Origin of the sequence: Glaciihabitans sp. dw_435, assembly GCF_018449675.1 — a bacterium.
Classification (GTDB): Bacteria; Actinomycetota; Actinomycetes; order Actinomycetales; family Microbacteriaceae; genus Glaciihabitans.
The window spans coordinates 1-53,887 of the sequence record NZ_JAAVUZ010000014.1; the positions used below are offsets into that span (position 1 = coordinate 1).

At 66.3% G+C, this 53,887-nt stretch carries 55 protein-coding genes; 8 read left to right on the plus strand and 47 right to left on the minus strand.

Going from position 1 to position 53,887, the window contains the following annotated elements; genetic code table 11:
- Positions 1–272 precede the first annotated feature (272 nt).
- From tyrS to infC, 18 genes are all read right to left on the minus strand, one after another.
- Positions 273–1,589, minus strand: a complete 1,317-nt coding sequence (tyrS, locus tag HB677_RS14860) for a tyrosine--tRNA ligase (protein ID WP_213816520.1) — start codon at positions 1,587–1,589, stop codon at positions 273–275.
- A 3-nt stretch (positions 1,590–1,592) separates the two neighbouring features.
- Positions 1,593–2,483, minus strand: coding sequence for a DUF817 domain-containing protein (locus tag HB677_RS14865; protein ID WP_213816521.1), 891 nt, complete (start codon positions 2,481–2,483; stop codon positions 1,593–1,595).
- A 2-nt stretch (positions 2,484–2,485) separates the two neighbouring features.
- Positions 2,486–3,076 (minus strand): DNA-3-methyladenine glycosylase, encoded by a 591-nt coding sequence (locus HB677_RS14870; protein ID WP_213816522.1) that lies wholly within the window; start codon positions 3,074–3,076, stop codon positions 2,486–2,488.
- 8 nt (positions 3,077–3,084) lie between these two features.
- On the minus strand, positions 3,085–3,225 hold the full coding sequence (locus tag HB677_RS14875) for a hypothetical protein (RefSeq protein WP_213816523.1): 141 nt from the start codon (positions 3,223–3,225) through the stop codon (positions 3,085–3,087).
- Positions 3,222–4,649: an argininosuccinate lyase gene (gene argH, locus HB677_RS14880; RefSeq protein WP_213816524.1), complete on the minus strand. Its 1,428-nt coding sequence runs from the start codon at positions 4,647–4,649 to the stop codon at positions 3,222–3,224. The genes HB677_RS14875 and argH overlap by 4 nt, the downstream gene beginning before the upstream one ends.
- Positions 4,650–4,655: 6 nt before the next feature.
- Entirely contained in the window at positions 4,656–5,855 is a 1,200-nt protein-coding gene (locus HB677_RS14885; protein WP_213816525.1) for an argininosuccinate synthase, read from the minus strand.
- Positions 5,856–7,091, minus strand: coding sequence for a heparan-alpha-glucosaminide N-acetyltransferase domain-containing protein (locus HB677_RS14890; protein WP_213816526.1), 1,236 nt, complete (start codon positions 7,089–7,091; stop codon positions 5,856–5,858).
- On the minus strand, positions 7,070–7,993 hold the full coding sequence (argF, locus tag HB677_RS14895) for an ornithine carbamoyltransferase (protein ID WP_213816527.1): 924 nt from the start codon (positions 7,991–7,993) through the stop codon (positions 7,070–7,072). The genes HB677_RS14890 and argF overlap by 22 nt, the downstream gene beginning before the upstream one ends.
- A complete protein-coding gene (locus tag HB677_RS14900) occupies positions 7,990–9,207 on the minus strand; it encodes an acetylornithine transaminase (RefSeq protein WP_213816528.1) in 1,218 nt (405 codons plus the stop codon). The genes argF and HB677_RS14900 overlap by 4 nt, the downstream gene beginning before the upstream one ends.
- Positions 9,204–10,124: an acetylglutamate kinase gene (gene argB / locus HB677_RS14905; protein WP_213816529.1), complete on the minus strand. Its 921-nt coding sequence runs from the start codon at positions 10,122–10,124 to the stop codon at positions 9,204–9,206. The genes HB677_RS14900 and argB overlap by 4 nt, the downstream gene beginning before the upstream one ends.
- Entirely contained in the window at positions 10,121–11,266 is a 1,146-nt protein-coding gene (argJ, locus tag HB677_RS14910) for a bifunctional glutamate N-acetyltransferase/amino-acid acetyltransferase ArgJ (RefSeq protein WP_213816530.1), read from the minus strand. The genes argB and argJ overlap by 4 nt, the downstream gene beginning before the upstream one ends.
- The gene (gene argC, locus HB677_RS14915; protein WP_213816531.1) at positions 11,263–12,309 is read right to left on the minus strand and encodes an N-acetyl-gamma-glutamyl-phosphate reductase; all 1,047 of its coding nucleotides are present in this window, start codon (positions 12,307–12,309) and stop codon (positions 11,263–11,265) included. Before argC ends, argJ begins: the two co-directional genes overlap by 4 nt.
- A 230-nt stretch (positions 12,310–12,539) precedes the next feature.
- On the minus strand, positions 12,540–15,047 hold the full coding sequence (gene pheT / locus HB677_RS14920) for a phenylalanine--tRNA ligase subunit beta (RefSeq protein WP_213816532.1): 2,508 nt from the start codon (positions 15,045–15,047) through the stop codon (positions 12,540–12,542).
- Complete coding sequence (gene pheS, locus HB677_RS14925) at positions 15,047–16,087, minus strand: phenylalanine--tRNA ligase subunit alpha (protein WP_213816533.1); 1,041 nt, start codon at positions 16,085–16,087, stop codon at positions 15,047–15,049. Before pheS ends, pheT begins: the two co-directional genes overlap by 1 nt.
- Positions 16,088–16,178: 91 nt before the next feature.
- Positions 16,179–16,979 carry an RNA methyltransferase gene (locus tag HB677_RS14930; RefSeq protein ID WP_213816534.1) on the minus strand — a complete coding sequence of 267 codons (801 nt, stop codon included), beginning with the start codon at positions 16,977–16,979 and terminating at the stop codon, positions 16,179–16,181.
- A gap of 78 nt (positions 16,980–17,057) precedes the next feature.
- Positions 17,058–17,444 (minus strand): 50S ribosomal protein L20, encoded by a 387-nt coding sequence (rplT, locus tag HB677_RS14935; RefSeq protein ID WP_213816535.1) that lies wholly within the window; start codon positions 17,442–17,444, stop codon positions 17,058–17,060.
- Between the two features lie 19 nt (positions 17,445–17,463).
- Positions 17,464–17,667 carry a 50S ribosomal protein L35 gene (rpmI, locus tag HB677_RS14940; RefSeq protein ID WP_213816536.1) on the minus strand — a complete coding sequence of 68 codons (204 nt, stop codon included), beginning with the start codon at positions 17,665–17,667 and terminating at the stop codon, positions 17,464–17,466.
- Positions 17,660–18,304 carry a translation initiation factor IF-3 gene (gene infC, locus HB677_RS14945; RefSeq protein ID WP_307852619.1) on the minus strand — a complete coding sequence of 215 codons (645 nt, stop codon included), beginning with the start codon at positions 18,302–18,304 and terminating at the stop codon, positions 17,660–17,662. Before infC ends, rpmI begins: the two co-directional genes overlap by 8 nt.
- 258 nt (positions 18,305–18,562) lie before the next feature.
- Between infC and HB677_RS14950 the strand changes: the two genes are divergently transcribed.
- The gene (locus tag HB677_RS14950) at positions 18,563–18,916 is read left to right on the plus strand and encodes a DUF1844 domain-containing protein (RefSeq protein WP_213816537.1); all 354 of its coding nucleotides are present in this window, start codon (positions 18,563–18,565) and stop codon (positions 18,914–18,916) included.
- Positions 18,917–18,930: 14 nt separating this feature from the next.
- Here the strand turns inward: HB677_RS14950 and HB677_RS14955 are convergent, their stop codons facing one another.
- The 7 genes from HB677_RS14955 to HB677_RS14985 all read right to left on the minus strand — a co-directional run bounded on the left by HB677_RS14955 (position 18,931) and on the right by HB677_RS14985 (position 24,337).
- Positions 18,931–19,911: a PHB depolymerase family esterase gene (locus HB677_RS14955; RefSeq protein WP_213816538.1), complete on the minus strand. Its 981-nt coding sequence runs from the start codon at positions 19,909–19,911 to the stop codon at positions 18,931–18,933.
- Positions 19,912–19,915: 4 nt separating this feature from the next.
- Positions 19,916–20,671 (minus strand): SseB family protein, encoded by a 756-nt coding sequence (locus HB677_RS14960; protein WP_213816539.1) that lies wholly within the window; start codon positions 20,669–20,671, stop codon positions 19,916–19,918.
- Complete coding sequence (gene priA, locus HB677_RS14965) at positions 20,671–21,420, minus strand: bifunctional 1-(5-phosphoribosyl)-5-((5-phosphoribosylamino)methylideneamino)imidazole-4-carboxamide isomerase/phosphoribosylanthranilate isomerase PriA (protein ID WP_213816540.1); 750 nt, start codon at positions 21,418–21,420, stop codon at positions 20,671–20,673. Before priA ends, HB677_RS14960 begins: the two co-directional genes overlap by 1 nt.
- A gap of 78 nt (positions 21,421–21,498) precedes the next feature.
- Positions 21,499–22,131, minus strand: a complete 633-nt coding sequence (gene hisH / locus HB677_RS14970) for an imidazole glycerol phosphate synthase subunit HisH (RefSeq protein WP_213816541.1) — start codon at positions 22,129–22,131, stop codon at positions 21,499–21,501.
- Positions 22,132–22,133: 2 nt separating this feature from the next.
- Complete coding sequence (hisB, locus tag HB677_RS14975) at positions 22,134–22,739, minus strand: imidazoleglycerol-phosphate dehydratase HisB (protein ID WP_213816542.1); 606 nt, start codon at positions 22,737–22,739, stop codon at positions 22,134–22,136.
- Positions 22,736–23,857, minus strand: coding sequence for a histidinol-phosphate transaminase (locus tag HB677_RS14980; protein ID WP_213816543.1), 1,122 nt, complete (start codon positions 23,855–23,857; stop codon positions 22,736–22,738). The genes hisB and HB677_RS14980 overlap by 4 nt, the downstream gene beginning before the upstream one ends.
- A gap of 81 nt (positions 23,858–23,938) precedes the next feature.
- On the minus strand, positions 23,939–24,337 hold the full coding sequence (locus HB677_RS14985) for a LysM peptidoglycan-binding domain-containing protein (protein ID WP_255546651.1): 399 nt from the start codon (positions 24,335–24,337) through the stop codon (positions 23,939–23,941).
- A 231-nt stretch (positions 24,338–24,568) separates the two neighbouring features.
- On the opposite strand from HB677_RS14985, the gene lexA reads away from it, so the two are divergent.
- Positions 24,569–25,249, plus strand: a complete 681-nt coding sequence (gene lexA, locus HB677_RS14990; RefSeq protein ID WP_213816544.1) for a transcriptional repressor LexA — start codon at positions 24,569–24,571, stop codon at positions 25,247–25,249.
- 13 nt (positions 25,250–25,262) lie between these two features.
- Here lexA and HB677_RS14995 read toward each other — a convergent pair whose 3' ends face one another.
- Positions 25,263–26,075, minus strand: a complete 813-nt coding sequence (locus tag HB677_RS14995; RefSeq protein ID WP_213816545.1) for a DUF4184 family protein — start codon at positions 26,073–26,075, stop codon at positions 25,263–25,265.
- A 91-nt stretch (positions 26,076–26,166) separates the two neighbouring features.
- On the opposite strand from HB677_RS14995, the gene HB677_RS15000 reads away from it, so the two are divergent.
- Positions 26,167–26,961 (plus strand): siderophore-interacting protein, encoded by a 795-nt coding sequence (locus HB677_RS15000; RefSeq protein ID WP_213816546.1) that lies wholly within the window; start codon positions 26,167–26,169, stop codon positions 26,959–26,961.
- 66 nt (positions 26,962–27,027) lie between these two features.
- Here the strand turns inward: HB677_RS15000 and metE are convergent, their stop codons facing one another.
- From metE to hflX, 3 genes are all read right to left on the minus strand, one after another.
- The gene (metE, locus tag HB677_RS15005; RefSeq protein WP_213816547.1) at positions 27,028–29,349 is read right to left on the minus strand and encodes a 5-methyltetrahydropteroyltriglutamate--homocysteine S-methyltransferase; all 2,322 of its coding nucleotides are present in this window, start codon (positions 29,347–29,349) and stop codon (positions 27,028–27,030) included.
- Positions 29,346–30,269: a methylenetetrahydrofolate reductase gene (locus HB677_RS15010; protein WP_307852616.1), complete on the minus strand. Its 924-nt coding sequence runs from the start codon at positions 30,267–30,269 to the stop codon at positions 29,346–29,348. The genes metE and HB677_RS15010 overlap by 4 nt, the downstream gene beginning before the upstream one ends.
- A gap of 148 nt (positions 30,270–30,417) precedes the next feature.
- Positions 30,418–31,959, minus strand: a complete 1,542-nt coding sequence (gene hflX, locus HB677_RS15015; protein WP_213816548.1) for a GTPase HflX — start codon at positions 31,957–31,959, stop codon at positions 30,418–30,420.
- A 42-nt stretch (positions 31,960–32,001) separates the two neighbouring features.
- Between hflX and HB677_RS15020 the strand changes: the two genes are divergently transcribed.
- Positions 32,002–32,610: a class I SAM-dependent methyltransferase gene (locus HB677_RS15020; protein WP_213816549.1), complete on the plus strand. Its 609-nt coding sequence runs from the start codon at positions 32,002–32,004 to the stop codon at positions 32,608–32,610.
- A gap of 23 nt (positions 32,611–32,633) precedes the next feature.
- On the opposite strand, the gene dapF is transcribed toward HB677_RS15020, so the two are convergent.
- From dapF to thyX, 14 genes are all read right to left on the minus strand, one after another.
- Positions 32,634–33,512: a diaminopimelate epimerase gene (dapF, locus tag HB677_RS15025; RefSeq protein ID WP_213816550.1), complete on the minus strand. Its 879-nt coding sequence runs from the start codon at positions 33,510–33,512 to the stop codon at positions 32,634–32,636.
- Complete coding sequence (gene miaA, locus HB677_RS15030) at positions 33,509–34,429, minus strand: tRNA (adenosine(37)-N6)-dimethylallyltransferase MiaA (RefSeq protein ID WP_213816551.1); 921 nt, start codon at positions 34,427–34,429, stop codon at positions 33,509–33,511. Before miaA ends, dapF begins: the two co-directional genes overlap by 4 nt.
- A gap of 30 nt (positions 34,430–34,459) precedes the next feature.
- On the minus strand, positions 34,460–36,004 hold the full coding sequence (gene miaB / locus HB677_RS15035; RefSeq protein ID WP_213816552.1) for a tRNA (N6-isopentenyl adenosine(37)-C2)-methylthiotransferase MiaB: 1,545 nt from the start codon (positions 36,002–36,004) through the stop codon (positions 34,460–34,462).
- Between the two features lie 82 nt (positions 36,005–36,086).
- Positions 36,087–37,010, minus strand: coding sequence for a regulatory protein RecX (locus tag HB677_RS15040; protein ID WP_213816553.1), 924 nt, complete (start codon positions 37,008–37,010; stop codon positions 36,087–36,089).
- An 8-nt stretch (positions 37,011–37,018) separates the two neighbouring features.
- A complete protein-coding gene (recA, locus tag HB677_RS15045; protein ID WP_213816554.1) occupies positions 37,019–38,149 on the minus strand; it encodes a recombinase RecA in 1,131 nt (376 codons plus the stop codon).
- A 250-nt stretch (positions 38,150–38,399) separates the two neighbouring features.
- Entirely contained in the window at positions 38,400–38,624 is a 225-nt protein-coding gene (locus HB677_RS15050; RefSeq protein WP_213816555.1) for a DUF3046 domain-containing protein, read from the minus strand.
- 156 nt (positions 38,625–38,780) lie between these two features.
- Positions 38,781–39,089, minus strand: a complete 309-nt coding sequence (locus HB677_RS15055) for a helix-turn-helix domain-containing protein (protein WP_213816556.1) — start codon at positions 39,087–39,089, stop codon at positions 38,781–38,783.
- A gap of 180 nt (positions 39,090–39,269) precedes the next feature.
- A complete protein-coding gene (locus HB677_RS15060) occupies positions 39,270–39,797 on the minus strand; it encodes a CinA family protein (RefSeq protein ID WP_213816557.1) in 528 nt (175 codons plus the stop codon).
- Positions 39,794–40,387 carry a CDP-diacylglycerol--glycerol-3-phosphate 3-phosphatidyltransferase gene (gene pgsA, locus HB677_RS15065; protein WP_213816572.1) on the minus strand — a complete coding sequence of 198 codons (594 nt, stop codon included), beginning with the start codon at positions 40,385–40,387 and terminating at the stop codon, positions 39,794–39,796. Before pgsA ends, HB677_RS15060 begins: the two co-directional genes overlap by 4 nt.
- A gap of 55 nt (positions 40,388–40,442) precedes the next feature.
- Entirely contained in the window at positions 40,443–43,292 is a 2,850-nt protein-coding gene (locus tag HB677_RS15070; RefSeq protein ID WP_213816558.1) for a DNA translocase FtsK, read from the minus strand.
- A 52-nt stretch (positions 43,293–43,344) separates the two neighbouring features.
- On the minus strand, positions 43,345–44,091 hold the full coding sequence (locus HB677_RS15075) for a hypothetical protein (RefSeq protein ID WP_213816559.1): 747 nt from the start codon (positions 44,089–44,091) through the stop codon (positions 43,345–43,347).
- 72 nt (positions 44,092–44,163) lie between these two features.
- Positions 44,164–45,840, minus strand: a complete 1,677-nt coding sequence (locus tag HB677_RS15080) for a ribonuclease J (protein WP_213816560.1) — start codon at positions 45,838–45,840, stop codon at positions 44,164–44,166.
- Positions 45,841–45,896: 56 nt separating this feature from the next.
- Complete coding sequence (dapA, locus tag HB677_RS15085; RefSeq protein ID WP_213816561.1) at positions 45,897–46,874, minus strand: 4-hydroxy-tetrahydrodipicolinate synthase; 978 nt, start codon at positions 46,872–46,874, stop codon at positions 45,897–45,899.
- Between the two features lie 134 nt (positions 46,875–47,008).
- Positions 47,009–47,701: an FAD-dependent thymidylate synthase gene (gene thyX, locus HB677_RS15090; RefSeq protein ID WP_307852617.1), complete on the minus strand. Its 693-nt coding sequence runs from the start codon at positions 47,699–47,701 to the stop codon at positions 47,009–47,011.
- Between the two features lie 155 nt (positions 47,702–47,856).
- Here thyX and HB677_RS15095 point away from each other — a divergent pair, with 155 nt between their 5' ends.
- Both HB677_RS15095 and HB677_RS15100 read left to right on the plus strand, forming a co-directional pair.
- Positions 47,857–48,282 carry an OsmC family peroxiredoxin gene (locus HB677_RS15095; protein WP_213816563.1) on the plus strand — a complete coding sequence of 142 codons (426 nt, stop codon included), beginning with the start codon at positions 47,857–47,859 and terminating at the stop codon, positions 48,280–48,282.
- Positions 48,282–49,226, plus strand: coding sequence for a TIGR01777 family oxidoreductase (locus tag HB677_RS15100; protein ID WP_213816564.1), 945 nt, complete (start codon positions 48,282–48,284; stop codon positions 49,224–49,226). The genes HB677_RS15095 and HB677_RS15100 overlap by 1 nt, the downstream gene beginning before the upstream one ends.
- A 24-nt stretch (positions 49,227–49,250) precedes the next feature.
- On the opposite strand, the gene HB677_RS15105 is transcribed toward HB677_RS15100, so the two are convergent.
- Together HB677_RS15105 and dapB are read right to left on the minus strand one after the other, a co-directional pair.
- The gene (locus HB677_RS15105) at positions 49,251–49,712 is read right to left on the minus strand and encodes a hypothetical protein (protein ID WP_213816565.1); all 462 of its coding nucleotides are present in this window, start codon (positions 49,710–49,712) and stop codon (positions 49,251–49,253) included.
- Positions 49,709–50,455, minus strand: coding sequence for a 4-hydroxy-tetrahydrodipicolinate reductase (gene dapB, locus HB677_RS15110; RefSeq protein ID WP_213816566.1), 747 nt, complete (start codon positions 50,453–50,455; stop codon positions 49,709–49,711). Before dapB ends, HB677_RS15105 begins: the two co-directional genes overlap by 4 nt.
- Before the next feature lie 74 nt (positions 50,456–50,529).
- Here dapB and HB677_RS15115 point away from each other — a divergent pair, with 74 nt between their 5' ends.
- Complete coding sequence (locus HB677_RS15115; RefSeq protein WP_213816567.1) at positions 50,530–51,027, plus strand: GNAT family N-acetyltransferase; 498 nt, start codon at positions 50,530–50,532, stop codon at positions 51,025–51,027.
- Positions 51,028–51,051: 24 nt separating this feature from the next.
- Here the strand turns inward: HB677_RS15115 and HB677_RS15120 are convergent, their stop codons facing one another.
- Positions 51,052–51,654 carry a histidine phosphatase family protein gene (locus tag HB677_RS15120; protein WP_213816568.1) on the minus strand — a complete coding sequence of 201 codons (603 nt, stop codon included), beginning with the start codon at positions 51,652–51,654 and terminating at the stop codon, positions 51,052–51,054.
- Between the two features lie 21 nt (positions 51,655–51,675).
- A complete protein-coding gene (locus HB677_RS15125; protein WP_213816569.1) occupies positions 51,676–53,037 on the minus strand; it encodes a pitrilysin family protein in 1,362 nt (453 codons plus the stop codon).
- A gap of 224 nt (positions 53,038–53,261) precedes the next feature.
- On the opposite strand from HB677_RS15125, the gene HB677_RS15130 reads away from it, so the two are divergent.
- On the plus strand, positions 53,262–53,858 hold the full coding sequence (locus HB677_RS15130; protein WP_307852618.1) for a TetR/AcrR family transcriptional regulator: 597 nt from the start codon (positions 53,262–53,264) through the stop codon (positions 53,856–53,858).
- Positions 53,859–53,887: the final 29 nt, after the last annotated feature.

A 53,887-nucleotide genomic window follows, 5' to 3' on the forward strand; every position in this document is an offset into this window, starting at 1 on the left:
CTCTTACCTGTCGACACCAACCCGGCCCACCCGAAAGTGTTCCGAACCGACTCGCCAGCTTTCGGGAGTGGATTTCATCACGAACCAAAGACAAGAACCGTTACGAGAACGTCTTGAGTTTGATTGGACTTAGTCCCGCTTGAGGCCGGAAAGCTCTTCGGCTTTTCCGCACCTGTGGGGTGACAAGAGATGATATTACGCGGCTTCTGAACAACGCGCAAATATCGTGCAACCCGGGCGCGTCGCGCCGGAGTTTCGCGAAATACTGCGCTTTAATCCCGGGCCGCGACGGTGATGCCGGCGAGCGTCTTCTTGCCACGGCGCAGAACGGCGAAGCGGTCGTGCAGCAGGCTCGCGCCCAGCTCGTCGGAGTCATCCGTCACTTTGACGTTGTTGAGGTAGACGCCGCCCTGGGCGATGGCGCGACGGCCCTCCCCCAGGCTGGCGACGAGTCCACTGTCCACGAGCAGTTGGACCACCGACGTGGTGGCGGATGCTTCGGCCTGGGGTAGCGCCGCAATCGCACTCGCGAGGGTCGTGGCATCCAGTGCCGCAAGATCACCCTGACCAAACAGCGCGGCAGCCGCTGCGATCGCCGCGAGCGTTGCCTGCTCTCCGTGGATGAGGGTCGTCACCTCGTAGGCAAGGGTGCGCTGCGCCTCCCGCTTGAAGGGTTCGGTCTCCACTGCCTGCGCGAGAGCATCGATCTGCGCGCGGGTCAGGAAGGTGAACACCTTGAGGCGGTCGATGACGTCCGCATCGTCGGTGTTGAGCCAGAACTGGTAGATCGCGTACGGACTGGTGAGGTTCTCATCCAGCCAGATGGCATTGCCCTCGCTCTTACCGAACTTGCGCCCGTCGGAGTTGGTGATCAGCGGGGTGCCGATGGCGTGCGCCGACTCCCCCAGCGAACGCTTGATCAGGTCGACGCCGCTGGTGAGGTTGCCCCACTGGTCGGATCCGCCGGTCTGCAACACGCACCCGTACTCCATGTAGAGCTGACGGAAGTCGAGGCCCTGCAAAATCTGGTAACTGAATTCGGTGTAGCTGATGCCCTCGTCCGAGTTCAGCCGGGTACTCACGGCATCCTTCTTGAGCATCGTCCCGACCCGGAAGTACTTACCGATGTCGCGCAGGAAGTCGATGGCCGACATCGGGGCCGTCCAGTCGAGGTTGTTCACCAGCCGCGCGGCATTCTCGCCCTCGAAACTGAGGAACTTCGAGACCTGCCCCTGCAGGTAGCCCACCCACTCGGCGACGACCTCGGGGGTGTTGAGCGTGCGCTCGGCGGTGGGACGCGGGTCGCCAATCAGCCCGGTGGACCCGCCGACAAGACCGAGCGGCTTGTGCCCGGCGAGCTGGAGCCTGCGCATGAGCAGCAGCTGCACGAAGTTGCCGAGGTGCAGGCTGGGCGCCGTCGGATCGAATCCGCAGTAGTACGTGATGGGAGGACCGGCGAGCAGTGCGCGCAGTTCGTCCTCGTTCGTCGACACGTGGATGAGGCCTCGCCACACGAGCTCGTCCCACAGATCGGGGAATGACGAGTCGTTACTCTGGCGGGCAAAGATTTCGGATGCGGGTGCAGACACGCTTTACAGGCTATCGGCAATCTTCTTCTGCCCGGCGATGGCCGCGACGCCGGGTGGGCGCGGCGGATACACCCACGCCACCAGCACAACCGAAATGATCATGAGCAGGAACCACGAGACCAGTTTGGTGAGGGGAACGAGTTCCCACCCGTCCTGCTGGTTGGGGTAGACCCAGGCGTTTGACCAGGTGGCGAGGTTTTCGGCGAGCCAGATGAACACCGCCACCAGCAGGAAACCCAGGAGCAGAGGCATCCGCAGCGTCCGCCGGAAAACACGGAAGTGCATCACGCTGCGCCCAAACACCACCACGACGACCGCCAGCAGCACCCAGCGGGAGTCCCAGATGAAGTGATGCGAGAAAAAGTTGAGGTAGATGACGGATGCCACGACCGCCGTGATCCAGCGGCGCGGGTAACGATCGAACCGCAGGTCGAAGAGTCTGTACACCCGCACCATGTACGAACCGACGGCGGCGTACATGAATCCGCTGAACAGGGGCACGGCGCCGACGCGCAGGATGCCGTCCGCGGCATACGACCAGGAGCCCACATCGGTTTTGAACAGTTCCATTCCCGTGCCCACGAGGTGGAAGAGAACGATGACCCGCAGTTCCCGCAGCGTCTCGAGCCGGGTCGCGACCATCACGATCTGAATGATGACCGCGGCAAGGGTGAGGGCATCATTGCGGGCCAGCGCCGCGGAGTCCGGATACCAGAGCCTCGCGGCAATGAGTACCGCGAGAAGGACAGCACCGAAGATGCACGCCCACGCCTGTTTGGCCCCGAAGACGAGGAACTCGTCGACCGCGGCGCGCACCCCGCGCGCGGGCGACCGCAGCAGCAGCCGGTTCGCCCAGGCGTCGATCGACTGTTCGACGGGGGTGAAGCGCGCCACCGTCAGGACCGTTTCTTGGGGACGTGCGCCTTGTACGGCAATACCGTCGGGTCTCCCGGTATCCAGAACCGCCAGGGGAACGCGGCGGTTCCCCCGGCGCCGGAGACTCCGGTGCGCGGACCCTGCTCGAACGGGGACGGCGTCGCCGGAAACTCGAGCGCGAAGTCGGGACCGGCAAGATCGGCGCCGTTCATCGCGAGCGTGAGGTCCATGGCGACGGCGAGCCGGGCGGGGCCGCGGGCAAGATCCGTATCAACCTTCGATGACGTTCGCCGCAGGCGCGCGAGTTCGATTCCATCGACGATTTCGCCGGCGCGCAGCAGGACGGCGGATGATTCGCCGTCGGGTGAGCACACGATGTTGGCGCACACGTGCATCCCATAGGTGAAGTAGGTGTAGAGGTGTCCCGGTTCACCCCACATCACGGAGTTGCGCGGGGTCTTGCCCCGGAAGGAGTGCGATCCGGGATCCACGTCGCTGAGGTATGCCTCGACTTCGGTGATGCGCAGCGTGACGTCCCGGTGCGTGAACAGGGCGCCGAGCAGCAGCGGGGCGACCTCCACCGACGGGCGGCGAAGCAGCTCGCGATCCATCGGGCGCCCTAGAAGAGGGAGATCCCGTTCGCCGCGATGTCGATCAGCACAAAGATGAGCGCGGCGGCGGCCACTCCGATCCAGATCCACATCGTGCGCGTCTTCATCGGCGGGCGCGTGTTCTTGGGGTTGTCGCGGTGCAGGGTCACAGTGCTCTCCGGGGATCGAGTTCGCGCACGCGGGCGGTGAGCGCGGCGAGCTGTTCGACCACGCGTTCGGGCGCGGTTCCTCCCACGCCGTTGCGACTAGCCAGCGATGCTTCCACCGTGAGGGCCTCGCGCACCTCGCCGGTCAGATGTGCGGACACCGAGGCGTACTGCTCGTCGGTCGGTTCGTGCAGCTCGAGCCCGTTGATCTCGCAGAATCGCACGAGCGATCCGCTGATCTCGTGGGCCTCGCGGAACGGCACGTGACGCCGCACGAGCCAGTCGGCCACGTCGGTCGCGAGCGAGAATCCCTGGGGTGCCAGTTCCGCCATACGGTCGGTGTTGAAACGCAGGGTGGCGACCATGCCGGTGAAGGCCGGAAGCAACACCTCGAGAGTCTCGACGGAGTCGAACACCGGCTCCTTGTCTTCCTGCAGGTCACGGTTGTAGGCCAGCGGCAGCCCCTTGAGCGTGGTCAACAGCCCGGTGAGGTTACCGACCAAACGCCCGGCCTTGCCGCGCGCGAGTTCCGCGATGTCCGGATTCTTCTTCTGCGGCATGATCGACGACCCGGTCGAGTAGCCATCATGCAGCTTGGCGAAATCGACCTCGCGGGTGACCCAGAGAATGATGTCCTCGGCGAACCGGGAGACATCGATACCGATCTGCGCGGTGATGTAGGCGAACTCCGCCACGACATCGCGGCTCGCCGTCGCGTCGATCGAGTTGGGCATCGGAGCCCCGAGCCCCAGCTCCGTCGCGATGAACACGGGGTCGAGTCCGAGTGCGCCTCCGGCAAGAGCGCCAGCGCCGTAGGGGGAAGCGGATGCCCGCGCCCGCCAGTCACGGAGGCGTTCAAGGTCGCGCACCAGCGGCCACGCGTGCGCCAGCAGGTGATGCGCGAGCAGCACCGGCTGGGCGTGCTGCAGGTGCGTTCGGCCCGGCATGGGAGCACCCTCGTGCGCCTCGGCCTGGGCGGCGATCGCGTCAATCAGTTGCAGGAGAAGATGACCAATGGATGCCCCGTGGTCGATCAGATACATCCGCACGAGTGTCGCGATCTGATCGTTGCGACTGCGGCCGGCGCGCAGACGCCCGCCGAGCTCGGCACCGGCCAGCTCGATGAGCCCGCGCTCCAGGGCGCCGTGCACATCCTCGTCGGTGTCCTGCGGGGCAAACGTGCCATCCCGCCAGTCCGACAGCAGCTGCTCGAGCGCCGCGAGCATGCGGGTCAGTTCGTCGTCGCTGAGGTATCCCGCGACGGCGAGTGCCTTGGCATGCGCCATCGAACCCGCGACGTCGTAGGAGCCCAGCTGCCAGTCGAAGTGCGTCGACTTGCTCAGGCGAGCGAGCTCGGGCGATGGACCGTCAGCAAATCTGGCTCCCCACAGGGAACCCTCCGCGGTTGTCCCGCCCTGCTCGCTCACCGTGAGTTACTTGCCGTTCAGGTCGCGACGGGCAGAGATCTTGCTCGGAAGCGACCAGATCTCGATGAAGCCCTTCGACAGCGACTGGTCGAACGTGTCGCCGGTGTCGTAGGTCGCGAGGCTGAAGTCGTACAGGCTCTGCTCGCTCTTCTGTCCGGTGACGACCGCGCGGCCGCCCTGGAGCTTGAGGCGGATGTCGCCGCTCACGTACTTCTGCGTGTCGTCGATGAAGACATCGAGGCTGCGCTTGAGACCCGAGAACCACAGACCGTCGTAGACGAGGTTGGCCCACTCGGACTCGACGCCACGCTTGTAGCGACCGAGGTCGCGCTCGAGCGTCAGTGACTCGAGGGCTTCGTGCGCGGCGATGAGTGCCATCGCGGCGGGAGCCTCGTAGACCTCACGGCTCTTGATGCCCACGAGGCGGTCCTCGACGACGTCGATGCGACCTACGCCGTGCTTTCCGGCGAGGATGTTGAGCTGCTCCACGGCCTGCAGCGGCGTGACGGCGACGCCGTCGATCGCCGTGGGAATGCCCTCGGTGAAGGTGATGACGACCTCGTCGGCCGCCTTCGCGACGGCGGGGTCCATCGTGTACTCGTAGAGATCCTCGATGGGAGCGTTCCACGGGTCCTCAAGGAAGCCGGTCTCGACGGCGCGACCCCAGACGTTCTTGTCGATGGAGTACGGGCTCGCGGCACTCTGGCGAATGGGCAGGTTGTGCTCGTTCGCGTAGATGATCGCCTTGTCGCGGGTCAGAGCGAGGTCACGCACGGGCGCGATGCTCGTGAGGTCAGGAGCGAGGGCGGCGACGGCGGCCTCGAAGCGCACCTGGTCGTTGCCCTTGCCGGTGCAGCCGTGGGCCACGGAGTCGGCGCCGAGTTCCTTGGCGACGCGCGCCAGGTGACGGGCGATCAACGGGCGGCTGAGTGCGGACACCAGCGGGTAGGTCTTCTGGTACAGCGCGTTGGCCTTCAGCGCCGGCATGAGGTAGTCGGCGGCGAATTCGTCCTTCGCGTCGACGACGACGGCGTCAACCGCGCCGCAGTCGAGGGCGCGCTGACGGATGTCCTCCATGTCCTCGCCGCCCTGGCCGACGTCAACGGCGAGTGCCACGACCTCTTTGCCCGTGGCGTCTTTCAGCCAACCAATACCAACCGAGGTGTCCAGTCCGCCCGAATAAGCGAGGACTACGCGTTCCGACATTTACGTGTTTCTCCAACCAGAATGAGTGACCCCAATACTACCGGCGCGGTCGGAGCGCTCTGGCTCATCTCCGATCGACGCCGTGGGCTGTGCGAACCCGGACGGACGCGCGACGATTGCCGCTGCCCGTCTCGAGACAGATGTGAGGACTCTCTCCAGTGGTCCCCTGCCGAGCAGGAGGGTCCACACGGAACAGAAGACCAGGGTGCCGACCGTGAGCCACCAGAAAATGGCGGCGTTATTGCTCCCCTGCGTCCAGTAGTCGCGGCCCAGCAGCGACAGGGCGACCAACTGACCGGAGTAGGCGGTGAGCGCCATTGCGCCGGTCGCCGCGACGGGAAAGAGGATGTACCGCAGCGGGCGGGCGATCAGCAGGCACAGGCCGATTACGGCCATCGCGAATCCAGCCGCACCGACAACCTCGAACGGGCTGCCGCTGTGCGGGGCGATCGTCGCAAACGACCGGAGGTCGAGAAGACCGGCCCAGTCCTCGGCGTAGGCGCCGCCCTGTGGCACGTCGAACCGACCGACGGCCGTGACAAGGAGTGCTCCGGCGCCGTATCCGAGCACGGAAATTCCGGTGCCGACCACCAGGAGGCGCAGCTGGGTGAGTCGGGACGCGAGGTCCAACCGGCCGATCGCGAGCCCCGCCACGACAAAGGCGATCCACACCAGTGCCGGATAAATGCCCGTGAGCGTCAGATCGCCGATCTCCGAGGGCTGCCCGCCGCTCAGCGACAGGGCGCTCGCTCCCATGTAGCGCACCACCGGCATCACCACGGCGAGCACCCCGGCGAGAACGAACAGACGGCGCGGACGCACGCGCACGAGAGGCAGGGCGAGGACGAACATCACGGCGTAGTACTCGAGGATCACGTAGACATTGGTGCCGAGCGCGGTAAGCACTCCGCCCAGCACGAACAGCAGGGCCGCGCGCACGAGGATGCGCACCCTCGCCTGCACGAGGGGCACGCCATCGACGGGCGTGCGGCCCCCGGTGATGATGGCAATGGAGATGCCCGCCAGTGTGGCGAAGAGCACGGCGGACCGTCCGTTAACGAGATCGACCCAGGTCGAGGCATCCACCCAGTCGAATTCGTCGGTGAGCAGCGTGTGCGCGGCGAACATGCCGATGATCGCCAGTCCCCGGGCAAGATCGAGCCCGGCGATGCGGTCGCTGCCGAACAGCGACCGCGTGCGCCGGGGAGTGGCCGCTACTGCTGGGAGAGCAGCCACACCATCAGCGCCTTCTGCGCGTGCAGACGGTTCTCGGCCTCATCCCAGATGACGCTCTGCGGGCCGTCAATGACGTCGGCCGTGACCTCGTAGCCGCGGTCGGCGGGGAGGCAGTGCATGAACAGGGCGTCGGGCTTTGCCTGCGCCATGAGCGCGGAGTCAACGCGGTAGTCGCCAAAGGTGGCGATGCGTTCGGCCTTCTCGGCCTCCTTGCCCATGGAGACCCAGGTGTCCGTGACGACAACGTCGGCCCCGGCGACGGCGGCTGCCGCGTCGGTGAACAGCTCGACGGAGCCTCCGGACGCGGTGGCCCGGGCTTCGGCATCGGCGACGACCGAGGCATCCGGTGCATAGCTCGCCGGGGAAGCGACACGCACGTGGATGCCGGCGACAGCGCAGGCCAGGAGGTAGGACTGCGCCATGTTGCTTGCACCGTCGCCGAGGAAGGTGACGGTGAGGCCCTGCAGCTCGCCGCGGTGCTCCCGGATGGTGAGCAAATCGGCCAGCAGCTGACAGGGGTGAAACTCGTCGCTCAGCGCGTTGACGACGGGAACGGTGGTTCCGGCCGCCATCTCGACGAGTCCCGACTGGGCGTAGGTGCGCCAGACGATGGCGGCGACCTGGCGCTCAAGAACGCGCGCGGTGTCTCCCGCTGTTTCCTTGCCCCCGAGCTGGCTGTTGGCGGTGGAGATGATGAGGGGGATGCCTCCGAGGTCCGCGATTCCGACGGCGAAGCTCACCCGGGTGCGGGTGGACGACTTGTCGAAGATCACGGCGACGGTCTGCGGACCGGCGAGCGGACGCGTGCCAAAGCGGTCTTTCTTCAGCTCGACCGCGAGGTCGAGGATGGTGTTCTGCTCGGCCTGGGTCAGGTCGTCGTCGCGAAGAAAGTGCCGGGTCATGATGTTGCCTCCAGGGCCTGGGTGAAGATGGCGATGAATTCCGCTACCTCGGCGTCGCCGATGATGAGCGGGGGTGCGATGCGGATGCTGGTGTCGTTCGCGGCGTTGATGATGAGGCCGAGCTCGAGGGCCTTCGTCGAGATGCGGTGCGCGACGGGTTCGGTGAGGCCGATGCCGAGCAGCAGCCCGGCACCGCGGACCTCGGCGACGAGGGGCGAGTTGAGCGCCTCGATACCGGCACGGATCTCGGCGCCGCGCTGCACGGCGTTCTCGATGAGTCCGGCGCTTTCGATCTCGCCGAGCACCGCGTTGGCGGCGGCGGTGGCGAGCGGGTTACCACCGAAGGTGCTGCCGTGCTGGCCGGTCGCGAAGAGGTCGGATGCCTCGCCGAACGTGATGAGGGCGCCGATGGGTACCCCTCCCGCGATTCCCTTGGCAACCGCGATCGCATCAGGAACGATGCCCGCACGCTGGAACGAGAACCAGGCGCCGGTTCTGCCGACCCCCGTCTGGATTTCGTCGAGGATGAGGAGAGCTCCGTGCTTCGTTGTCAGTTCGCGCGCACGTTTCAGGTACCCCTCGGGCAGCTCGATGACGCCGGCCTCCCCCTTGATGGGTTCGACCACCAGGGCGGCAACGGTATCGTCTATCGCCGCTTCGAGCGCCGCGATCGTCGAATCGATGTGCACGATGCCCGGGATGAGCGGCTCGAACGCGTCCCGCAGTGCGGGCTTGCCCGTCAGGGACAGCGATCCCATCGTGCGTCCGTGGAACGAGTTGTTGAGCGCGAGCACGCGCTTGCGACCCTTGTTGAGGCGCGACAGCTTGAGCGCCGCCTCGATCGCTTCCGCCCCGGAGTTGCCGAAGTACACCCGGCCGCGATCGCCCGCACCCGTGATGCGGCGCAGGCGCTCGGCCAGCTCGATCTGGGGAGGCGTGGCGAAGTAGTTGGAGACGTGCGCGATGGCGGAGATCTGTGTGGTCACGGCCTCGACGAGCACCGGGTGCGCGTGACCGAGCGCGTTGACCGCGATGCCCGCGAGGAAGTCGAGGTACCTGACGCCCTCGGAATCCCAGACATAGGCACCCTCCCCGCGCACCAGCAGGCGCAGCGGGGCGGGAGCCGAGCCCATCATGGCCGTGCGGTAGCGCTGCGGCCAGGGGGTGTCGGTTGCACCGTCGATATCGGTGGAGATGAATTCGTCGTTTGTCATGCGGAGACTACCTCGGTTCCAATTCCCTGCTGCGTAAATACTTCGAGCAGGATCGAGTGCGGAATGCGCCCGTCGATGATGGCGGCTTTCGCCACGCCTCCGTCGACGGCCTCTAGGCACGCTGTCATTTTGGGGATCATGCCGGACTCCAGTGACGGCAACAACTGCGTCAGTTCGTCGGCATGAATAACCGAGACGAGGGAGTCGCGATTGGGCCAGTCGCTGTAGAGACCGGCGACGTCCGTGAGAATCACGAGCTTCGCGGCTCCGAGGGCGACGGCCAGTGCTGACGCGGCCGAATCGGCGTTGATGTTGAGCGATTGGCCGGGCACGTCGATGTCCGGAGCGATCGAGGAGACCACCGGGATGAATCCGGCGTCGAGCTGGGCGAGCACGATGGACGGGTCAACCTCCACCACATCACCGACGAGGCCGAGGTCGACGAGTTCTCCGTCGACCATGGCACCGCGACGACGGCCGCCAAACAGGTTCGCGGTCTCTCCCGACAGTCCCACAGCGAGCGGTCCCCCGTCGGCGGTGGTCGCGTGCGCGTTCAGCATGTCGACGAGACCCGCGTTCACCTCACCCACGAGCACGTCGCGCACCACGTCGATGGCGTCGACCGTCGTGACGCGATACCCGCCCTGGAATTGACTCGGGATGCCCCGGCGGGCGAGTTCCGCGGAAATCTGCGGGCCACCCCCGTGCACGATCACCGGGCGGATGCCCACGTAGTGCAGGTACGCCATGTCCTCGGCAAATGACTCCTTCAGCGAGTCATCCACCATCGCATTTCCACCGAACTTGATGACGATGGTCTGCCCGGCGAAGCGCTTGAGCCAGGGAAGCGACTCGATGAGCACCGAGGCTTTGGCCGACGCGTCCAGCGCCGAACCGGAATCGTCTGCCTCACTCATGAGCTGTACGCGCTGTTCTCGTGCACGTAATCGTGGGTGAGGTCGTTCGTCCAGATCGTCGCCTCGCGCGTGCCGGCCTTGAGGTCGATGAGCACGTGCACCGCCCGCGGGGTCAGGTCGACGAGGTCGCGGGACTGGCCGGGCTCCCCCGATACGCAGACCGCGATGCCGTTGATCGACACGTCGATGACGTAGGGGTCGAAGGTTGCCTGCGTGGTCCCGACGGCGGCGAGCACGCGGCCCCAGTTGGGGTCGTTGCCGAAGACCGCGGCCTTGAAGAGGTTGTTGCGGGCGACGGCACGACCGACCTCGACGGCGTCCTCTTCGGACTCGGCGTTGATGGTCTCGATCGCGATGTCGTGGCTGGAGCCCTCCGCGTCTGCCTGCAGCTGCAGGGCGAGGTCGCGGCAGATCGCGGTGACGGCGCCGGTGAACTCGATGACGGACGGGGTCACTCCCGACGCGCCGCTGGCCATGAGCGTGACCTGGTCGTTGGTCGACATACAGCCGTCGGAGTCGAGGCGGTCGAAGGTGATGCGGGTGGCGGCGCGCAGTGCGGTGTCGAGCACGTCCGCGGGCAGGTCGGCGTCGGTGGTGATGACCACGAGCATGGTGGCGAGCCCGGGAGCGAGCATTCCGGCGCCCTTGGCCATGCCACCGATGGTCCAGCCGTTGCCTTCGACGATGGAACGCTTGGGCTTGCTGTCGGTGGTCATGATGGCGAGGGATGCGTCGATGCCGCCGTCATCCGTCAGCGTGCTTGCCTCTACCCCTGCGAGGATCTTGTCCAGCGGGAGCTGTTCGCCGATCAGTCCCGTGGAGCAGACGAGCACGTCACCGGCGGAGACGCCCAGCTTTGTGGCGACTGCCTCGGCCGTCGCGTGGGTGGTCTGGAATCCCTGGGTGCCCGTGTAGCAGTTGGCTCCCCCGGAGTTGAGAACGACGGCGGAGACCACACCGTCGGCGATGACCTGTTGCGACCACAGGATCGGGTTCGCCTTGGCCCGGTTGCTCGTGAAGACGACGGCCGCTGCCTGGCTCGGCCCCTGGTTTGAGACGATGGCGATGTCCTTGCCGCCGCTGTGCTTGAGACCTGCCTCGACGCCTGAAGCGACAAAGCCCTTCGCGTGTGTGACGCTCACGGGGCGACTCCATTCGTTGTCAGTCCGGCCTGTTCCGGAAGGCCGAGGGCGATGTTGGCGCTCTGAATCGCGGCGCCCGCCGTTCCCTTGACCAGGTTGTCGATCGCGGTGATGGTGGTGACGCGGCGGCTGACCTCGTCGACCGCGAGGCCGATGAGCGCCGTGTTGGCGCCCACGGTGTCGGCGGTGCGGGGGTACTCGCCCGCGGGAAGAAGGTGCACAAACGGTTCATCCGCGTAGGCAATCTCGAACGCCGACCGCACGTCGGCGGCGCTCACGCCGGGCGCGAGCCGGGCGGTTGACGTGGCGAGGATGCCCCGCGACATCGGCACGAGCATGGGGGTAAAGGAGACGGTGACCCCCACGCCTCCCGCGGCGGTGAGGTTCTGGCGGATTTCGGGGGTGTGACGGTGGGTTCCCCCGACGCCGTAGGCGTAGGAGGAGCCGAGAATCTCGCTCGCGAGCAGGTTGACCTTCAGCGTCTTGCCCGCGCCGGACGGTCCAACGGCGAGCACGGCGACGATGTCCTCGGGCTCGAGCACCCCGGCGCGAATACCGGGGGCGAGGCCGAGGGAAATCGCGGTGACGTTGCAGCCGGGGACGGCGATGCGGGTTGCACCGACGATGGACTCACGCTGGCGCGAGCCATCCGCCAGCACCAATTCCGGCATGCCGTATGTCCACGCGCCGAAATACTCGCCGCCGTAGAACGCGGCCCAGTCGGACTCGCTCGTCAGACGGTGGTCGGCTCCGCAGTCGATGACGAGCGTGTCGTCGGCAAGCTGCGCGGTGATCTCGCCCGACTTTCCGTGGGGAAGGGCGAGGAAAACTACGTCGTGACCGGCAAGATTCGCGGCGGTGGTCTCGACGAGGGTCAGATGCGCGAGGGAGCGCAGGTGGGGTTGCAGCGCGATGAGCGGCTGTCCCGCATTGGAGAACGCCGTCACGGTTGTGACGGTGAATTCGGGGTGGTCGGCGAGGATACGCAGAAGCTCACCACCGGCGTAGCCGCTAGCACCAGCGACGGCAACGGAAAGAGACATGGCTCTACCTTAGGGTTCGATCGGACGGGGATTCTAAGGCTGCGGCGGCGCTACGCACGATGCTGAGAGTTCAGCACGCTGGAAACCAGCGGCGGGGCGTCGCCTAGAGTCGGCGCGCGCGGATGGTGCGGCGGTGAAGCTCGCCCGATCGCACTACGCGGATGTCCATCGCTCGACCTTACCGCCCGGGTGCTCGGTTTTCCCAATCGAACAAACCCGGGCGGTATCGGCTACTCGCGCAGGGTCGCTCCGAAGCGCCCGGCGGCGAGGGCGAGCCCTGCCAGTTTGGCCGCCGTTGCTTCGTCGGCCGTCAGCGTGCGGTCGGGTGCGCGGAAGCGCAGGGCGAAGGTCAGCGACTTCGCGTCATCCGCCACTCCCTGTCCCCGGTAGTCATCGACGAGGACGATGTGCTCGAGCAGGTCGCCGGCACCCTCGCGCACGGCGGCGAGGACGTCACCGGCGGCAACGCCGACACCAACGACGAGGGACAGGTCCTGGGTTGCCGCGGGCATGCTCACGATGGGGGTCGGGGTGACCTCCGGGGTGGCGAGTTCGATGAGCGCGTCGAGGTCGAGCTCGACGACACCGACGACGCGGGGAAGGTCGAGCTCGTCGGCAAGCGCCGGCAGCAACTCGCCGGCGAAACCGACGGAGCGGTCCCCGACCCAGATCTCTGCGGTGCGCCCCGGGTGCATCGCCTGGTGGGAGCCCGTCGCCACGCGCACCGGTACCGCGAGCACGAACGCGACCTCGGACACCACGGCGAGGGCATCGGCGATGCCGCTGGCCACGGCGAGTTGTCCCGGCTGCTTGGTGATCGTGTCGCCGATGAACACGGCGGCGATGTGACGCGGCTGCGGCGGGATGCCCGCGTTCAGCTGCGCGAGCACCTCGTCGGACGGGCGCGCGGCACCGAACGGAAGCGGCCCGCTGCCGTAGGTCTCGCCGGCAACGGGAAGGAACACGGCGCCGATTTCGTAGACAGCGAGGTCGGTGAGGCCGCGCGAGAGGTTCCGGCGGGAAATGTCGAGCAGCCCGGGCAGCAGCGACGTTCGCATGACGGCGGCCTCGGAATCCAGCGGGTTCGCGAGCCTGATCGCCGGCACTCCCCCTGCTACGGGCGAACCGAAGCGATCGGACGCCTTCGTCGACAGGAACGGGTAGGCAAGCACCTCGGTGAGGCCCGACGCGGCGAGGGCGGATGCCACGGAGCGGCGCAGCAGTTGCGAGCGGGTCAGCCCACGCCCGGGAGGAGCGACGGGCAACACGGACGGAATGCGGTCGTACCCGATGATGCGGGCGACTTCCTCGGCGAGAGTCGCCTTGTCGGTGAGGTCGGGGCGCCAGGTCGGCGGGGTCACCACGTGGCCGCCGTCGGCAGCGTCGACGGTGGTGCCGATCTCGGCGAGGGAGGAGACAACCTCGTCGGTGGTGTAACCGACACCGATCAGCGCGGCGACGTATCCGTCGGGCAGGAAGATCGGGCGTGGCGCGACGGAGTTGTCGAGGGATGACCCGAGCTCATCGAGCTCGCCCCCGGCGAGTTCCAGCAGCAGCTGCACGACGCGAGCCGCGGCGGCGGGCGCCACCTTGGGATCGACACCACGCTCGAACCGCTTGGATGCCTCGCTCGGCAGCTTGTGACGGCGCGCGGAGCGGGCGATGGTCGTCGGGTCGAAGCCGGCGGCCTCGATGAGCACGTTGGTGGTGGTGTCGCCGATTTCGGTGGCGGCACCGCCCATGACACCGGCGAGGCCGATGGCGCCGGAGTCGTCCGCGATGAGCAGGTCCTCCGGGTGCAGCTTTCGCGTCTGGTCGTCGAGGGTCACGAGGGTCTCGCCCGGGAGGGCACGGCGAACCGTGATCCCGCCGGTGAGCTTGTCCAGGTCGTAGCCGTGGATCGGCTGCCCCAGTTCCCACATCACGTAGTTCGTGATGTCGACAATGAGGGAGATGGAACGGATGCCCGCGAGTCCGAGACGCGAGATCATCCAGGGAGGGGTCGGCCGCGAGGCATCCACTCCCCGCACGACACGGGTGACGAAGACACTCGCGCCAACGCGGTCGCGCACGGGCGCCGTGTCGTCGATGGTCACGGCGAACCCGGTGGCCGGCGCAGCAAGGATCGGCTCGAGCTCGGGTGAGAGTGCGGGGTCGTGGAACGTGGCCCCCGTCGAGTGCGAGTACTCACGGGCGACGCCGCGCATGGAGAAGGCGTAGCCGCGGTCGGGCGTCACGTTGATCTCGACCGCGAAGTCGTCGAGGCCGAGCAGGGCGATGGCGTCCTCGCCGGGAGCGGGGTCGAGACCGAGGGAGGCGAGACGGAGGATTCCGTCGTGCTCCTCCCCCATGCCGAGCTCACGCGCGGACGCGATCATGCCGTCGGAGACGTGGCCGTAGGTCTTGCGCGCGGCGATGGGGAACGGGCCGGGCAACATGGCGCCGGGAAGGGACACCACGACCTTGTCGCCGACGACGAAGTTGTGCGCTCCGCAGACGATTCCGCGGGGCTCTGCTTCGCCGACGTCGACCTGGCACCAGTTGATGGTCTTGCCGTTGCTCTGCGGCTCGGGAACGAACTCGAGTACCTGGCCGACAACGACCGGTCCGGTCACGCCGAACGTGTGAATGTCTTCCTCTTCGAAGCCGACCTTCACGAGGTCCGCGAGAATTTCCTCTGCCGTGGCATCCGGGGCCACTGCGACATAGTCGCGAAGCCACTTGACGGGGACGCGCATCAGACCACCATTCCAAACTGCTGGCTGAAGCGAATATCGCCCTCGACCATATCTCTCATGTCGTTCATGTCATTGCGGAACTGTAGGGTGCGTTCGATGCCAACACCGAAGGCGAAGCCCTGGTAGACGTCGGGGTCGATGCCCGCGGCGCGCAGCACATTGGCGTTGACCATGCCGCATCCGCCCCACTCGACCCAACGTGCGCCACCCTTGGCGTTCGGCTGCCAGACGTCCATCTCGGCGCTGGGCTCCGTGAACGGGAAGAAGTTCGGGCGCAGGCGAATCTGCGCTCCCTCGCCGAACAGCGAACGTGCGAGGTGCTCGAGCGTGCCACGCAGGTGCGCCATGGTGAGGCCCTTGTCGATGGCGATGGCCTCGAGCTGGCTGAAGACGGGGGTGTGCGTCGCGTCCAGTTCGTCGGTGCGGAACACGCGTCCGGGCGCGACGACGTACACGGGCAGCTCGCGTCCGAGCAGCGAGCGAATCTGCACGGGAGACGTGTGCGTGCGCAGCACGAGGTGCGAGTCGACAGGCTCCACAAAGAAGGTGTCCTGCATGGCGCGTGCGGGGTGATCCTCGTCGAAGTTCATTGCGTCGAAGTTGAACCACTCGTTCTCGAGTTCCGGTCCCTCGGCGACCTCCCACCCCATTCCGATGAAGATGTCGCTCATCTTGTCCATGAGCAGGGAGATCGGATGGCGCGCACCGCCACGCCAGCGCGTGGGAACGGCCGTGACGTCAATGGACTCCGCGGCAAGACGCGCGGTCTCCTCGGCGATGAGCACTTCTCCCTCGCGGGCGGCGAGTGCCTGGGTGACACGTCCGCGGGCCTGGCCGACCAGCTTGCCGAGCGCGGCCTTCTGGTCGTTGGGCACCGAGCGCAGGGCGCCGTTCAGCCGGGCGAGCGGCGACGCCTCACCGGTGTGCGCGGTGCGGGCGGCGCGGAGCTCGGCCGAATCGTTCGCGGCGCCGATCGCGGCGAGGGCGGCATCCACCGCCTGGGCTACGTTTTCGTCTGTGATGACCTGAGGTTCTGACACAAGCGTCAAGTTTAGGGCGCAACGGGATGCCCCGCCCGCCGGTCAGTGCGCGGTGCGTGATCCTTGGCACCCCACCCCGGCGGGCTGGTGATCAGTCGCGCTGGGCGAATGCGCTTTCGTACAGGCAGACGGACGCGGCCGTTGCCAGGTTCATCGATTCTGCGTGACCGTAGATGGGCACCGCGATCGCCCGGTCGGCCAGGGCGAGGTATTCGTCGCTCAGCCCGCGGGCCTCGTTGCCGAACAGCCACGCGGTTGGGGCAGCCAGCACGCCTTCACGACGTGCCGTCAGCAGGTCGGAACCCTTGATGTCTGCGGCGACGACCTGCATGCCCGCGGACTTGATGCGCTCGAGGGCGACCTCGAGGTCCGCGGCGATTGCCACGGGAAGGTGGAAGAGGGAACCGGTGGTGGCGCGCACAACCTTGGGGTTGTAGAGATCCACGCTGCGACCGGTCAGGATGACGCCGTCCGCTCCGGCCGCGTCGGCGGCACGGATAATCGTGCCCGCGTTGCCGGGATCGCGTACTTCTTCGAGGATGGCGATCAGCTTCGGGCCATCCGACAAAATGTCCTTGATGGACGTCGGGAACTGGTGCACCACCGCGACGATTCCCTGCGGGGTGACCGTGTCGGCCATGCTCTCGAGCACGGCTTCGGTGACGAACTCCACATCAACACCCGCATCAATGGCGACCTGCGCGATGTCGGTATAGCGGTCGAGGGCGGTGGGAGTCGCGTACAACTCCACCATCAGTTCTGGGCGGAAGGTCAGGGCCTCAGCAACGGCCTGGGGTCCCTCGAGGAGGAAGAGGCCGGTCTGTGCTCGGGCATCACGCTTAGCTAGCTTCGCGACGCCACGAACACGCGGCGAACGCGGGTTGTCAATCATGGGCACAGCTTATTGCCGGGAAACAACGAACGCCCCACCACCACGCGGGTGTTGGGGCGTTCGATGAGGAAAAAATGCTTACGCAACAACCTTGGGGGCTGAGGTGTCTGCCGGCAGTGCTGCCTTGGCCGTCGCGACGATGGCCGCGAAGGTTGCGGGCTCGGTGATCGCGAGGTCAGCCAGGATGCGACGGTCGACCTCGATGCCAGCCAGGTTCAAGCCCTGGATGAAACGGTTGTAGGTCAGGCCGTTTGCACGGGACGCAGCGTTGATGCGCTGGATCCACAGGCGACGGAAGTCACCCTTGCGGGCGCGACGGTCACGGTATGCGTAAACGAGGGAGTGGGTGACCTGCTCCTTGGCCTTACGGTACAGACGCGAACGCTGGCCGCGGTAACCCGAGGCGCGTTCGAGGATTACGCGACGCTTCTTGTGAGCGTTTACCGCTCTTTTTACTCTTGCCATGATCTAAGTCCTGAGTCCCTTACTTGCCGTACTTGCCGAGAAGCTTCTTGATGGTCTTGGCATCGGCGGGAGCCAGTACCTGTTCCGCGTTGAGGCGGCGGGTGAGCTCGGAGGACTTCTTCTCCAAGTTGTGTCGCATTCCCGCGCCCTGCTTCATGATCTTGCCCGAGCCGGTCACCTTGAATCGCTTCTTGGCGCCCGAGTGGGTCTTCTGCTTAGGCATCTGTTTCCTCTTTCGTTGGTTCGGGATCGGCCGGTGTCTCGGTCGATGAATCCTGGGGGGCAGCAGCCTCGGTCTTCGCCGGCTTGCTAGCTACGCGACGGGCTTCGGCCTCGGCCTTCGCCTCCGCCTTGTTCTTGAGCGGGCCGATGACCATGACCATGTTGCGACCGTCGATGGTCGGGTTGGACTCGACCGTGCCGAACTCCGCTACGTCTTCTGCAAAACGCTGCAGGAGACGAACGCCCTGGTCGGGGCGGGACTGCTCGCGACCGCGGAACAAGATCATTGCCTTGACCTTGTCGCCAGCCTGCAAGAAGCCCTCGGCGCGCTTGCGCTTGGTCTCGTAGTCGTGCACATCAATCTTCAGACGGAAACGAACCTCCTTGAGGATCGTGTTCGCCTGGTTGCGTCGGGCTTCTTTCGCCTTCTGCGCCGTTTCGTACTTGAACTTGCCGAAGTCCATGATCTTCGCGACGGGCGGCTTGGAGTTGGGAGCAACCTCAACCAAATCCAGGTCGGCCTCTTGAGCCAAGCGAAGAGCGTCTTCAATGCGGACTACGCCGACCTGTTCGCCATTGGGGCCAACAAGACGGACCTCCGGAACGCGGATTCGGTCGTTGGTACGGGGATCGCTGATGCGTTTCTCCTCTAATTCTTCGTGAGAGCCACGTCCGCCCTGCGGATGCAGTGCGGCGACGAATGAGGAAATTCAGAACCCCGTTGGGGAACCACACCCTTGTCTCTACCCTCGAGATCCAGCCGTGACTGGACCGCGTTGGCGGGGTGTAACAACCCGGTAACCTTGAGATGCGGTGAACGGGTGGGAGAATCTCCACTTTCGTACCAGGGGACACAGTCCTCTGGAGCCGGGTCAACACTAGCAGAGGAAACACGTATGAGCGAGTCCGGGTCCATTTCTGATTTCGACGAGGCCCGTGACATCGCCGAGGTGCCCGCCATCGAGCTGATCAACACGGTGTCCGTGCACCTCATGAGCGCCGCGGCCGTCAAGCTGGGACTGGGAGACGGGGCGGATGCATCGGACGAGATCGATCTGGACGAAGCCCGCAAGCTCATCACCGCCCTCGCCGGGCTGGTCACGGCGGCGGCGCCCGAGATCGGCGACCACCACGCCCGCCCGCTCCGGGATGGGCTGCGGTCGCTGCAGCTCGCTTTCCGGGAAATTTCCACCTTCCCGGATGCTCCCGGCAAGGGTCCCGGCGAGAAGCTCACCGGTCCCGTCAACTAGCGACTGGGAGGGCGTCAGCCCGCCGTCGGCTCCGTCGCTGTGAGAAACGCCCGCTCGATGAGGTCGGCGGCGTCGAGCACGGCGGGATCGGCCGGCCACGTGTGGCCGCCTCCGGTGATGCTGAAGACGTCGATATAACTCCCCTTCGCACACCCGCCGTACAACTCCTCGACGACGGTGCCGTTCATCGACTTGATTGGATCGGCCGTGCACCCGTCGCGGTCGGTCCAGGCCGTTACCGCCTGCGCGACCGATTCGTTGGTCCACGGTTTCAGCCCGTAGCTCAGCGCCGGGATCGGATTGCCGCCGTTGTAGGGCACGACCTCATCGGCCGTGCCGTGAATGATCAGAACGGGCATGGTGGAGCCCGACTGGCACGACGTCACGTTCAGCGCTCCGGAGACGACGGCAATGCCGGCCACCGAACTTCCCAGGTCACACGCCGCCCGGTAGGCCATCATCCCGCCGTTGGAGAACCCCGCGAAGTAGATACGGTCTTTGTTCACGTCGTGTTTGGCGGTGAGCTGGGCCATCACCGTCTTCAGGAAACCGATGTCGTCCACATCGTTCTCGACGGCTTTTCCGCAGCACGAGCCGGCGTTCCAGACGTATGTGTCGGAGGTCTGCGGAGATCCGTCGGGGAACACCGCGATGAACGCCCCGCCCGTCGCGTCGGCGGCGAAACTCGTGGAATCGGCGAACATCTGCGCACTGCCACCGGCTCCGTGGAGGGCGATGACCGCGGGGAGCGTTTCCCCCTCCGCGTGCTTGGGGGCGACGACGAGGAACCTGCGCTTCGCGCCGTCAACCGTCACGGTGAACCAGGAATGGACCGCCGCGACCGTGGCCACGCCCGTCGGTGATGCGCCGGCGCCGGACGTTGGCGTGCACCCCGTCAGGGCGAGGACAACGCTCGTTACCAACACGGCAACAACGGTGCCGAGACGGACCCGGAGTGGTGGGGTGCGCGGGTTCCGTCGGGCCGTGTGCGTCATCGTTCTAGTGTGCGGCAGCCAATTGCACGCGGAGGGAGTCCACGCGGTTAGCAATCAAATCGTCATCAGACCAGCGCTGCTGCAGTCGCGACAGCATCGCGGTGAGGTGCTCCTGGTCGAGACCGTCGGCGAGGGTCAGGTGCACGAGGAGCTCGGATCCGGACAGGCGCGCGTCCGGGTCATCCGGTGCCAACTGCACAGCCAGCACCGCCGTCTCGGGGCGAGCCGACGCGAGGAACGCGGCAAGAACGTCCTCGTCCAGGTAGCTCGGCTTCCACGGGGCACCCTGGGCAATGGCCCACAGGGCCGGACGGCGCAGCACGAACTCGGTCGACGAGGTGGGGTCGAGCACCACGAGTTCTGTCTGCTCGCTCGCGGCGGCGAGGGCGACCCGCACGGCATCGGCAGGAACCGGTCGGGCCTTAGGATTCCAGGCCGACATTGCCGTCACGGACGTGAAGACCGGGAGCACGTTGCGACCGTCGGGGCCGGCAACTGTGACGATGGACAGCTCCTGGGACTTATCGATCAGCACGCCGTCTTCGTTACGTCCGGCCTCACCGAGCACGGCGACCAGCGGAATGAGCAACCGGGACTCACGGAGGGCGGCGACCACTTCGGCTTCGCCGAGCTCGCGGGAGCGGAAACGACGAAGGGCTTCGATCAACCGTTCGGGAGCAGAGCCGTCGTCATCGGAGCTCTGGTTGTGGTCGAACGAGCGCCCCTCCCACGGAACGCCTGCGGAGTCGGTGCCGGCCATCAGTCGCTGGCGACGTCCAGCGCCTGCGCCAGGGTGAAGGCCTTGGCGTACAGGGCCTTCCCGACGATGGCGCCCTCGAGGCCGAGCGGAACGAGCGCGCGGAGTTCGGCGATGTCGTCCAGGCTGGAGATTCCTCCGGACGCGATCACGGGTCGCTCGGTGCGCTCCATCACCTGGCGGAGCAGGTCGAGGTTCGGTCCCTTGAGGGTGCCGTCCTTCGTGACATCCGTCACCACGTACCGGCAGCAGCCGGCGGCTTCGAGACGGTCCATGACCGCCCAGAGGTCACCGCCGTCCTTTGTCCAGCCGCGGGCGGCAAGCGTCGTGCCACGAACGTCGAGTCCGACCGCGATGGCGTCGCCGTACTCGGAGATGACGTGGGCCGCCCATTCGGGGTTTTCGAGAGCTGCGGTTCCGAGGTTGATGCGCTTGGCGCCGGTCGCCAGTGCCGCCTCGAGGGATGCGTCGTCCCGGATGCCACCGGACAACTCGATGCTGACAGTGCGCGGCGTATTGCGGATGACCTTCTTGATGACCGCGTGGTTGTTACCGCGACCGAAGGCGGCGTCGAGGTCGACGAGGTGGATCCACTCCGCGCCATCCGCAATCCACTCCGCGGCTGCATCGACGGGGTCACCGTAGTTGGTCTCGCTGCCGGCCTCGCCCTGGGTGAGACGCACGGCTTTGCCGTCCGCCACATCGACGGCGGGAAGAAGGGTAAGACCGGGGGTCTTATTGAACTCGCTCATGAACGTTCTCTCTTGGGCCCGATGGGCCTCACACGGTGGTACAAAATGTGCCGGGCTTCCTTGCTCCGGCGGCGGTGCCTACAGGGTGGACAGCCAGTTACGGAGCAGTTGGATGCCGGGCTCGCCCGACTTCTCGGGGTGGAACTGCGTGGCCGACAGCGGTCCGTTTTCGACGGCGGCAAGGAACGGCGAACCGTGCGTTGCCCAGGTGAGTCGCGGTTCCGGGAAGGGCGGCGTCACCTCAAGTGTCCATTCCTGGGACGCGTACGAGTGCACAAAGTAGAAACGCTCGTCGCGGATGCCCGCAAACAGACGGGAGTCTTCGGGGGCTTCAACGGTGTTCCAGCCCATGTGGGGCAGCACCGGCGCCTCCAGCTCGCGCACCACGCCGGGCCATTCGCCGAGGCCGGGCGTGCTGTTACCGCGTTCGACACCGTTATCGAACAGCACCTGCATGCCGACGCAGACTCCCAGTACGGGGCGCCCGCCGGCGAGGCGGCGATCGATCAGCTCCGCACCACGCACGGAATTGAGGGCCTCCATCACCGCGGAGAACGCTCCAACACCGGGCACGAACAGTCCGTCGGCGCTGGCCACCCGCTGGCGGTCGCGGGTGAGCTCGACCTTCGCCCCCGCCAGCTCCAGGGCCTTTGCCGCGGAGTGGACGTTGCCGGAACCGTAGTCGAGAACAACAACGGAGGGGGATGTCACGGTCACAGTGCACCCTTGGTGGAAGGGACCCCGCTGACGCGTTCGTCGCGGGCAACTGCCTGGCGGAGGGCACGGGCAAACGCCTTGAACTCCGCCTCGGCGATGTGGTGCGGGTCGCGGCCGGCGAGCACGGTGATGTGTACCGTCAGTCCGGCGTGGAACGTGATCGCTTCGAAGACGTGACGGACCATTGATCCCGTGAAGTGGCCACCGATGAGGTGGAATTCGAAGCCGGCCGGTTCGCCGGAGTGCACGAGGTACGGCCGGCCGGAAATATCGACGACGGCCTGCGCGAGGGCGTCATCCAGCGGAACGAGGGCATCACCGAACCGGGATATCCCAACCTTGTCCCCCAGCGCCTGGGCGATGGCTTTGCCGAGCACGATTCCCGTGTCCTCGACCGTGTGGTGCACGTCGATCTCGGTGTCGCCGGTGGAGCGGATGTCGAGATCGATCAGCGAATGCTTGGACAGGGCCGTCAGCATGTGGTCGAAGAACGGCACGGAGGTGCTGATGTTCGATGTGCCGGTGCCATCGAGGTTCACCCGAAGGTCGATGCTCGATTCGCTGGTCTCACGCTGCAGGTGCGCTGTGCGCTCGCTCGTCATGAGTCGATTCTACCGAGCGGCCCGAAGGACCCAATGTCACCGAGCGCCGTGATCTCTCCCAGCGCCTGAAGGAAGGCGGACGTTTCGGCTTCGGTACCGGCAGTCACGCGCAGGTGGTTCGGGATCGCCAGGTCGCGCACGATGATGTCATGCTCGAGCAGGGCCTCGAAGACGGCGTTCGGGTCTGCGACCCCACCGAAGAGCACGAAGTTGGCCCAGCTCTCGTGGACGATGTAGCCAAGCTTCGGCAACTCGACCAGAAGGCGGTCGCGCTGAGCCTTGATGTCATCGACCATCGCGAGCATCTCGCGCGTGTGGGCGAGGGCAGCGATCGCCGCCGCCTGCGTCAGGGTAGAGAGGTGATACGGCAGACGAACCAACCGCATGGCGTCCGCGACGGCCGGGTCGGAGGCCATGTATCCGACGCGCGCGCCGGCGAACGCGAACGCCTTACTCATCGTCCGCGACACGATGAGTCGCGGACGTCCGTCCAACAGGGTCAGTGCGGTGGGCTCGCCGTCGGGAGCGAACTCGGCGTAGGCCTCATCGACTACGACGACGCCGTCGGTCGCGTCGTAGGCGGCGCGGATGGTCTCCAGCGAGAGGGGAGTTCCGGTGGGATTGTTGGGAGAGCAGAAGAAGACGATGTCGGGCGCCGTGTCGGTGATCCACCGCACCGCAGTCTCCGGGGAGATTCCGAATTCCTCGTCGCGCTCCCCCGCGATCCAGCGCGTACCGGTGGAGGCGGCAAGGATGGAGTGCATGGAATAGGTGGGCGGGAAGGCGAGAACGCTGCGACCCGGTCCCCCGAAGGCCTGCAGGATCTGCTGCAGCACCTCGTTCGATCCGTTGGCCGCCCACACGTTGTCGCGGGTGAGGCCGTGACCCAGGTACCGGGCGAGGCTGTCGCGCAGCTCGGTGAATTCCCGGTCGGGGTACCGGTTAACGGTGAGAATGCTCGCCGCCAGTGCCTCCACGATGCTGCGCGCCACGGCCTCAGGAATGGGATGCGTGTTCTCATTCACGTTCAGCGCGATTTTCACGTGCTTCTGAGGAGCACCGTACGGGCTGAGCCCGCGCAAATCGTCACGGATGGGAAGGTCGTCAATGGAAGTCACCCAACGATCTTAAGGGTGATTCCCGCCGTCCACCGGCGGTGCCCACGCGGCAGCCAGGGCACGGAACCCGCGAGAGGGAACCTAGTTGCTGTACTTGGCCGGCACGTCGAGCTGCTGCCCGGGGTGAACCGACGAGGAGTCCAGCTGGTTCAGCGACACAATGTCGGCGATGACGTCACGCGGGTCACTGTTCGGTGCGATGTCTTCGGCGAGCTGCCACAGCGATTCGCCCGCGAAGACGGTGACGGTCTCGAGGGGCGTGGCCGAACCGGAGTCGGTTGCAATGGCGCCGCCGCTGTTGATGGCCAGGAGGAGCGCGCCAACAACCAACGGTGTCGTCACGAGCGTCAGGAGGACGGCACGGCCGCGCGCGGTGATGCGCAGGTGCGACTTCGGCGCCTGCGTGCGCTCGGCATCGGCGGATGAATTGTGCGCTACGAAACTGCGCTGAACGGGGTGACCCATCACTGCACTGCTCATGACATCTCCTTGGAGGGTATTCGTATCCGGCACTCGGCCGGGAGTACCGGATACGAAGCTTTGTACCGAACATATATTCGATTGGTCGAATTATCAAGAGAGAATTCGAATATTGCAACGAATCTTAAGCCGACACACTCGAACGGGTGTTTGTATTTCGCCCGAATGTGGATACAGTTTCGATTGTCTGGAGCTAACGCAACCAGAGGCCACCGACATTCCTGGAGAAACATGGACGAGAACTCCCCCGCCCCGGCCGAACGACCCGGCACACGCCGTCGTACGAGCCTCAGCGAAAAGCAGCTCGCCATCCTCGATGCCATCCAGCGGTCGGTGAACAGCCGCGGCTATCCGCCGAGCATGCGAGAGATCGGGGACGCCGTCGGGCTGTCATCCCTGTCGAGCGTGACCCACCAGCTCAACCAGCTGGAGCTGAGTGGCTACCTGCGTCGCGACCCCAACCGCCCCCGGGCCATCGAGATCCTCATCGACCTCCAGCAGACGGACGACAGCGCGGAATCCTCGGTTCCCTTCGGCGATGCCGTCATGGTGCCGCTCGTCGGCCGCATCGCCGCCGGTATTCCGATCACCGCCGAGCAGCAGGTCGAAGAGGTGTTCCCCCTTCCCCGCACTCTCGTCGGCAAGGGCGAACTGTTCATGCTGAAGGTCGTGGGCGAATCCATGATCGACGCGGCCATCTGCGACGGCGACTGGGTGGTTGTCCGCCAGCAGAAGACTGCAGAGAACGGCGATATCGTCGCGGCGATGCTCGATGACGAGGCGACCGTCAAGGTCTTCCGCCAGCGCGACGGCCACACGTGGCTGCTGCCGCGAAACTCGAACTTCGAGCCCATCCTCGGCGACTACGCGGTTGTCCTCGGCAAGGTCGTCGCGGTTCTCCGCTCCGTCTAGCTGACACTCGCGCTCAGCGCGCGATCTCCGACGCCACGCGGCGGGGCTCCGGCACGACCGGCGACACCCGCGTGGGCAGTACCCACCAGATGAGGGCGATCAGGACGGCGGCAAGACACGCCGCCGCGACACCTGCCCTGGCGGTGATGAATACCAGCGCGGGATCCAGCGCCGGTCGACCGGTCAGCATTCCATGGATCCACACGGTCAGTCCGCCGGTGAGGCCCGCGGCGACCGTGATGATCCACGCGAGCGCGCGGGACCACACGGCCAGGCGAGTCGGGGCGGGTGCCGACGGGGCCGTCGCACGGACCCACCGCACCGCCCACACCACGAGGATGACGATTCCCGCGACGGAGCTCGCGTGCTGAATCCACTTGTGCACAAGCAACGGCCCCGCCTGGGCACGCAGCCACGGCACCGCGTCGACGGGCCAGCCAGGGTGCGTGAAGGTATCCCAGAGCAGGTGCGTGAGGGTGCCGACGATGATGGATGCAACGAGCAACACCGCCGTCATCACCCACGTCTCCCGCGGAGCGCGCAGTCCCGTCCACGGAAGGCTCGCCAGCCGGGCACGTGCCCACAGCGGGAGAAAATCCACCACCGGGCGGCGGAAGATGACCTGCCACAGCACGACAGCCACCACGCCGAATGCGAGGTCGACGGTGACGACTCCCAGCAGCGAGTGGGACAGGTCGCGAGGCATCCGCACCGGTATGTAATAAAACAGGTCGGGTGCCACACTGCCGGCCACCAGCCCGGCAGGCACCAGCCGGGTTCGGGCGAACGGCAGGATCGCGGCAATGTGGCTCGGCGTGAAGGGCATTTTCCCATTGTGCCGAGGTGTGCTCAGTATGCGCATCCATCGAGCGAGGTATGCCACCGGCGTCCAAGGCTCGGTTGTTAGGGTGCGCACTATGACTGACAGCAGCACCGGAACCCCCGCCGCCCGCCCGACCCGTCCCGTTCGCCCCCAGATCGTGCTCTCCGTCGCCCGCACCGAGTGGCTCTCGCCGCACCTCGTTCGCGTCGTTGCCACCGGTGACGGCTTTGGTGAGTTCCAGGATTCACCGCACACGGACAAGTACGTGAAGATCCGATTCCCCGCGGGCGACGCGTTTGTGACGCGGACGTACACGGTGCGCCACGTCGACCCCGTGGCGCACGAGATCTCGATCGATTTCGTTGTGCATGGCGACGAGGGGCTCGCCGGCCCGTGGGCCGCCCACGCGAGAGCTGGTGACACCATTTCGCTGGCGGGGCCGGGCGGCGGCTACACGCCGGACCCCGCCGCGGACAGTCACCTGCTCGTCGGAGACCTCTCCGCGCTGCCCGCCATCGCCGCGGCGCTCGAGGCCATGCCCACGGACGCGACGGGCCTCGCGATCATTGAGACCACGAGTTCCCAGGACGCCATCGATCTGGTGGCGCCCACAGGCGTCGAGGTGCGGTGGATGCCCCGGGGCGCGGGCGATGACGCGGACGCCTCCGTGCTCGCGACAGCCGTGGCATCCATCGACTGGCCGGACGGCGACGTGCAGGTTTTCGCCCACGGGGAACGCGAGTCGATAAAGGCCCTGCGCGAGGTGTTCAAGGCACGCGGACTGACCCGCGAGCGACTGTCGCTGTCGGGCTACTGGGCGCGCGGACGCACCGAGGACAGGTTCCAGGCGGAGAAGCGCGAGCCCGTCGGCGTCATCGCGCCGTTGTAAGACTCGCGCCCCGCCGGCCGAGGTCCACGCTCCCCCGGCCGGCAGACCCGCGCCCCTCCTGCGTCGTTAGGCGTGCACGCGTGAGCGCACCCGGCGGGTCGCTTCCACCACGTTGTGCAGGGATGCGACGGTCTCGGTGTATCCCCGGGTCTTGAGGCCGCAGTCGGGGTTCACCCACACCTGGCGCTCGGGAATGGACGCCAGCGCGATCTCGATCAGCTCGGTAACCTCGTCGACCGACGGCACCCGCGGCGAGTGAATGTCGTACACACCCGGGCCGATGCCGCGGCCGAAGCCTGACGTCTTGATGTCCGGCACCACCTCCATCTTCGATCGCGCCGCCTCGATCGACGTGACGTCGGCGTCGAGGCGGTTGATCGCGTCGATGACGACGCCGAACTCGGAGTAACAGAGATGGGTGTGGATCTGTGTGCGCGTCGCGACACCCGAGGTCGCGAGCCGGAAGGCGCCGACCGACCAGTCGAGGTAGGCCTCCTGGTCGGCGATCTTGAGCGGCAGCAGTTCCCGCAGCGCCGGCTCGTCGACCTGGATGATGCCGATTCCTGCGGATTCGAGATCGGCGATCTCGTCGCGCAGGGCGAGCGCGACCTGGTTGGCGGTCTCGCCGAGCGGCTGGTCGTCGCGCACGAAACTCCAGGCCAGGATCGTCACCGGTCCGGTCAGCATTCCCTTGACCGGCTTGGCGGTCAGGCTCTGGGTGAAGGATGACCACTCGACGGTGATCGGCGCGGGTCGCGAGACATCCCCCCACAAGATCGACGGACGCGTGCAGCGCGAGCCATAGCTCTGCACCCACCCGTTCTGCGTCACCGCAAAACCGTCGAGATTCTCGGCGAAATACTGCACCATGTCGTTGCGTTCCGGTTCGCCGTGCACGAGAACGTCGAGTCCGATCTCTTCCTGCAACGCGACAACGCGACGGATCTCGTCCCGCATCGCCGCGACGTACTCGTCGTGGGCGAGTTCGCCCTTCAGCAGCCGAGCCCGGGCGCGACGGATGTCTCCCGTCTGCGGGAACGACCCGATCGTCGTCGTCGGCAGGAACGGCAGTGAGAGCGCGGCGTCCTGGGCCTGCAGGCGGACCGCATAGTCGCCACGGCCAAAGTCGGCGGAGGTGAGACGGCTGGCACGCTCCCGCACGGATCCGTCGTGCACACCGGGAGCGCTCTGACGATCGCGCAGGGCAGCGGATGCCGCGGCCAGCGTGACCTCGATGTGCTCCTTGCCCGTGGCCAGTCCCCGCGCCAGGGCGGCAACCTGCCCCACCTTTTGGTCGGCAAACGCGAGCCAGCTCTTCAGCCGCTCGTCGAGCAGCGGTTCGTCGTCGACGTCGTGCGGAGTGTGGAACAGGCTGGTGGAGGTGGAGACGGCGACGCTCGGGCTGAGGGCGCGCAGGCTGTCGAGCTTCTGCCACGCCGCCTCGAGCTCTCCGCGCCAGATGTTGTGCCCGTCGATCACTCCGCCGACGAGCACCTTGGTCTCGAGTCCGTCGGCGGGGGCGGGAATGTCGCCCCGCACGAGGTCGAGGCCAATCGCTTCCACCGGAGTGGTGGCCAGCACCGGCAGGGCGTCCCCGAGGCTGTTGTACGGGGCAGCAACGAAGATCGAGGGGCGGGACACCGTCTCGCCGAGCACGTCGTACGCACGGGCCACTGCGGCGAGCACCGCTGCCCGGTCGGCGTCGACCGATTCGCTGACGAGGGCCGGTTCATCCAGCTGCACCCATTCGGCGCCCGCCTCGCTGAGCCGGGCGAGGAGTTCGGTGTAGACGTGAAGGATGTCGTCGAGGCGGTCGAGCGGCGAGAAGCCGTCCGGGGCGCCCTCGCTCGGCTTGCTCAGCAGCAGGAACGTGACCGGACCGACGATGACGGGGCGCGTGAGGTAGCCGTCCTTCTTCGCCTCGGTGAACTCCTGCACCAGCCGGTAGCTGCTGAGGGCGAACTTCGTCTCGGGACCGATTTCGGGCACGAGGTAGTGGTAGTTGGAGTCGAACCACTTCGTCATTTCTGCGGGAGCGTTGTCGCCCTCGCCCCGCGCGATGGTGAAGTACCCCGCGAGGTCGACGGCGCCGTCGTGCCCCACCAGGGACGAGAAGCGGATCGGGATGGCCCCGACGGTGACGGCGGCGTCGAGAACCTGGTCGTAGAACGAGAACGCCTCGGGGATCGAGGAGTCAGTCTTCGCCAGTCCGAGTTCGTGCAGCCGCTCACGGGTGGCGCGCCGCAACTGCGACGCCTGCTCCTCGAGTTGCGCGGCCGTGATGGTGCCGGCCCAGAATGCCTCGACGGCCTTCTTGAGCTCACGACGGCGGCCGATTCGGGGGTATCCGAGAATCGTGCCGGTGGGGAATGCGGCTACTTCAGTCATGCGTTTTCCTTGACGTTCGTGAGGAGTCCCGCACCGCGAAGTACGGCGAGGACGGCCTCGTGCTGGTTGAAGGTGTACAGGTGCAGTCCGGGGGCGCCTCCGGCGAGAACGGCGGATGACAGCGCTGCGGCGTGCTCGACGCCGACGCGCTGCTGGGCGCCCGGGTCATCCGCCGCCTCAAGCTGGCGCAGCAGGTCGATGGGCATGCTCTCGCCCGTGAGTTCCACGATGCGACGCAGCCGCTGGGCCCCGAGCACCGGCATGATGCCGGGGAGAATTCGCATGGTCACGCCGGCGGCGCGTGCCTGGTCAACGAAGCGCAGGTACTCCTCGGCGTGGAAGAACAGTTGCGTGATCGCGAGGTTTGCGCCGGCCGCCTCCTTCGCCAGGAGGGTGTCGAGGTCCTGGGACACCGACCGCGACCGCGGGTGGCCGTTGGGAAAGGCAGCGACCGCGATGGTGACCTTCTCGCCGCTGTGAATGCTGCGGGCGCCGGGGAAGCCGGGAACCTCCACCTGCGAAAACGGTGCGCGCTCCTCCTGCACATGGTGGATGAGCTGCACGAGTTCGCCGGCGCTGCCGAGGTCTCCGAGAAAGCTGTCTCCCTCGGCGACTCCGGCCGGAGGGTCGCCGCGCAGGGCAAGAAAGCTCGTGATGCCCGCGTCGAGGAACTGGCGGATGACCCGGCTGGCGTCTGCGTAGGTGGACCCCACACAGGTGAGGTGGGCCATCGGTTTGACGTCGGTCTCGAGCAGGTGACGCAGGACCCCGAGCGAGGAGTCACGGGATGACCCGTTGGCGCCGTAGGTGACGGAGATGAATTCCGGGCCGGCGGCGACGAGGTGATCGAGCGACGCGTAGAGCGCGCACTCGGCCGCGGCCGACCGCGGTGGGTACAGTTCAAACGAAAAAGTCGCCACGCCAATGCCCTCCGAAGAATCACGGTGGGGCGGGTGCCGGGCTCGGCTGTCGCACCAGACGCCACCGTCTGGCGGCGTCTGGCATGAACACTATTGCGGCCCGAATGGGCGTGGAACGTATGTTGCGAAGTGTGTCAGAGCGCTGTAGTTACAGACGTTCCTGCAGGGCCGCGGCAGTGAACTGCGAGAGCGACTCGACATTCTGCGGGTGTACGAGAGCCTTCACGAGCGTCCCGTTCTCCAGGTATTCGGTCGTGAGCACCCGTCCTCCGACGTGGAGGCGGGAGATGACCTCGCCGCGGTCGTAGGGCACCAGCAGGGTCATTTCGACCTGCGGCGCGGGCACGACAGCCGCGATGCGCGCGAGCAGTTCGTCGATTCCCTCACCGGTGCGCGCCGACACGAACACACCGCTCGGCTCGAGTCCGCGCAGCACGAGACGCTGATCATCGTCAACGAGGTCGCTCTTGTTGAAGGCAACGATCTCCGGAATACCGCGGGCGCCGACCTCACCGATGACATCGCGAACCGTCGCCAGCTGGCTGGCGGGGTCCGGGTGCGAGGCGTCGACCACGTGCACGATGACGTCGGACTCACCGATCTCCTCCAGCGTCGAGCGGAATGCCTCGACGAGCTGGTGGGGAAGGTTGCGGACGAAGCCGACGGTGTCAGTGAAGGTGAAGGGAATGCCCTCCTCGGTCACGGACTTGCGCACCGTGGCATCCAGCGTCGCAAAGAGCGCGTTCTCGACCAGCAGGCCCGCACTGGTGATGCGGTTGAGGAGACTGGACTTGCCCGCGTTCGTGTAGCCGGCGATGGTGACACTGGGCACGGAGAACCGGTTGCGGTTGGCACGCTTGGCCTCGCGGGCGGGGGCGAACCCCTTGATCTGCTTGCGCAGCTTCGACATGCGGGTGTGGATGCGGCGGCGGTCGAGTTCGATCTTCGTTTCACCGGGTCCACGGCTTCCCATACCGGCTCCGGCGCCACCGACCTGGCCACCGGCCTGGCGGGACATCGACTCACCCCATCCACGCAGACGCGGGAGGAGGTATTCGAGCTGGGCGAGTTCGACCTGGGCGCGGCCCTCTCGACTCTTCGCGTGCTGGCTGAAGATATCGAGAATGACGGCCGTGCGATCGATGACCTTGACGCCGACGACATCCTCGAGCGAACGTCGCTGGCTGGGGGCAAGCTCCGTGTCGGCGATGACGGTATCGGCGCCGAGGGCCTGAACGATGGCCTTCAGCTCCTGCGCCTTGCCACGACCGAGGTAGGTGCTGGGGTCCGGGTGCGGCCGGCGCTGCAGCAGGCCGTCGAGCACCTGCGCACCGGCGGTTTCGGCCAGGGCAGCGAGCTCCCGAATGGAGTTCTCGGCGTCAGTGAGGGAGCCGGAGTAGATACCGATCAGCACGACGTTCTCGAGGCGCAGCTGGCGGTACTCGACCTCCGTGACATCCTGCAGTTCCGTCGACAGCCCGACAACACGGCGCAGCGCCGCGCGGTCCTCGCGCTCGGACTGGTCGCCGTCACGATTTCCGTCGTATTGGGAGTCGGCCTGCAGCGCGTCGGCGCGCCCGGATCCGAACACGGTGTAGCCGGCGGCGCGGCCATCTTCGCGCGCAAGAACCCGGTCGACGGCGTCGTCGCCGGATGTAAATTCTGTGTTGCCTTCGTTGGTATCAGACATTTGGTTAAACCCTAGCTTCTTGTTTTCGGTAAGTTTCTCTCCATGGCCAGTGAGCACTACTTCTCTTCTTCCCCCGAGAGTGAGCTCAAACTTCGACAGTTTCATGCCCGCCTCGCTGGGCACACCTACGAACTGACGACGGCGAATGGAATTTTCAGTCCCGAGCGGATCGACGTGGGGACTCAGGTCTTGCTTGGTGGCGTTCCGACGCCACCGCCCGGTGGAAACCTGCTTGATCTCGGCTGCGGTTGGGGACCCATTGCGCTGACGCTGGCTCTCGAATCGCCGCGCGCGACGATCTGGGCGGTAGACGTCAACCAGCGGGCTCTGGACCTCGTGCGTCGCAACGCGGAAGCGCTTGGTCTCACTAATGTCAACGCGTCACTGCCCGAAGATGTTCCCGAGGACATCCGCTTCATGACGATCTGGTCGAATCCGCCGATTCGCGTGGGCAAGAACGAGCTTCACGGTCTGCTGGAGATGTGGATCCCCCGCCTCGAACCCGGCAGCGACGCGTGGCTTGTCGTGCAGCGCAACCTCGGGTCCGACTCCCTGCACCGCTGGATGCAGGCGACGTTCCCTGAGGAGTACACCTTCACACGGGCCTCCACCAACAAGGGCTACCGGATCCTGCGGGCCCGCAAGCACTGAGTAAAGACGACCCCGGCTCGGCTCTAGATGCTGAGTTCGCCCTGGAAGACCAGTTCCGCAGGTCCGCTGAGCGACACGTGCTCGCCGTCCTGGGTCGGGAACATGCGAACACCGACGGTTCCACCCGGAACCTGCACCTGCCACTGGTTCGGCGCTCCAGCGCCCGCCCAGTGGCGTACCGCTAGGGCTGCAGCGGCGGCACCGGTGCCGCAAGACAGGGTTTCCCCACTGCCGCGCTCGTGCACCCGCATGCGGATCCGTCCGACGCCATCCTTGATCATCGGCTCGAGCGGCACAACGAACTCGACATTTGCGCCATCGGCCGGGGTCGGATCGAGGTGCGGGATGTAGCTGAGGTCGGCGCTGTCGAGTTCTTCCTCGCTGGCGAGGGCGACCACAACGTGGGGGTTTCCCACGTCGATGCCGAGGCCCGGCCGGGCGACGTCGAGGTTGCGGGCACGCACGAGCGGCTCGCCGCCATCGAGAGCCCAGCGCCCGAGGTCAACCTGGAACCCGGTGAGGTTGCGCTGCAGGTCGCGCACTCCCCCGCGGGTTCCAATCGCGAGGGTGTCTCCGTCGGCGAGTTCGGTGAGTCCGTTATCGATGAGGTACCGGGCGAATACACGGATGCCGTTGCCACACATCTCCGCGGGGGTGCCGTCGGCGTTGTGGTAATCCATGAACCATTCCGCGTCGCCGTCTTCCGCGAGAGCAGCGGCTCCATCGGGAATGTGACGGGACCGGACGGCGCGGATGACCCCGTCTCCGCCCACACCGAAATGCCGGTCGGCGATCGCGGCGATCTGGGCGGGGCTGAGGTCAACGAGACCGTCGGGGTCGGCGAACAGCACGAAGTCGTTGCCCGTGCCGTGGCCCTTGGTGAATTGAAGTGTGGTGCTCACGCACCAATGCTATCGAGCGGAATGCTCGCCAGCGCGGCGTCGGCACGCCCCGGGTCATCCGAATCCAGCCAGACGGTGCCCGGATAGCGTCGGAACCAGCCCACCTGCCTGCGCGCATAGCGGCGGGTCAGAGCCGAGGTCTGTTCTATCGCTTCGTCGCGGCTCAGCTCGCCATCGAGTTCGGCGATTGCCTGTGCATAGCCGATGGCCCGGCGCGCGGTCGCTCCCATCGACGGCACGTCGATTCCGCGCACCTCCTCGAGCAGTCCGTCGCGCCACATGCCGAGCACGCGGTCATTGAGCCGTTCGACGAGGACGTCCCGGGGCGTCTGCAGCCCGAGGATGGTGGTGGGTCGCCAGAACGACGATTCGTCCGGTAGTCCCGATCCGAACGGTTCGCCCGTCATCTCGACGACCTCCAGCGCCCGCACCAGTCGGCGACCGTTGCTCGCACCGATTGCCGCTGCGGCAGCGGGATCCAGCGCTTTGAGTCGCTGGTGCATCATGCCGGGCCCCTCGGCGATGAGGTCTGCCTCCAGCCGCTCCCGGATCACGGGGTCGGTGCCGGGAAACTGGAAATCGTACAGCACGCTCGAGACGTACAACCCCGAGCCGCCGACGAGGATCGGTATTGCCCCGCGTCCCTGGATGTCGGTGATCGCCGCGCGCGCGTCGGTCTGGTACGCCGCGACGCTCGCCTCGTCCGACACGTCAAGCACATCGAGCAGGTGGTGCGGCACCCCGCGCCGCTCGGCCGGGGGCAGCTTCGCCGTCCCGATGTCCATGCCGCGGTAGAACTGCATGGCGTCCGCGTTGACGACCTCCGCCCGTCGCCCGGTCGCAGCGAGCCGTTCGGCGAGGTCGAGGGACAGCCCGGACTTGCCCGTACCGGTCGCCCCGACGACGGCGATCAGCATGACGCCGCCCCCGTGAACGCCGGACAGCGCCTAGCGCTGGCCGTCGCTGATGTCATAGATCGGCAGGGTCGCGATGCGCAGGGTCGGCAGGCCGAGCGAAACACGGCCCGGTTCGGATGCGGATGCCCCGGGGGTCGGCACACCGCAGCTGGCTGCCTCCGCGCGGTCCCACGCGTCGCCCGCAGTCGTGCGTCGAACGGTCAGGGGCGCGCCATCGGACGAATCTGCCAGCAGGTAGAACGGCTTCGCCTCGGAGATTCGCACGGTCACGACGTCTCCGGGGCGGGGAACGGCGCTGCCCGGCGTGACCTCAAAGTGCACGAGGCGGCTGTCCTCCGCGCGACCCGACAGGCGGTGCGTATCGGAGTCTTTGGTTCCCTCAGCACCGACGAGAACGTTGACGCTCGTGCCCACGAGCTTCTGGTTCTCTTCCCAGGAGATCTCGTCTTGGAGCGCGGTGAGGCGCTCGTAGCGCTCCTGCACGACGGCCTTCGGAACCTGTTCTTCCATGGTCGCGGCGGGCGTGCCCTCGCGGATGGAGTACTGGAACGTGAATGCGGAGGCGAAGCGCGCCTCCCGCACGACCCGGAGGGTCTCCTGGAAGTCCTCTTCCGTTTCACCGGGGAAGCCCACAATGATGTCGGTGCTGATCGCGGCGTTCGGGATCTTTGCCCGCACGCGATCGAGGATGCCGAGGAACTTCTCGGACCGGTAGCTGCGGCGCATCGACTTGAGGATGCGGTCGGAGCCCGACTGCAGCGGCATGTGCAGCTGGGGCGCGACCGCAGGAGTCTCGGCCATCGCGTCGATCACGTCATCGGTGAAGGCGGCCGGGTGCGGGCTGGTGAAGCGGATGCGCTCGAGACCGGGGATGGTGCCCGCGGCGCGCAGCAGCTTGCCGAACGCCTGGCGGTCCCCGAACTCGACACCGTAGGAGTTGACGTTCTGTCCGAGCAGTGTGACCTCGATGGCACCGTCATCGACGAGTGCCTGGATCTCGGCGAGGATGTCGCCCGGGCGACGATCCTTCTCCTTGCCACGCAGTGCGGGCACGATGCAGAAGGTGCAGGTGTTGTTGCAGCCGACCGAGATCGACACCCATCCGCTGTAGGTCGACTCCCGGCGCGTGGGGAGCGTCGACGGGAAGACGTCGAGCGACTCGAGAATCTCGATCTGCGCTTCTTCATTGTGACGGGCCCGCTCCAGCAGGGTCGGCAGCGATCCCATGTTGTGCGTTCCGAACACGACGTCGACCCACGGCGCCTTCTGCAGGATGACGGACTTGTCCTTCTGCGCGAGGCAGCCACCGACCGCGATCTGCATTCCCTCGTGCTCCCGCTTGACCTCCGCGAGCATGCCGAGGTTTCCGTAGAGCTTGTTATCGGCGTTCTCCCGCACCGCGCAGGTGTTGATGACGACAACGTCCGGGCGACCACCCTCGGCCCGCACATAACCGGCGGCCTCGAGCGAGCCGCTCAGACGCTCGGAATCGTGCACGTTCATCTGGCAGCCAAAGGTGCGCACCTCGTAGGTACGAACGCCGGTGGTGACGGGAGCTGGGGCGAGAAGAGTCATGATGGATCCAGTGTAAGTCGCACTTCCCCGCCCCCCACACGCGGCGCGGATGTCGGGAGAAGCAGATGCCTCGCGGTGCGGCTCAGCGGAAGCGCGGGCCCGACGATGACGTCATCGCCGCCGAAATCGCACCGGAGATCACGGAGCCGGAGTATCCCCGTCGCTGCAGGAAGGCACTCAACCGACGCTTCACTGTCGCATCATCGTAGGACCGCAACTGCGACGCCCGTTTGACAGCGACCTCGGTCGCGCGGGCCAGTTCGTCGTCGCCGTCGGAGGCGTCGAGCGCTTCCTCGATCGCGACCTGGTCGACGTGCCGGCGCCGGAGCTCCGCATTGATGCCGGAGCGCCCGAGTCCCTTGCGCTCCTGCAGTGTCCGCACGAGGGTGTTTGCGAGTTCACGATCATCGAGGAGCCCCACCCGTTCCAGACGGGCCACCTCGAACTCGATGGTCTCCTCGTCCAGATCACGCGATCGAAGGCGATCGGCCATCTCCCACGACGACATGCCCTTGCGGGTCAGGGCGCTCATGCTGATGTTCTCGGCGCGCGCGGCCTGCTCCTCGCGACTCTCGGGTACTTCTTCTTCGTCGTCTTCCTCGTCACGCGCCGCGTCCGCGGCGGCGACCAGCGCGCGCATCTTCTGCATCGCCGGGGACTCCCCCGCCGGCGCTCGCGTCGAGGCGCGGGAGGCGACGGGCGCCGCCGCGGGAGTGCCGTCGTCGGGGGCGTCCTCACCGTCGTCGAACGTGGGCAGTGTGCGAATCGGGCGTGCGCCGACGGGACGGTGCACCCGGGAAGCCTCGGCGGCCGCCTCCGCAGCGACGCCAGCGGCTGTGCCGTCGGACTCAGCGACGTACCAACCGTCGGCGTCCTGCCCGGCGGGTGCCACGGCACTCGCATCGCGAACGGGCGGGGCGACGTCCGCCGGCACGGAGGGCTCCGACGGGCGACTCACACCGGGAAGGTAGGTCACCTTCGCGAGACGACCATCGGAGCTCTCCATACCTACACTCACGCTGTCTTACGAACCGGAGTCTTCTTGACGGGCGCCTCGACGATGGCTGCCGCCGCGTCTTCGTTCGGCCCGAGGGCCGCGGACGCGTTGCGCAGCACGAGGGCCTCGGCAGCAGCTGCCGCCTTTGCCTCGGCGCCGACGCCCAGCTTCATCATGATCTTGCGCTCGATGTCGAGGGCGATCGCGCCGTTCTCCAGCAGGAACTTGCGCGAGTTCTCCTTGCCCTGGCCGAGCTGGTCTCCGTCGTAGGTGTACCAGGCGCCGGACTTGCGAACGATCTCGTGCTCGACACCAAAGTCGATGAGGCTGCCCTCGCGGGAGATGCCGATGCCGTACAGGATGTCGAACTCGGCCTGCTTGAAGGGCGGCGCCATCTTGTTCTTCACGACCTTGACGCGGGTGCGGTTACCGACGGCATCGGTGCCGTCCTTCAGCGTCTCAATACGACGGATGTCCAGACGGACGGAGGCGTAGAACTTCAGAGCCTTACCACCGGCGGTCGTCTCGGGGCTTCCGAAGAACACACCGATCTTCTCGCGCAGCTGGTTGATGAAGATCATGGTGGTGTTGGTCTGGCTGAGGCCACCGGTGAGCTTGCGGAGCGCCTGCGACATGAGGCGTGCCTGGAGACCGACGTGGGTGTCACCCATCTCGCCCTCGATCTCGGCACGGGGCACCAGCGCGGCGACCGAGTCGATGACGATGAGGTCGATGGAGCCGGACCGCACGAGCATGTCGGCGATCTCCAGTGCCTGCTCACCCGTGTCGGGCTGTGAGACGAGCAGGGCGTCGATGTCCACGCCAAGCTTCTTCGCGTACTCGGGATCGAGCGCGTGCTCCGCGTCGATGAATGCGGCGATACCGCCGGCGCGCTGCGCGTTGGCGATGGCGTGGAGGGTCAGGGTCGTCTTACCCGAGGACTCAGGCCCGTAGATCTCAACGATGCGACCACGGGGAAGCCCGCCAATGCCGAGCGCGACATCCAGCGCGATCGATCCGGTGGGGATGACCTCGACGGGGGCGCGGTCGTCGCTGCCCAGGCGCATGACGGAGCCCTTGCCAAACTGGCGGTCGATCTGGGCGAGTGCGGTTTCGAGTGATTTTTCGCGATCAGCTGCTGATGGCATTGCTGGCTCCTCATAGATTGTGGTTGCGGCCCATAGGCTGTCGTTGCGCTGCTGGCCGATGGTGCAAGGCCGACAGCCTTCCGACAAAGGCTGGTGTTAGCGACTCTCGCCAACGAGTACGACTGTATGCAGAGCGTCCGACATTCGGCCGCTCGCTCGCATACCGGTGGATAACCCGTCTTCGAGAGGTGCTGGGAATAACACTACCGACATCCGAACACGTGTTCGATACCCCCGAGGGGCGTGTCGGCTACTTTCTGGGCTCGCGCAGGCCGACGCCGTACCAGCGTTCCGGCGGCACATCCGTCGCCTTGCACAGGGCGACCCAGATCTGGCGCACGTCGGCACCGGCCTTGATGGCCTGCTCGGCGGTCATGCCGCCGACATCACCGAGGATGAGATCCTGCGTGAGCACGCGACCGTAGGCCTCACCGAACTCGTCGGTGATCGCCAGTCGAAATTCGCTCAAACGCACACCACAACGCTACCGGCACGACAGCGTTCGCGCTGGCAGGTGCACCACGGGACATCCGCCCCACACATTGCTCGTTAACGAAGGAACGCCCCCGAAATTCGGGGGCGTTCGCAATCAGAAGTTATTGATGGAGGGTGATGGTGTGTCTGGGCTCGTTTAGCGGAGGACGAGATCGGCATCGAAGCCGGCGACGAGGTCGTCCGGAACGGTGTCGGGGATGCGGTTGAGGCCTTCGATGACCGCGATGCGGTCACCAACCTCGCGCATGATGACGGAGATCGGTGTCTCCAACGCGTCTGCGACCGAGGCGAGAATCTCGGAGCTTGCCTCTTTCTGGCCACGCTCCACTTCGCTCAGGTAGCCGAGCGCAACGCTCGCCTTGCTCGCAACCTGACGGAGGGTGCGGCCCTTCTGCAGGCGGAAGTCACGGAGAACGTCACCGATTTCTTGACGGACTAGAACCATTGGACCCTCCTTTGTATAACCGATTGCATGAAACGGATGATGCTGGGTGGATAAGACTACTATCCCCCGGTTGCACAAACTCTAACCATTGCAATCTGTGCGGTGCTTGTGAATTCAGTAGTTGTAACGAGATAGAAACGCGCCGTATTCCCAACCGACTCAGAGGCCCGATTTTCGGCCTCAGACCAGTGCGAACACCAGTGTTTTCAACCATGCCAGTGATTCGGAGACGACCGCCGAACGGATCTCATCCCGCGAACCTTCGAGGGAAAGACTCAGGATGTGGGACTCCCCGCCCAGGGACGCACCGACAAAGACGGTGCCGGCGGGGTGACCATCGGAGGGCCCTGGCCCGGCAACGCCCGTCGTCGAGATGCCCACCGAGGCGGTCTCGCCCCGCACCGCCAGTCGCTCGCGCACTCCCGCGGCCATCTGTGCGGCCACATCGGGATGGACGGGTCCGTGCGCGGAAAGAACACTCGCGTCGACCCCCAGCAGCGTGTGCTTGAGCTCAGTGTTGTACGCGACAAGGCCGCCATTCAGGACAGCGGATGCCCCGGGCACTCGCACCAGCTCCGCGACGAGCAGTCCGCCGGTGAGCGATTCGGCCACGGCGATCGTCAGGTGACGCCGGGTGAGTTCGGCGACAAGCTCCCGGGCTATGTCGCCATGCGGGACATCCGCTCTCGCGACCGGCGCAGCAGTCATGCTGCCCGGCTGGAGCGACGGAACTGAACGAGGTATTCGATCCCCGTGTAGACGGTCAGCACGAAGGCGAAGGCCATGACGATCCAGTTAATCCACAGCACCCAGTCGCCGAGCACGGCGGCGAGCGGCACAAGGAACAGCGCGATGGCGACGGCCTGCACGACGGTCTTCAGCTTGCCCGCCTTGGAAGCGGGAATGACGACGGTGGAGATCACGACGAAGCGGAAGACCGTGATGCCAATCTCGCGCACCATAATGATGATGGTCACCCACCACCACAGCTCGCCCAGGATCGACAGGGCGACCAGCGCTCCGCCGATGAGCACCTTGTCGGCGATCGGGTCAAGAATGATGCCGACGTTGGTGATGAGGTTGCGACCGCGCGCGAGAATGCCGTCGAGGCTGTCCGTCAGGATCGAAAAAATGAACAACGCCGCGGCGAGCCAGCGAAGCCCGCCCATCTCGCCGTTGTCGGCCAGCAGGAGCCAGATGAACACTGGCGCGAGCAGGATCCGGATCACCGTGATGATGTTCGCAATGTTGCCGTTGCTGGCCGGGGTATCCCCCCGGCTGATCACGCGACCCCGCATGGTGTTTGTGCGAGGTCCGGTGCGGCCCTCGTCGCCTAGCGGTAACGCCACGTTGTTACTCCCTGCCGGTCAAGCCCCACGCGTCCTCGTCCGAGTCGCCGTCTTCCTCATCGTAACCGGTCGTCATCTGGGCAACCGGGTCGTCATACAGGGCGGGCGGAGTGGTGGATGCCGCGGGGCGTGGCACCTCGCGCTCGTCGCCCCCGCGCAGCCGCGCGAGTACGGCCGGAAGCTCCTCGGCGGTCACGAGAACGTCGCGCGCCTTGGACCCCTCGGAGGGCCCCACGATCCCCCGGGACTCCAGCAGGTCGATGAGCCGACCGGCCTTGGCGAAGCCGACGCGGAGTTTGCGCTGCAGCATGGAGGTCGACCCGAACTGGGTGCTGACGATGAGCTCGGCGGCGGCGAGAAGCAGCTCGAGGTCGTCCCCGATGTCCGCATCGATCTGCTTCTGCACGACCTCGACCGCGACGTCTTCGCGGTATTCAGGACGGGCCTGGTCGGTGACGTGCTTGACGACGGCCGTGATCTCGGCCTCGGTGACCCAGGCGCCCTGCACACGGATGGCCTTGCCGGCCCCCATCGGCAGGAAGAGCCCGTCACCCTGGCCGATGAGCTTCTCGGCACCGGGCTGGTCGAGGATGACGCGGGAGTCCGTCATGCTACTCACCGCGAAGGCGAGGCGCGACGGAACGTTGGCCTTGATGAGTCCCGTGACGACGTCGACCGACGGTCGCTGCGTGGCGAGCACGAGGTGGATTCCCGAGGCACGGGCAAGCTGGGTGATGCGCACGATCGAGTCCTCGACGTCGCGGGGGGCGACCATCATGAGGTCGGCGAGCTCGTCCACGACGACGAGCAGGTACGGGTACGGCTTCAGCACGCGCTGGCTGCCCACGGGCAGCACGACCTCGCCGGCCACGACCGCGCGGTTGAAGTCGTCGATGTGACGGAAGCCGAAGCTCGCCAGGTCGTCGTACCGCATGTCCATTTCCTTCACGACCCACTGCAGCGCTTCCGCCGCTTTCTTCGGGTTCGTAATGATGGGCGTGATGAGGTGCGGCACACCCTCGTAGATCGACAGCTCGACGCGCTTCGGGTCGATGAGCACCATGCGCACTTCCGCGGGCTTCGCGCGCATCAGCAGGGAGGTGATCATGGAGTTGATGAAGCTCGACTTACCCGAACCGGTGGACCCGGCGACAAGGAGGTGAGGCATCTTGGCGAGGTTGGCCACCACGAATCCACCCTCGACGTCCTTGCCGAGGCCGATCGTCATGGGGTGAATGCTCTTGGTGGATGCCCCGGAGCGCAGCACATCGCCGAGGGAGACAATCTCGCGGTCCTTGTTGGGGATCTCGACGCCGATCGCACTCTTGCCCGGGATGGGCGAGAGGATGTTGACCTCGTTGCTGGCGACCGCGTAGCTGATGTTGCGGGCGAGCGCGGTGACCCGTTCGACCTTGACGCCGGGGCCGAGCTCGACCTCGTAGCGGGTTACCGAGGGACCGCGGCTGAGCCCGGTGACCTTCGCGTCCACCTGGAACTGCGTGAGCACCTCGGTGATCGCCGCGACGACCTCGTCGTTGGCGGCGCTGCGCGCCTTGGGCGGGGTGCCCGGGGTGAGAACGGTCGGAGCGGGCAGGCGGTAGGGAGCGATCGCGGGCCGCGCGCCCGGGGCGGAGGAAGCGGGCTCGTCGAATTCGCCCGCCACACCCTTTTCGCTCGCCTTGTCAACGAAGCCGGGAAGCAGGCCGATCGGGTCTTCCTGCTGAAGACCCGGCGTGTCCTCGCGCAGGCTGGTGGCCCCGGTCTCGATTTCACCCGTGAACCGGCGGACGGCGTCTTCGGCCTTCACCAGTTCCTCGAGCAGTTCGATTCCGAACTCGCCGTCGTGCGGCACATCCGCATCATGTCCGGGAGTGTTGTCAATGACATCGGTCAGCTGATCGCTGACGCCGCGGCCGATGACCGGGCTGTCAAAGGCCGGGTCTTCTTCGCGCTTGGTTTTGTTGCGACGCCACCACGGCAGGCTCGCGGGATCGTCGTCGCCGTCGAGGTCAAGGTCGTCGAGGGATCCGAACGACATCGATCCGGTTCCACCGATCGCCTTGTCACCCTTGCCCGGCTTACCGGTGGACGTGGCGCCGGCTGCGGCGTCCTTCTTCGTCTTCTCGACCGGCTCGGGCGCCTGCTCACCAAAGAGGTACGCATACAGCTCGCGGGCGCGGAAGGCGACCTTGTTCGGCGGAGTTTTGGTGATGATGAACAGGGACAGCACGAGCACGATCACGACGACGGGGGTCGCGAAGTACGCGGTGCCGATCGCGGTGAGCGGGGCTCCGATGATCCAGCCGACGAGACCGCCGGCGCGGGCCATGACGTCCATGCCCTCGGACGGCATGGGGGTGTTGCCCGAGAAGATGTGGCAGAGGGCGGCGATCGTGCTGACCAGCAGGCCAACGCCGATGCCGATGCGCGTGTTGTCGTGCACGCTCGAGGGGTGTCTGAACATCCAGGCGGCGAACAGCACCATGATGACGGGCAGGGCGAAGGCGACACGGCCGAACAACCCGCCAAACGTCCACGCATCGAGAGCGATGGCGACAGGGTCGTTCGGGTTGAGCCACTCGACGACGACTCCCGCCACGGCGAGCACGAAGATGAAGAAGGGGAAGCCGTCGCGCCGCTCTTCCTTGGCGAGAGTCTCGGAGCCGAGGACGCGGAACGTGCCGCCTGCCATGTGGGCGAGCCCCAGCCAGGCCTTGGTGAGAAGCCCCGGCTCGTTGGTCGGCACCGGCTGCATCTTCGGCGTCGGCAACTTCTTCGTCGTGGAGGTCGTGGCGTTGCGTGAGCGCGCCGGAGTTGCGCGGGCGCGCTGGGTCGACTTAGTGCTCGTAGCCATACGGCCCACGCTACCTGTCGCCTCCGTCAGAGCCCGGCTAGGCGGGCGCGTGTCAGCAGAGGCTTCCGGCATCCGTTCCTGCCATGGCGAACGGCTCCGTGGCGACATCGTAGGCGGTCATCCACACCACGGTACCGACGAGCGTGGCGCCCGCGGTGTCTGCTTTCGTGGCAACTTCGAACGAGATGCGCCCGGTGGGTCCCGTCACGGTGTAGACGTCGCTCATCGGAAAGTGCTTCACCGTGGCGTCTGCGCCGTAGGCCGACGTCAGCTCCGTCACGGTGCTGCCCGGGTGAATTCCCTGCGTGGTGGACATCAGGGGCGACCAGACGTAGATCATGGTGACCGGGGCATCCTTCTTGCTTCCCTTCGTCACCATCTCAAAGGGGAACCGGGTGCCGCTGGTCGCCGTTGCGGTCTTGGCATAGCGCGGAACCCACGCCCCGGCGAAGGGACCGCCGGCAACGACGTCGGGCCGGTCAGCGCCGACACAATAGTCGGCGTCCCATGCCACCACGGCACTCGCGGCGGGAGCCGCGGGCACGGGCGACCCGATCACCAGCGGACCGACGCCCTCGGTGGAGACCACAAGGAAGTCCGGGGCCGGCCGGGTTGCCTCGGCGGCGGGGGTCGTCGGGGTTGTTGTCACCGTCGGCACCGACGGCAACGGCGTCACCGACTCCGTGGGAGCTGGTGACGCCGTTGTGGATGATGTGCCCGCGGCTTCCGTCGCACACCCGGACAGTGTCAGGGCCGCGATCAGGAGCAGCGTGCCCGCCGACACATAAGAATTCGTCATGTGTGCACGGTAGCCGAGACCGCGCTCCACATCGGGGACGCTGTGTCTCGATCGGACAACGAAGGCCGCTGGTTACGCCTCGATGACCACCGGAATGATCATCGGACGACGACGGTGCTGCGTGTTAACCCAGCGGCCGACGGTGCGACGGATGACCTGCGTGAACCCGTGGGCGTCACGCGTGCCGTTGGCCGCGGCATCCGACAGCGCCTTGATGATCTGCGGGAGGACCGCGTCGAACACGTCCTCGTCTTCCGCAAACCCGCGGGCCTGGATCTCGGGTCCGACGATGACACGACCGGTCTGGGTGTCGATGGCCACGAAGATGGAGATGAAGCCTTCTTCTGCGAGGACGCGGCGGTCCTTGAGGTCGGCATCGGTGAGCTCTCCGACGCTCGAGCCGTCCACGTAGACGAAGCCGAGGTCGAGCTGACCAACAACTGCCGCGTAGCCGTCCTTGAGGTCGATGACGGTGCCGTCCTCGGCGATGAACGTGTTCTCTTCCGGGATGCCGGTCTGGATCGCCAGGTTCGCGTTGGCAATCAGGTGGCGGTACTCGCCGTGCACGGGAAGAACGTTCTTCGGCTTGAGGATGTTGTAGACGTAGAGCAGCTCGCCGGCGGAGGCGTGCCCGGAGACGTGCACCTTCGCGTTGCCCTTGTGGACGACGTTGGCGCCGAGCTTCATCAGTCCGTTGATCACGCGGTAGACAGCGTTCTCGTTGCCGGGAATGAGGCTGGACGCGAGGATGACGGTGTCGCCCTTGCCCACCTCGATCTGGTGCTCAAGGTTCGCCATGCGGGCGAGGACGGCCATCGGCTCGCCCTGGCTGCCGGTCGACATGTACACGATCTTGTTGTCCGGAAGATCGGCCGCCTTCTTAGCGTCGATGAGAACGCCCTGCGGAACCCGCAGGTAGCCAAGGTCGGCGGCAATGGTCATGTTGCGCACCATCGAGCGGCCCATGAAGGCAACGCGACGACCGTTGGCGTGCGCGGCATCCAGAACCTGCTGCACGCGGTGGACGTGGCTGGAGAAGCTCGCGACGATGACGCGGCGGGGCGCCTTGGCGATGACTGCCTCGAGCACGGGACCGATGTCACGCTCGAGGGCGGTGAACCCCGGGACATCCGCGTTGGTCGAATCCGGAAGGAAGAGATCGACGCCAGCTTCACCGAGACGGGCGAACGCGCGAAGGTCGGTGATGCGGTCGTCGAGGGGAAGCTGGTCCATCTTGAAGTCACCCGTGTGCAGCACAACACCGGCGGTCGTCTTGATCGCGACGGCGAGGGCGTCCGGGATCGAGTGGTTGACGGCGACGAACTCGAGGTTGAAGGGGCCGAGCTTCTCGCGCTGTCCCTCCGTGACGGTCAGCGTGTACGGCTTGATGCGGTGTTCCTTGAGCTTTGCCTCGATGAGGGCAAGCGTCAGGGTCGAGCCGATGAGCGGGATGTCCGCGCGCAGCTTGAGGAGGTAGGGAACGGCGCCGATGTGGTCTTCGTGACCGTGGGTGAGAACGACACCCACGATGTCTTTGAGACGATCGCGGATCGGCGAGAAGTCCGGCAGGATCAGGTCGACACCGGGCTGGTGCTCTTCGGGGAACAGCACGCCGCAGTCGACGATGAGGATCTTGCCGTCGATCTCGTACGAGGTCATGTTGCGACCGATCTCGCCGAGTCCCCCGATCGGGATGACGCGGAGAGTTCCGGGCTGAAGCTTGGCTGGTGCAAAAACGTTTACTGGCATCTAGTCCTGTTTTGTTGTGATGTAGGGCCACGAGCCCCTGGTGCAAAGTTGTGTGGTTAGCGGGTGGTTCCCGCGACCTTGGGGAGCGCTCCGCCGGCTGCGGCGTTGCGGTCCGGACGGAAGTTGGCGAAGTTCACGCCAGCGATGTCCTTGACGAGATCGATCTCGTCTTCGATCTGGGCGGCTTCCCATTCTTCGGGTCCGACCAGCGGCAACCGCACGCGCGGCGAGCCGATGCGGCCGAGGCCGTGAAGGATGTACTTGGTGGCAACAGTACCGGGAACGTGGGTCATCGTCGCCCGCACCAGCGGCTCGAGCGCCCGGTGCGCCGCGGTCGCCGTGGCGAGGTCGCCCGCGTTGACCGCATCCATCATCTGACGGTACGGCATCGGGGCGATGTTGGCGGTGACGCCAATCAGGCCGGACATGCCAATCGCCAGGCTCGGGAGCACGAGGGCGTCATCGCCGCAGAAGTAGAGCAGATCTGTCTGGTTCAGCACGCGGCTGACCTCGGCCAGATCGCCCTTCGCGTCCTTGACGGCCAGGATGTTCGGGTGCTTGGAGGCGCGCAGGATCGTCTCGTACTTGATCGGGATACCCGTGCGCCCGGGGATGTCGTACAGGATGACCGGCAGGTCGGTCGCATCGGCGATCATGCGGAAGTGGGTGAGCACTCCGGCCTGCGTCGGCTTGTTGTAGTAGGGCGTGACGATCATGTTGCCGTCGGCGCCTGCCTGTTCGCTCTTCTTCGCAAGCTCGATGGCGTGGGCAGTCTCGTTTGAGCCACCGCCCGTGATGATCTTGGCGCGGTTGCCGGCGACGGACTTGCCAACCTCGACGAGACGGATCTTCTCGGGGTCGGTCAGGGTGCTGGTCTCACCGGTGGTGCCCGTGACGACGATGCCATCGGCTCCCGCGGTGATGACGTCGTCGATGTGCTTCTCGACGTCGGCCCAGTCGACCTCGCCATCGGCGGTGAAGGGGGTTACCAGGGCAACGAGCACCTGGCCGAACGGATTACTGGTCGTGGACACGAGTACCAGCGTATCGGTAGCAGACCGCTCTGTTCCGTCGAACCGGTCAGCGACGTAATGAACGAAAAATGAACGAGCCCCGGATGACCCTGAACCGGGGTCGTCCGGGGCTCGTCGCGACGCCGTGGCGCGGGCTACGGAGCGACGCGACCGTTGAGGTTGAAGACCTCGTGGGTGATGGGCATCAGCTCCGCGAACTTGTCTTCCATCTTCTCCGCGCACATCTCGATCTCGCGCTGCGGGAAGGACGGGAAGTGCGTTCCCTCGCGCTTGGTGCGCAGGGAGAGGAAGTTCATGAGCGCCCGGGCGTTCATGGTGACGTACATCGAGGAGTAGATGTTCAGGGGCAGAACGATGCGGGCGACCTCGCGGGCGACTCCGGCGTCGAGCATGCGCTGGTAGGCCTCGAACGCCTCGGTGGAGGTGCGACGGGTCTCCGACTGCACGAGCTCCATCTGCTCATCGGTGCCGGGCAGGAAGTTGTAGGCGCCGGGCTTGCCCTCCTGAATGAGGTTGCGCTGCGGGCCGGGAACGTAAAAGACCGGGTTGAGCTCGCGGTAGCGACCGCTCTCTTCGTTGTAGGAGGCCATACGGTGACGCATGAACTCCCGGAACACGAAGATCGGAGCCTGCACGTAGAACGTCATCGAGTTGTGCTCAAAGGGCGAGCCGTGACGGTCTCGCATCAGGTAGTTGATCAGGCCCTTGCTGCGGGCGGCATCGACGGTCTCGTCGAGTGCACCCTCGAGGGTCTTCTCGCCCTGCGTCGACACGCGCGATGCAAACAGCACGTCTGCATCGGAGGCGTTCGCTCGCACGAGTTCCACGGTTACATCTGAACGGAATTGGATAGTTTCAGGCACGGCCCCAACGATAGCGGCCACGGAGGACACTGGCCGCTCTGTTGCTGGCAGAGCCCCGGGCACGCTCCCGCACCGGACGTCTCCGGCCTAGGCTGGAGGCTCCCCAAAGGAGGATTCTCATGGCTGTTACCAGCGAAGCTACAACCCTGTGGTTCGGGGACCTGTTCAACGGTTCCGGCACCACCTCACTCGACTCCTCGGACGCCGCCGAGTTCCCGGTTTCCTGGCAGGCACGTGCCGTCGGAGAGACCGGAAAGACCAATCCCGAAGAGCTGCTGGGTGCCGCGCACTCGGCCTGCTACTCCATGGCGTTCGCCAATGCCCTCGCGGAAAACGGCACTCCCCCGGAGAGCCTGCAGGTCACGGCAGCCGTCACTTTCGTCCCCGGTGAAGGCATCAAGGGAAGCCACCTCCTCGTCAGCGCAAAGGTCGCCGGGATCAGCGAAGAAGACTTCGCCAGGATTGCGGATGACGCGAAGGCGAACTGTCCCGTATCGCAGGCGCTTGCCGGCATCCCCATCACACTGGAAGCAAGCCTGGCCTGATGCCGACGGCAAGCCGGCCCGCGCAGCCGCGGTCATTGAAGGAAAATCCCCCACTGAAGATTCTCATTTCCGGGGCCTCAGGATTCATCGGCGGCGAGCTGGTGCGCCAGCTGGAAGAGGACGGGCACACAGTGCTTCGCCTCGTGCGCTCGGAACCGAAGTCGGAGTCCGAGCGCACGTGGGCACCCAGCGCGCGGATGGTCGACGCCGGACTCATCGAATCCGTCGACGCCGTCATCAACCTCTCGGGAGCGCCCACCGGCCACCTGCCCTGGACCCGCGGCTACAAGAAGCAGATCCTCGACTCCCGCATCGACAGCACCGCTGCCCTCGCCGAAGCGATGGGACGGGCAAGCTCGCCTCCGGCCGTCTTCCTCAATGCGTCCGCCGTTGGGTACTACGGTGATCGTCCGGCCGAGCGGCTGACGGAGGAATCGAGCAAGGGCGAAGGATTTCTGGCAGACGTTGTCGACAAGTGGGAGGCAACGGCACACATCGCTCCGGAGGCGACCCGCGTAGTCACCTTCCGCACCGGTCTCGTCGTCGGTCGCGGCGGTGCGTTCACTCCCCTGATACCGCTGACGCGGTTGGGGCTCGGGTCGCGTTTTGGCACCGGCGGCCAGCACTGGCCCTGGATCAGCCTCTACGACGAGGCAGCCGCGATCCGTCATCTGCTCACGAGCTCCCTCAGCGGACCGGTGAACCTGGCCGGCCCCACGCCCGCGACGTCCGATCGCATCACGCGCCTTCTCGCGAAGGACATGCATCGCTGGTACGGCTTTGCGATTCCGGAGCCCATCATCACCACGGCACTCGGTGCCGCCGGCATGGATCTGCTGCTCGCCAGCCAGAAGGTTCTACCGCAGCGGCTGCTCGAGGACGGATTCGTCTTCCGCCACAGCACCGTGGAAACCGCCATCGACGAGATGATCGCGACGGCATAGCCGCGGGAGGGTGAGGCGCCGCCGCTACGCCGTGACGGACGGCGGCGTCTTGCCCCGCTCGAGAGCGATCGCGTGGCGGGTTGCCCACCGGGCGCGCTTGCGGTCACCGCTGGCGTCGTAAGCGAGACCGAGGCGCACCCAGGCCTTCCAGCTGGACGGATTGGCTTCGACCTCCGCCTGGTACTGGGGAAACTCCTTGTCGGCGGCCTCCCGGTCCGGCCTGCCACTCGGCAGCCGGGGAAGATTGTCGACCGGCAGCTCGCCGAGTTCGCCCAGTTTTTTCACCAGCCGCTCGCCGCGAATCACGAAGAGCAGGTCGGCAGCGAGGGTCCACGCCGCGATGATCGGCAGCACGATCAGCGCGATCCCCATGACGCGGGCGATCACGTTGTCCGTCGTGATGAGCAACACCGCGTACTGCGTCACCAGCGCCAGGTACAGCACCAGCAGCGCCGCCATGATCAGCGTGGCGATGCGATTTTTCATGCGGGGCCGGAACCCGCGAGGTCGATGAGTTTATCGAGACCGACCACCACACCACGGGCCGTGCGGGCGGCACGCAGGGCGAGCAGGATGCCCGCCTCGTACGCACTCGGCGACAGCGTCTCGTGACTGAGGGTGAGCACCTCTCCGTTGCCACCGAAAATGACGTCCTGTTTGGCGACGACGCCCTGCATGCGCAGGCTGTGAATCGGGACACTTGACACCTGCTGCCCCCGCGCCCGCTGGTCCGCGTGCGGCGCGATAACGGGACCGAGCGCGTGGCGCGCGTCGCCGATGAGCTCGGCGGTCCGCACCGCCGTGCCCGAGGGGGAATCAACCTTGGAGGCGCTGTGGGCCTCGATGATTTCGATCGAGTCAAAGAACTTGGCCGCCATGGCCGCGAAGGACGTGGCCAGCACCGACCCGATCGAGAAGTTGGGAACGATGATGACACCGACCGCGAGGTTTCCGGTGATGGTGCGCTCGAGTGCCGAGATGCGGTCACTCGACCAGCCCGACGTACCCACCAGCACGTTGATGCCGTTCGCGAGCGCGTATTCGACGACGCCCTGGCTGACCGCCGGCAGCGTGACATCCACCGCAATATCCGCGCCGAGCATCTCGGACAGTTCGCCCTTCGAGTCGACCCGCGCGATCAGTTCAAAATCTTCGGCGGCGTCGACGATGCGCGATACGAGCTGGCCCATCTTGCCGGTAGCGCCGATTACGGCGACCTTCGTTGTCATTTGTTCAATCTATCAAGTTCGTACCCGCCAGCCGCGGCCTGAGCCCCTCCCGCCGGTGGTCGTACGCTTGAGCCATGGTGACTTTTCGCGAGGCTGTGGTGACGGATGACTCGGCGCACGCTCTTCTCGCGGAGTACTTCGCCGCGCGTGCCGCATCCTTCCCGCCGTCCCAGGGCAACTACGTCACCGCCCTTCCCTCCCCGGAGCACTTCGTGCCGCCCGCGGGCCAGTTCCTCATCGTGGAGGGCGAGGACCTCGCCGGCGAGCCCGCGGACGTCGGCTGCGGGGGCATCCGCCGGATCGACGACGATCCGGTGACAGGTGCCAGCCGTTTCGAGGTGAAGCACCTGTGGCTGCAGCCGCCCGTGCGCCGTCTGGGATACGGCAGGCTGCTGCTGGCGGAGCTCGAGCGTCGCGCGATCGCGCTCGGCGCGCGCCAGATCGTTCTCGACACGAATTCGAGCCTGGAGGCCGCTGGCGGCCTGTACCGGTCGAGTGGCTACGAGGAGATCACGCCCTACAACGACAACCCCAACGCGAACCACTGGTACGGCAAGTCGCTGACCGCCTGACGCGCGTTGCCCGCCCGGCGCCGCCTAGTAGGGCTGCTCGATGGGAAGTCCCGTGCGCAGCTCCACCGGCAGGTGACCGAGGTCGTTGTGGGTAATCAGCACCGACGGCTTCGAGGAGCGAACGCGGATGATGGTCAGCCCGCAGTTGGCCTGGTTGACTCCCATCCATCGCCACGGGGCAGCGCCGAAGGTCTCGCGCACGAACCACGCGATGACGAAGTTGTGGGTGATCAGCAGGTCGTGGCGGTCACCGCGGGCAGGGGTCATCCACTCGTCGATGGCGTCCGCCATCTGCGCCTCCCCCGCCTCGATCTCGGCGGGCGTGACCGAGCCGAAGAACGGCTGGAACGAGTGCGGCATATCCGGCGTTGGTCCGCTGGGAATGCAATCCATGAGCAGGGTGCTCGGCTGTGACTCGAGCGCGGGCATCCGCTCGGTCATGATGCGGGCCGTCTCTGATGCCCGCTCGAGCGGCGAGTGCCAGGCGGCCGTGAACGGAACGCCGCCGAGGCGCTCGGCCAGGGCTCGCGCCTGACGTTTACCGCGCTCGGACAGGGGCCCGTCGGGCAGCCCGTACTCCGCATCCTGTTGTTCGCCGTGGCGCACGAGGTAGAGGAAGTGGCTCATCGTGTTTTCCTGCTTTTGTTGTTAGGGAGCGGGAACTGGCGACTCTGCCAGACCCGAGAAAGCATCATTCTCGATTGTGCCTACCGCCGAAATCGACAGCGGTCGGGGGAGAAGTTCTTCGGCCAGCTCGCGCACGCCCTCGGGCGTCACGAGGGCAATGCGGCGCAGTGACTCATCGAGGTCCATGAACTCGCCGAGGGTGATCTCGCTGCGACCGAGCCGGGACATGCGGGTGTCAGAGTCTTCCAGAGCCAGGGCGGATGCCCCGCTGAGCTGACCTGCGGCGCGCCGCATCTCTTCTTGCGTCACCCCGTCGGTCGCCAGGCGCCGGAACTCGCTGAGCATCAGCTCGGACACCTGCGTCACCTTCGTCGGTGAGCAGCCGGCGTAGATGCCGAACAGGCCGGCGTCGGAGTAGCTGGGACTGAAGGAGTAGACGGAGTAGGCGAGTCCGCGCTTCTCGCGGATCTCCTGGAACAGACGGCTGGACATGCCGCCGCCCAGAATGGAGTTCATCACCGTCATGGTCGCGCGGCGCGGGTCGGTCGCGGCGATGCCGGCGACTCCGAGCAGCACGTTCGCCTGCTCGATGGGGCGCTGCACGATACTGAGCGCGCTGCCGCGCTCGATCAGTCCGCCGTCGCCCGACCGCCGTGACACGGGAGTGGCCTCGAGGTCGAGGTTCCAGTCGGCGCGGCGCAGGGCGGCGATGACGCCGGCAACGAGTTCGTCGTGGTCCACGGCGCCGGCAACGGTGATTACCAGGTCCTGTGCGCGGTAGTTGGCGCGGTAGTGATCCCACACCGCATCCCGGCTGACGGCGTTGATCGTGTCTGCGTTACCGCCGATGGGACGACCGAGCGGGTGATCGCCCAGCACCGCTTCGAAGAAACGCTCGCTCGCGGCATCCGCCGGGTCATCGTCTGCCATGGCGAGTTCCTCGAGAATGACGCCACGCTCGTTCTCAAACTCGGTGCGGTCCAGCAGTGAGGACGTCAGCATGTCGGCAATGACATCGACGGCCATGGGAAGGTCGCGGTCCTGCACCTTGGCGTAGTAGCAGGTGTACTCCTTGGCCGTCATAGCGTTGTGCTCTCCACCGACGGCGTCGAAGCTCACGGCAATGTCGAGCGCGGAACGGGTCGTCGTTCCCTTGAACAGGAGATGCTCGAGGAAATGCGTCGAACCGAAGGTCTCGGGCTTCTCGTCCCGGGAGCCGACAGCGACCCAGTATCCGATGGTGGCACTGCGGGAACCCGGCACGTGCTCGCTGAGGATGCGAACCCCGCTGGGAAGCACAGTGCGGCGAACGAGAGAGTCTCCGGAGGCAGTGAAGCGCAGCTCCGCGAGATCCAGGGGCAGAGTCACGGCACCGGTAGTCACCGGTCGAGCCTACGACATGCCCGCTTTCGTTTGTTCGAAAGCCAGTGGCCGGATCGCCGCGGGATGCCCCCGAGTTGGGGCGTTAAAGGAGGACAAACAGACAAGTCTGTCTGTCCTCATCATGGTATCGTCGAGCGTTCGCTTCCCCAGCAGCGAACTCGGGTACCCGCCCGAAACACCGGCACACACCCCGCACGCCGGCCCTACCCGAGAGGAGCGCATCCGTGACGATCGCGACCGAAACCCCGACGTCCGCTCGCGTACCGGGAGCGAAAGTGCGCATCCTGGAGACGGCAACGGCCCTCTTCTACGGCGACGGAATCCGCACGGTCGGCGTCGACCGCCTCATCGGTGAGTCCGTCGTCACGAAGGCCACGTTCTACAAGCACTACGGGTCGAAGGATCGACTGATCGTCGACTACATCACCCTCAAGCACGAGACCGCGCGCCAGCAGTTTGAGTCGATCGTCGAGTCGGCGGACTCGGCCGAAGGCGCCCTGCGCGCCATCGTGGCCGCCATCGTCGCCGAGATCGCACGCCCCGGCTTCCGCGGGTGTGCCTTCATCAACGCCGCCGCGGAGTTCCCGGACCCGAACCACCCGGTCCGCGCCATCGTCGTCTCGCACCGCGACTGGTACACGAGCGCACTCGCCGACCTGCTGACCGCCGTCGGTCACCCCATGCCGGGCGACGCTGCCGACGAGTTTCTTCTCGCCCGCGATGGCGCCATGACGGGCGGCTATGGCGGAGACCCCATCGCAGCATCCGCAGCGCTGCAGCGCGCAGCGGACCGCGTGATCCGCGCGGCCGTCGCCCGCTAGGACGCCTGCTCCGCACGCACGGAGCTAGC

Coding starts and splice junctions, on each gene's coding strand:
- miaB (WP_213816552.1), bottom strand. CDS start 36,004: ATGACTCTTCTCGCCCCAGCTCCCGTCACCACCGGCGTTCGTACCTAC.
- hisB (WP_213816542.1), bottom strand. CDS start 22,739: ATGACGAGCGAGCGCACAGCGCACCTGCAGCGTGAGACCAGCGAATCG.
- lexA (WP_213816544.1), top strand. CDS start 24,569: ATGGACGAGAACTCCCCCGCCCCGGCCGAACGACCCGGCACACGCCGT.
- HB677_RS15040 (WP_213816553.1), bottom strand. CDS start 37,010: ATGGAGAGCTCCGATGGTCGTCTCGCGAAGGTGACCTACCTTCCCGGT.
- HB677_RS15120 (WP_213816568.1), bottom strand. CDS start 51,654: ATGAGCCACTTCCTCTACCTCGTGCGCCACGGCGAACAACAGGATGCG.
- HB677_RS14885 (WP_213816525.1), bottom strand. CDS start 5,855: ATGTCGGAACGCGTAGTCCTCGCTTATTCGGGCGGACTGGACACCTCG.
- dapB (WP_213816566.1), bottom strand. CDS start 50,455: ATGACAACGAAGGTCGCCGTAATCGGCGCTACCGGCAAGATGGGCCAG.
- HB677_RS15080 (WP_213816560.1), bottom strand. CDS start 45,840: ATGCCAGTAAACGTTTTTGCACCAGCCAAGCTTCAGCCCGGAACTCTC.
- HB677_RS15095 (WP_213816563.1), top strand. CDS start 47,857: ATGGCTGTTACCAGCGAAGCTACAACCCTGTGGTTCGGGGACCTGTTC.
- HB677_RS15105 (WP_213816565.1), bottom strand. CDS start 49,712: ATGAAAAATCGCATCGCCACGCTGATCATGGCGGCGCTGCTGGTGCTG.
- HB677_RS14960 (WP_213816539.1), bottom strand. CDS start 20,671: ATGGCCGGCACCGACTCCGCAGGCGTTCCGTGGGAGGGGCGCTCGTTC.
- HB677_RS14955 (WP_213816538.1), bottom strand. CDS start 19,911: ATGACGCACACGGCCCGACGGAACCCGCGCACCCCACCACTCCGGGTC.
- HB677_RS15100 (WP_213816564.1), top strand. CDS start 48,282: ATGCCGACGGCAAGCCGGCCCGCGCAGCCGCGGTCATTGAAGGAAAAT.
- HB677_RS14950 (WP_213816537.1), top strand. CDS start 18,563: ATGAGCGAGTCCGGGTCCATTTCTGATTTCGACGAGGCCCGTGACATC.
- HB677_RS15060 (WP_213816557.1), bottom strand. CDS start 39,797: ATGACTGCTGCGCCGGTCGCGAGAGCGGATGTCCCGCATGGCGACATA.
- HB677_RS15075 (WP_213816559.1), bottom strand. CDS start 44,091: ATGACGAATTCTTATGTGTCGGCGGGCACGCTGCTCCTGATCGCGGCC.
- hflX (WP_213816548.1), bottom strand. CDS start 31,959: ATGTCTGATACCAACGAAGGCAACACAGAATTTACATCCGGCGACGAC.
- HB677_RS14985 (WP_255546651.1), bottom strand. CDS start 24,337: ATGAGCAGTGCAGTGATGGGTCACCCCGTTCAGCGCAGTTTCGTAGCG.
- argB (WP_213816529.1), bottom strand. CDS start 10,124: ATGAGTGAGGCAGACGATTCCGGTTCGGCGCTGGACGCGTCGGCCAAA.
- rplT (WP_213816535.1), bottom strand. CDS start 17,444: ATGGCAAGAGTAAAAAGAGCGGTAAACGCTCACAAGAAGCGTCGCGTA.
- rpmI (WP_213816536.1), bottom strand. CDS start 17,667: ATGCCTAAGCAGAAGACCCACTCGGGCGCCAAGAAGCGATTCAAGGTG.
- HB677_RS15000 (WP_213816546.1), top strand. CDS start 26,167: ATGACTGACAGCAGCACCGGAACCCCCGCCGCCCGCCCGACCCGTCCC.
- HB677_RS15055 (WP_213816556.1), bottom strand. CDS start 39,089: ATGGTTCTAGTCCGTCAAGAAATCGGTGACGTTCTCCGTGACTTCCGC.
- HB677_RS15115 (WP_213816567.1), top strand. CDS start 50,530: ATGGTGACTTTTCGCGAGGCTGTGGTGACGGATGACTCGGCGCACGCT.
- HB677_RS14930 (WP_213816534.1), bottom strand. CDS start 16,979: ATGATTGACAACCCGCGTTCGCCGCGTGTTCGTGGCGTCGCGAAGCTA.
- pheT (WP_213816532.1), bottom strand. CDS start 15,047: ATGCGCGTCCCCGTCAAGTGGCTTCGCGACTATGTCGCAGTGGCCCCG.
- pgsA (WP_213816572.1), bottom strand. CDS start 40,387: ATGCGGGGTCGCGTGATCAGCCGGGGGGATACCCCGGCCAGCAACGGC.
- metE (WP_213816547.1), bottom strand. CDS start 29,349: ATGACTGAAGTAGCCGCATTCCCCACCGGCACGATTCTCGGATACCCC.
- HB677_RS14995 (WP_213816545.1), bottom strand. CDS start 26,075: ATGCCCTTCACGCCGAGCCACATTGCCGCGATCCTGCCGTTCGCCCGA.
- HB677_RS15020 (WP_213816549.1), top strand. CDS start 32,002: ATGGCCAGTGAGCACTACTTCTCTTCTTCCCCCGAGAGTGAGCTCAAA.
- argC (WP_213816531.1), bottom strand. CDS start 12,309: ATGTCTCTTTCCGTTGCCGTCGCTGGTGCTAGCGGCTACGCCGGTGGT.
- priA (WP_213816540.1), bottom strand. CDS start 21,420: ATGAGCGAGTTCAATAAGACCCCCGGTCTTACCCTTCTTCCCGCCGTC.
- HB677_RS15070 (WP_213816558.1), bottom strand. CDS start 43,292: ATGGCTACGAGCACTAAGTCGACCCAGCGCGCCCGCGCAACTCCGGCG.
- miaA (WP_213816551.1), bottom strand. CDS start 34,429: ATGCTGATCGCCGTCGTCGGGGCGACCGGTACGGGCAAGTCCGGGCTG.
- argF (WP_213816527.1), bottom strand. CDS start 7,993: ATGACCCGGCACTTTCTTCGCGACGACGACCTGACCCAGGCCGAGCAG.
- HB677_RS14870 (WP_213816522.1), bottom strand. CDS start 3,076: ATGGATCGCGAGCTGCTTCGCCGCCCGTCGGTGGAGGTCGCCCCGCTG.
- HB677_RS14900 (WP_213816528.1), bottom strand. CDS start 9,207: ATGACAAACGACGAATTCATCTCCACCGATATCGACGGTGCAACCGAC.
- recA (WP_213816554.1), bottom strand. CDS start 38,149: ATGCCATCAGCAGCTGATCGCGAAAAATCACTCGAAACCGCACTCGCC.